Origin of the sequence: Streptomyces sp. LBL, from assembly GCF_029893585.1 — a bacterium.
Taxonomy (GTDB): Bacteria; Actinomycetota; Actinomycetes; order Streptomycetales; family Streptomycetaceae; genus Streptomyces.
In genome coordinates this window covers 1-57,397 of the sequence record NZ_JARXYX010000030.1, presented here as the reverse complement: position 1 = coordinate 57,397, position 57,397 = coordinate 1, and the positions used below count along the sequence as shown (strand labels likewise).

The following is a 57,397-nucleotide window of genomic DNA, read 5'->3' as shown; positions in this document are numbered from 1 at the left end:
AGCGGAGGGGCGGCTAGCGCAAAGGTGGCGACCGCCGCGACCACCCTCACCGTCGCCAAGGACGGCAGCGGCCAGTACACGACCGTGCAGGCCGCCGTGAACGCCGTACCGGCGAACAACCCCGCGCGGGTGGTGATCGCCGTGAAGCCGGGAACGTACCGCGAGCTGGTGAAGGTCCCCGCCAACAAGCCGCACGTCACCGTGCAGGGCACGGGTGCGAGCCGCAAGGACACGGTGATCGTCTACAACAACGCGGCGGGCACGCCCAAGCCCGACGGCTCGGGGACGTACGGCACCGGCGGCAGCGCCACCGTCGCCGTCGAGGCCGACGACTTCCAGGCCCGCAACCTGACGATCTCCAACGACTTCGACGAGGCCAAGAACCAGAACCTCAGCGGCCACCAGGCGGTCGCGCTGCGCACCGCCGCCGACAAGGTGTTCCTCGACGGTGTCATCGTCAGCGGCGACCAGGACACGCTGCTGGTGGACACCGCGGCAAAGGACCGGCTGGGCCGCGTCCACCTGACCAACTCCTACGTCATCGGCAACGTCGACTTCATCTTCGGCCGGGCCACCGCGGTGATCGACAAGTCCGTCATCACGCTGAAGAAGCGCTGGGACGGCAGCTCGGCCGGTTACGTCACCGCGCCCAGCACGGCGGCCGGCCGCAAGGGCATCCTGATCGCCGACTCCACGGTGAACGGGGACGTGTCCGACCGCAGCTTCTTCCTCGGCCGCCCCTGGCACGCCGGCGGCGACGCCTCCCTCGACCCGCAGACCACGGTCCGCGACACCACGCTGAGCGCCGCCGTGAAGACCGCCCCGTGGACCGACATGAGCGGCTTCTCCTGGAAGGACGACCGCTTCGCCGAGTACCGGAACACCGGCTCCGGCGCGGGCGCGGCGAGCTCCGACCGCCCCCAGCTGACCGACGCCCAGGCGACCGGCCAGGAGCTCGCCGACTGGCTGGGCGACTGGACCCCCACAGGTTCCTGACGCCACAGTTTCCAGACCGCACGCCTTCCCGACCCCACAGCTTCCCCGCACCACAGCTTCCCTGCACCACAGCTTCCCGACACCGACACCCAACTGTCCCCCGCCGCTCCCCCGGCGCCCCGCGGCCGATCTAGGCTTGGCCCGATCATGAACGTGATGGACGTGACGGACGTCATGGACGTCATGGACGCGGCAGGCGACGGGGGAGCGGAACAGTGCGGATAGAGCGGCACCGGGTCGAAGAGGCCGTCGTCTCGGCGGTGCGGGAGGGCTTCGTCCACCGGATCGGCTCGCAGGTGCGGTCGATGTCGAAGGCCGGTCCGGTGACGTCGCAGGAGTGGTGGCTGCTCGCCGAGGAGTTCGTCGAGTACCTGGGCGCGCTCTCCGTCGAGACACCCGATCTGCACACGCCGGAGGCGAAGGCCGTGCTGGAGGACGCCGTGGAGGCGGCGGCCGGGGCGGTGGCGTACGCGGCGTACTTCCCGCACCACCGCTTCCAGGTGTCCCTCACCTACGTGAACTGGGGCATGGTCTACGACGCCGGGTCCGACGGCAGCCCGGCCTCCGTCACCCCCTCGCAGTGGCTCGACGCCTTCTGTCTCTCCGTCCTCGCCGACAAGGCCGAACGGCACCGCGAGGCCTTCCACTTCGCCCACGAGGAGCCGCAGCGGGGGCGGGCCGGACGGCCGGACACCGAGCTGATCAACGGTTTCATGGCGTACGTGCTCGGCGACACCGGGGACGACGACGTGAACTACCCGCCCTCGCCGCAGGAGAAGCTCACCGCGATCGACGCGGCACTCGCCCGGATCCGGGCCCTGGAGGCCGAGACCGGCGAGGACCTCGCCGGCCATCCGCACGGCCTCGCCCTGCACGCTCTACGCGCGCTGGCCGCGGCCGACCGGGAGGCCTTCGGTTCGGCGGTGGTACGGATGCTGCTCCCCCTCGCCGACATCCCGGGCCCGGGCGCGCGCCCGGCCGGCCTCCTCCCCCTCCTGCCGCTCGCCCTGACAGCACTGGCCTACCGTCGCGAGGGCTGGCCGTCCCCCGTCGACTCCGGCTATCTCCCGCACGCGCTGGTCACCGGCTTCGAGACCGCGCCGCCGAGGGTGGGGGCGTACGGCCGTGACCGGCGCGCGGACGCGGTGGCCGAACTCGCCGCCGGCGTCGTCGAGTTCGAGCGGCCGGTGGACCCGCAGCCGCTGAGCGAGGAGAGCGAGGCCCAGTTCGAGCGGTACACCCGGGAGGCCTTCACCCCGGTGCCCGGCGAGCCGCTCGCCGCGTGGGAGCTGGCGCACGCCGTCACCGACCAGGAGATCCTCTTCAAGACCCGCGCCTCGCACTCCGCCGACGCCACCGACCTCCAGCTCGGCAACCTGCGGCTCGCGGCCGAGCTGGGCGCCGCGCTCTTCCGTACGACGCTGGCGGAGCCCGGCACCGACGTCGAGGTGACGATCGACGGGACGACGGTCACGTACCCCGCCTCCCGCGACGAGGACGCCGGGCCGGGCGCCTGGCACCGCGCGGTGGACCTCGCCCTGATCACGGGCCGCCGCGAGGACCTCGCCCCGCTGGTCCTCGCGGGCCCGACCTGCGTCTCCGCAGACAAGTCCCCCTTCGCCTCCTACCGCCAGGCCCTGCACGACTACCTGCGCGGCGAGGACCCCGAACCCGCCACCGACCGCGCCCTGCTGGACTGCGCGAAGTCCCGCAACCAGGTGTTCCTGCCGCCCCCCGCGGTCCTCTTCTCCCAGTTCCTCGAAGGCGACGAGGAGTCCTTCAACCTGGCCCTCCTGGACGCCCTGGAAGCCCACCGCGACCACCACCGCATCGCCGACCGCGCCACCGACTGCGACGCCGCGATCAACCTCGACATCCTGGCCCTCACCTGCCACGCCCGCCGCCGGGGCTGGAACATCAGGGTTTCGTCGCCGTATCTGCCGGGGCGGATTCTGGGAGCGGCGGAGCCGTTCTAGTGCCGTCCCGCGTTGATCCTGCGGGGGGTCGCTGGGCGGACGAAGGCGTGTATGTCAACCGCCGAGGGTCACTTGCTGTCCAGCCGCCCCAGCGCGTGGGCGTCGGCGAGGACGGACCGGGCCATCTGCCAGTCGGTGTGGTCGACGCCGGTGATGTGGCGTAGGTAGGCGAGGGTGACCTGCTGGACGAGGGCAACACGGCTGGGGTCCTCGTCGGTGGTCTCTGCTGCCCGGTAGCCGGAGATGCCGCCGAGGAAGTGCTCGCCGCCGTAGACGGTGAGCAGGCTCTTGTTGCCGCGGCTGAGGGTGTAGGGGTCGCTTGTCCAGGCGGGTCCTCGGGTGGTGAGCGGGAGGTCGTCCTTGTCGCCGGCGACCACCAGTCCGGGGGCGGTGATGTGGGAGAAGTCCTGGTCGCGGAGCCAGGGAAGGTTCTCGTGGGCGAAGGGGGTCAGTTCGTCGCCGCCCTTGCCGGCCGTGGCCAGCTGGATGCTGGCCCCGACCCGGGAGTCGGACAGGTCGTCGGCGGTGCCGGTCTGGGGGTCGGTGACGCGCAAACCTACCAGGATGCCCGCGGTCTGGCCTCCGAAGGAGTGGCCCGCTGCGACGATGCGACTGTGGTCGACCCGGCCGGACAGGCCGGGCACGGATGCCTCCAGCGGCTTGAGCTCATCCAGGATGCGCTTCATGTCCTGCAGGCGGTAGCGCCACAGGTGGGGCCTGCGGGAGTCGTCCGCGGCGATGGCGACCCGCTTGGAGTCGAGATGCGTGGCTTGGATCACCACGAAGCCATGGGAGGCCCAGTGGTCGACCAGCGGTGCGTAGCCGTCCAGGTCGGAGCCGAATCCGTGTGCGAAGAGCACGATCGGCAGGCGTGTGCCAGTGAGCGGTGCGGAAACGCGTACGTGCAGGTCCTGGCCGCGCTGGGGTGCGGGCAGCACGATCGGCTTGACCGTCACGGTCGGCGTGGGAGCGGGGCCGGTGAGGCCGGTCGTCTGGTGGGTGGTCATGTGCGTGCTTCTTTCCGGCGCGGCGCGGGTGGCGGGTCAGGTGGTCTTGAGGCCGAGGACGCTTCCGGCGTTGATCCGTGACGTATCGGGCGAAAACCCCGAGGTCATGTCAGCTACGCTAAAACTTGACGTCGACGTCAAAGGCAAGTCGTTATGGCGTAGTTCACATGGAGTCGGAATGCGCATTGGGGAACTCGCCCGGCGTACAGGCGTCAGCACCCGAGCCCTGCGGTACTACGAGGAGCAGAACCTGCTCACCGCCGAGCGCAGCAACAGCGGCCAGCGCCACTACCCGGAAACCGCGGTCGCCCGGATCCTCCTGGTCCGGGAGCTGTTCACCGCCGGCCTGTCGAGCAAGATCATCGCCGAGCTCACGCCCTGCGTCATCGACGGCAAGGCCACACCCGAACTCCTCGACCGCCTGGCTGTGGAGCGCGGTCACATCGACCAGCACATCGCCGAGCTCACGCACACCCGAGACAGGCTCGACTCGGTCATCGCCGGCGCCTCCGCATCCATGGACACCGGGACCCCCTGCCGGCCCGGCCCGGCATCGACCACTCCGGCGCAGGTCAGCGGCGCTACCCTCCCCGGTGATCAAGAAGCTCGGGAAGGTGGGGGATGACGTCGCCCAGTCCGTTCGCGGCGCTCTGGAACAGCGACCAGCTCGCGCTGTCACGAGAACTGGCGAGCTCACGAACGGCGCCGCTGCGGCGGGTGCAGCGAGCGCATGTCGCCCTGGCCTGCGCACAGGGCACCGCGAACACTGTCATCACCCGCACGCTCCGGCTGCACCTGGACACCGTGCGCCGCTGGCGTAAGCGGTTCACCGCCGAAGGACTCGCAGCTCTGGAGGACCGTCCCCGACCGGGGCAACCGTGCCGCTACGGTCCCGAAGTGCATCTGGCCATTGTGGCCACGGTGACCTCGGCACGCCCCGCCGGTCCTCGAATCCCTGCTGGGACACGCGAGCGTGGATCTCCTGCACCAACTGTCCCGAGAGTGCCAGCATGAGTGCGGAGAGGGCCAGAGCGTCATCCATGGCTTGACTACTCGTCAAGCTGCTTGTCTTGATGGACAAGTTACTTGTCTACAAGGAGGCTGGCATGCCCTTCATCCGCAGTGACGAGGCCGTCGTGCACGAGATCCACGGTGGCCGCTTCGTTTCCTATATCCGTCCGGGCACGGGCAGCCAGGATCTCACCGCCTGGCGCGGCGAGATCCCGGCCGCAACGGCGGGTCCGGCCCACACGATCAGTCACGAGGAAACGTTCTACGTCCTCTCCGGTCGCCTCCAGCTCACCATCGGCGGCGAGACCGCCGAACTCGGCGTCGGTGACGCGGCGGTGGCTCCGGCAGGCTCCGAGCTGGCGCTTGCCAATACCACCGACCAGCCCGCCCACATGTGGGTCACCACACGTGTCGGGTTCAGCGCCAAGATGGCCGATGGCAGCACCGTCACACCGCCTTGGACTCATTAGGCCCACAGAGGGATCAGCACCGGTTTCCCTTCCGGGAGGACTGTCCCTGACCTCGTGCTCAGCCGGTCGAAGCGGTGACATCGAATGAGGCGGGACGCTTCCGGCCTCGAATGGGGTCTCGAACTGGGTCACTCACCTGGGAGTTCGCCGGACGTGAGGGGCGGCCTTCGTCTGATCGTGTGTTCCGACCAAGGAATGCACGTGACCGGGACGAAGGCCGTGATGGTGAGTGTGCTGCCTGATGCTGTCAGGCGGGAGGCGTTCGCGGAAGCGTCACGCCCCACCGGTGTGGCTGTGGTCCTCCAGGACCGGCGCAACCCCGGACGACGTCACCCCCCCCCCGCAGGATCAGCGCGGCGAAGCACTAGAGGCTTGTTCTAGGCTCGCACGCCGCCCTTGACCTCCGTCAGGAACGACGCCCACGAGCTCACGCCGAAGACCAGCACCTGTCCGTCCGGGGTTTTGCTGTCGCGGACGGGGACGAGATCGGCGTAACCATCGGCGACCTCGACGCAGTTGTTGGCTCCCCCGTCGCTGTAGCTCGACTTGCGCCAGACGGCGGTGCTGAGGTCCGGGGTGTGCTTCATGATCTCTGCTCCTCCAGTACGTCCCTGATGAACGTCAACGAGTCCGACGGGGACAGCGCCTGGTCCCGGAGCCGATCGTAGGACAAGCGGTGCAGAATGACGTCCTCCGGTTCGTCCATCAACAGACCGCTGCTGCCGCTTTCCGTGTAGGCCACGGCACTTCCGTTCTTCTGCCAGAGAAGGGTCAGCGATCCCTTCCCCATGAGGTGGTGGATCCCTGCGGATAACGGAAGCACCTGGACGACAACGTTGGGCCACTGCGCGACCGCTTCGATGTGCATCAGCTGACTTTCCCAGGTCTCCGCGCTGGCCGAGGAACGGCGGAGGGCCGGTTCGTCGATGACGAAGCGGACGTTGGGTGTCGGTTTCTTGTCCAGCAGAAGCTGGCGTCCCAGGCGGGCGGCCACCTGTTCCTCAACTGCCTCGACGTCCTGATCCGTTGTCTGAGGCCCAGACAACACCTCCCGGGCGAAATCCTCGGTCTGCAACAGCCCAGGCACGTTCGGCGAGTACACCCGGATGATCCGCGCTGCCGCCTCCAGCCGCATGTACTCCTTGTACTTGTCCTTGAAGGCGTCGATCCGAGCCACCTTCCAGAGGCAGACCAGCAGGTCACCGGACCCGTAGTACCCGTCCAGGTCCTCCATGACCGTGACCTTGGACAGTCGCTCGCCCGACTCCAGACGGCTCAGGTAGCTCTTGTCGTATCCCGTGTCATCGGCCAGCTGCCCCAGCGACTTGCCCGCCTTCCCCCTCAGGAATTTCAGCGCCTGCCCCAGCGCCGCACGCCCTGGCTCCCCTGTCCCGTCAACCTGTTCGTCCACGTCACCCCTCCCCGTTGCCTGGGGCCGCGGACAACGCCGACCCCCTTTCGCAGCGTACGTGCAATCAGTGACGATAGGGGCACGAACGGTAATCACCGCCCGTCAGGACACCGAGGGAGAGCCGGTATGAGGGAACACATCGCGGAGTTGTGCGCGTCGCTGCTGTTAACGATCATCAGGGCGCTCCTGCCCGCCAGGGGCCGTCACCGAGCCGCTGCGACCCAACGTCGCGTCCTGGGGCCGATGGTGATGCCCGCCCGGGATCCGGGAGCACAAGCCGACCACTTCGAGCCCGACGCCCAGCCGCTCGTACGCCCGAACCTCCTCACCCGGGAAGAACGCCACGAGCGCACACTCCAACGGCACCGTCGTCGAGCCCTCTGGCTCGCCGTCCACGGCATCGACGTAGGCCCGCGCCACATTCACGGGATGGAGGTCTCCGCATGAGCACCTGCGAGGAACCAACCACGTCCGGCGATCTCCGTCTGCTGCCCTGGACCACCCCCGACGGCAGACCCTGCTATCTCAGCACCGACAACGACCACAGCAGACTCTCCCAGCTCGCCGACGACCTGGAAGCGGCCCAGTTGGATTCGGGCGAGCAGGTCCTCGCGGGAGTCAGGGACGTACTGGCCGACCCCAGAGCGGGCGAGCGAGCCGTGCGCTTCGCGCTCACCAGGGCGGCGGAATGCCTGGCGGATCTTCTCCGTATCGCGGTCAGCCGCGGCGAACGCATCCCACTGGGGGAACCGTGAACCTTTGCCTCACCGAGTCGTGCTCGGCGCACACCGGCGACCGCGCCGCCGGGCAGGTCCTGCTGCGACGGGTGACCGACGCGCACCACCGCCTCGCCCTGAGCGACTTCGGCTTCGCCGCATCCCGGGGAGCCGACTGGGCGTCGCGTCCCGCGGACCCGGGGTGACCTCCATGCCGGCGGTGTGGCTCCTCAGCCGAAGGCGGCCAGGGAGACCGGCTGCCACTGGCGCCAGGTGCGCAGACGCTCCTCGTAGAGACCGGCGACGTCGGGGAAGGACTTGCCGAGGAAGATCCGCAGCGGGGGCTGGTCCGCGTCGACGATCCGAAGGATCGCGTCGCGGGTGGCGCGCGGGTCGCCGACCTCGAAATCCGGTGCAGTGGCCGCGTGGACTTCGGTGTAGTCCGGATGCCCCTCACTGTGCCGTGCCCCGCGGGCCAGCCAGTCGGTGGCGTAGGGGCCGGGCTCGACGTTGGTGATGTGGACGCCGAAAGCTGCCACTTCTTGCGCCAGGGATTCCGACAGCCCCTCAAGAGCCCATTTGGAGGCGTGGTACGCACCGATGCCGGGGAAGGCACGTACGCCGCCCTCGCTGGTCACTTGCAGGATCCTTCCCGATCGTTGGGCCCGCATGAGAGGCAGGACGGCCTGCGTGACCCATACCGCGCCGAAGAAGTTGGTATCCATCTGATCCCGGAGTTCGTCCTCGTCGATCTCCTCGACCATGCCGAAATGCCCGTAGCCGGCGTTGTTGACGGCGATGTCCAGCGAACCGAAATGCGTGTGGGCAAGCTGCACTGCCTCATGCACCGCGGCGCGGTCGGTGACGTCGAGCCGGACCGGCAATACCGCGTCCCCGTACCGCTCGACCAAAGGGGTCAGCTGCGTGACGTTCCGGGCCGTCGCCGCGACGTGATCGCCGCGTTCGAGCGCCACCTCCGCCCACTCGCGGCCGAATCCCCTCGAACTGCCCGTGATGAACCAGGTCTTCGCCATGGCTGGTGCTCCCTGTAGGTAAATGGATTGCTTGCGGTTGCTGCTCCATCGTGTTGCCGATCGTGGTATTCCACCAGCGAGGGTCTTACATATAAGACATGCGGTTGTGGAAGTGTCAGGATGACGGCGTGGCCGACTTCACCCTCACTGGTCTCCGCGTCGTCCAGGCCGTGGTCGACACCGGATCGTTCACCGCCGCGGCCGACGCACTCGGATACACGCAGTCAGCGGTGTCCCGTCAGGTGGCGGCGATGGAGGCCGCCGCCGGTGCACCGCTGTTCATCCGGGGCGCTCGCGGGGTGGCGCCTTCTCCTGCGGGCATGGTGCTCGCCCGCCGAGCCGCGACAGTACTCAACGAGATCGACGCCGTCAGCACAGACCTCGCCGGGCTGCAGGACCACGTCACCGGACGCGTCATTATCGCGGCCTTTCCCTCTGCCGCCGCCGTGCTCGTCCCCAGGACACTGGCCCGCCTTGGAAACGACCACCCGGGTTTGATCGTCGAGTTCGGCGAGGCGTCATCACCCACGCAGCTTCGCCAACTCCGCGCTCACCGCATCGACGTCGCAGTGATCGGCGTGGGACCGGACCTGCCCGCCTATGACTTCGAGGGACTCCGCCGCGACCTGCTCCTGGACGGCGGTCTCCTGCTCGCCGTCCCCGCCGACCACCGGTTTGCCGGCCGCGGAACCATCCCGGTGGCCGAGCTGAGGGACGAACCCTGGATCGTCGGCAAGGGCCTCCGCGACGACCCCCAGTTCGGCGCCTGGCCCACCCTCGACCACCCGCGGATCGCCTACGCCGCCCGCGAATGGCCCACTCGCCTGGGTTTTGTCGCCGCCGGTCTCGGCATTGCCGTACTGCCCGAACTGGCCGCCCCGGCGGTCCCCACCGGCGTCCGCACCGTCCACGTCGACGACCCCGCCTGGCTCGGCCGAGCCGCTGTCGCCGTCACGGTCCGCAACCGCTCTCCCGAGGTGACGGCCACCGTGAAGGCCCTCCGCCACGAGGCCGCACAGCTTCGTGCGGTGCCATAACGCCGCACCCGGTGCCCTGTCAGTCAGCCGCGGCGAACGCATCCCACTGAAGGAACCGTGAACCTTTGCCTCACCGAGTCCTCGCCCGCATCCTCCAGAGGTACGTCGACCGCGCGGCTCAACGTAAGGCCGTGTTGACCCTGCCCCGACGCGCTTCCTTGGAAGAGCTGGAAAAGCGGCTCAGCCGCCCGTCGCCTTCGCGAGCGAGGTAAGGCCATCCGTCGCTGAGCGTCACAGAAGCCCGCAGTGACACCGCGGACACTATCGCCCGATCGGTGAGCTGACGGTATTACCCCTGGTCAGCCCTATCACCGTACGTACCGTGATCGCGTTTGCTTGTGCCTCGTGCACACCCAGCCCACACTTGAGGAGGTGACGCCACCATGACTGCTCTTGCGCACGAAAGGCCCGAGACCATGACCGAGTCCCTGTCCCTGGCCCAGAACGGCTCCGAGCTGGACGAGGTCGTGTGGCAGGTATGGAAGGCCAGTGAACTCCCCGAGGGCTACCGCGCTGAGATCATTGAGGGAGCCATCGAGGTGTCGCCCACCGGACGCTTTTCGCATGCCCAGGTCGTCAACCGTCTGCGGGACGCCCTGGTGATCTTTCTGCACGACAGTGAACACGGTGCTTGGAACGACACACATGTGATCCATGCGCTCAGGGCTTGGATTCCGGACGGGTTGGTAGCTCCTCGGGACGCCGAGCTGGCCGAGGCGGAGGACGGCCTCGGTATCAAGGCCTCTGCGGTCCAGATGATCGTCGAAGTCGTCTCCCCCGGCAAGCGCAACCAGGACCGTGACCGCGTCCGCAAGCGACGCGAGTACGCCCGCGCCGGGATCCCCGTGTACGTCATCATCGACGACTACGACGGCCAGGGTGCCGTCACCCTCTTCACCGGACCTCACCCCGACAAGGCCGACTGGGAGGACATCCACCGCGTCCCCTACGGCACCGACGTCACCATCCCCGAAGGCCCCGCCAAGGGCTTCGTGATCGGCGAAGAGATCACCGGCCGCAAGCGCGCCTGACGCACGCGGGCGCGTTGCCCTGCAGTTCTGGTGGGGGCGCCCATCGATCCGTCCGACCATGTGTGCGCCCCCACCACCCGCAACTCCAGCCCCAACCCCACCCCCAACCGGAGGCAGGCGACTCAGCCCACGATGGTGATCCGGTTGGTCGCCGGCGGGGCGATCGGGCTCGTGGCCGAGGAGTTGGCCGTCAGGTACTGCTCCAGAGCGGTCAGGTCGTCCGTGCCGACGAGGTCGTTCGTGCCCTGGCCCAGCGTGGTGAAGCCGTCGCCGCCGCCCGCGAGGAAGCTGTTCGTCGCGACCCGGTAGGTGGCGGCCGGGTCGATCGCGGCACCGTTCAGCCTGATCGAGTCGGTGACGACCCGGTCCGCGCCGGTCTTCGTCAGGTCCAGCGTGTACGTCAGGTCGGCGGACGGCTGGAGGATCTTCGGCGACGCCGTGTTCGTGCCGCTGACCTGCTCCTTGAGGACCTGGATCAGCTGGGCGCCGGTGAGGTTCTGCAGGTTCACCGTGTTGGAGAACGGCTGCACGGTGAAGCCTTCGGCGTACGTCACCACGCCGTCGCCCTCGCTGCCCTTGGCCGCGTAGGTGAGTCCGGCCCGGACCCCGCCCGGGTTCATCAGCGCGAGGTCGGTCTCGGCGTCCAGCTTTCGGCCGTACCAGAGCTGAGCGTCCGCGATCAGGTCGCCCATCGGGGACTCGGTGCCGGTGCTCGGCACGTCGGCGGAGATGTGGCCGATCGCTCGGTTGCCGACGGGCGCCGCGAGGGTGTTCCACTTGCCGATCAGCCCGGTCATGTCCGCCGCCTTGGGGACGGTCCGGGTGACCACGTGGTTCGCCGACTTCGCCGACTTCGCCGACTTCACTGACGTACGGGCGATGTCACCCGTCCGGCGGTCGTACGTGAGCGTGGTGTCCGTGTAGAGGCGGCCGAAGGACGCGGCCGAGGTGACCATGCGCGGCTTGCCCGCCGGGTCCGGGATCGTGCAGACGTACGCCGCGTGGGTGTGGCCGGTGACCAGGGCGTCCACCGACGGCGTGATGTTCTTGGCGATGTCGACGATCGGGCCGGAGATGCCGTCGCCCGCGCCGGACGCGTCACAGTCGTAGTTGTACGACGAGGAGGCCGGGAGCCCGCCCTCGTGGATGAGGGCCACGATCGACTTGACGCCCTGCTTCTCCAGCACCTTGGCGTACTTGTTGATCGTCTCGACCTCGTCCTTGAACTTCAGGCCCTTGACGCCCTCGGCGGAGACGACGCCCGGGGTGTCCTCCAGGGTCACGCCGATGAAGCCGACCTTGACGCCCTTGTTCTTCCACACCCAGTACGGCTTGAGGATCGGCTTGCCGGTCTTCTCGTCCAGCACGTTCGCCGCGAGGTAGGGGAAGTCGGCGCCCTTGAACCTCTTGTCCGTGTAGCAGCCGGCGGTCGGGTGGCAGCCGCCGTTCTGGAGCCGCGTCAGCTCCTTGCGGCCCTCGTCGAACTCGTGGTTGCCGACGGACGTGACGTCCAGGTCGAGCTTGTCGAGCGCCTCGATGGTGGGCTCGTCGTGGAACAGGCCCGAGATGAGCGGGGAGGCTCCGACCAAGTCGCCGCCGGCCGCGGTGATGGAGTACGGGTTGCCCTTACGGGCCTCGCGCAGATGGGTGGCGAGGTACTCGACGCCGCCCGCGTCGACCGTCTTCGTGGTGCCGTCCGCCTGGAGTTCGGTGACCCGGCCGGAGGAACCGGACGGCGGCTCCAGGTTGCCGTGCAGGTCGTTGAAGGACAGCAGCTGTACGTCCTGGTAGCGGCCCGGCGTGTGACCGCCCGGCCGGCCCTTGCTCTCGCCCCCGCTCGCGGCGGCCGGCAGCGCGGCGGCCAGCGCGCCGACGGTGGCGACGGTGACGAGACCGGCGGTCGCGGCGAGGAGTCGGTGCGTACGACGTCTGCGGCGCACCGCGTCCGGGTGGTCCGGGCACTCCGGGTGGTTCGGGCGATTCGGGTGGTTCGGGTGGTTCGGCTGGTTCGGCTGGGATGTGGCTGGCATACGCCCCCCTTGTTCTGCTGATTCTGCTGATTCTGCTGAGGTTGTGGGCCCTGAGGCTGCTGAGGCAGTAGGGCCCGTCCGGCGCAGCGTAGGGTCAACGCGCGTAGCGTGACAGGGGTTTCCGGGTTACATCCTGGTTGCTTCTTTGCCGCCACTTTGCCGGTACCTCCCCTTACCCTCGTACGCATGACCAGCGACGACATCGCACGCACCGGTACCCCCCGCTCCATCGAGACCCGCTCTGAACTCACCAAGGAGCAGACCGAGGCCGTGTTCGGGCTGCTCACGGAGGCCGCTCGCAGCGACGGACAGCAAGCGGTGTCCGAACAGGGCAGGCTGCAGCTGCGCGGCGGCGCCCGTACGGGGGTCTCCCACCTGCTGCTCTCCGTCGGCGACGAGCTCGTCGGCTACGCCCAGCTGGAGGACACGGATCCGGTGGAGGCGCCGGCCGCCGAAATGGTCGTCCACCCCGCGCACCGGGGACACGGGCACGGGCGGGTGCTGGGTTCCGCGCTGCTCGCGGCATCGGGGAAGCGGCTGCGGGTGTGGGCGCACGGGGGGCACTCGGCGGCCCGGCATCTGGGGCAGGTCCTCGGTCTGACCCTGTTCCGCGAACTACGGCAGATGCGGCGGTCGTTGGGCGACCTCGACCTGCCGGAACCGGTGTTCCCCGAGGGCGTGACGGTACGGACCTTCGCCCCCGGCGCCGACGACGCGGCCTGGCTCGCGGTGAACGCGGCGGCCTTCGCCCACCATCCCGAACAGGGGTCGCTGACCCAGCGGGACCTCGACGACCGCAAGGCCGAGGCCTGGTTCGACCCGGCGGGCTTCTTCCTCGCCTTCCGCGGTGACGAACTCATCGGCTTCCACTGGACGAAGGTCCACGCGGAGGAGCGACTGGGAGAGGTGTACGTCCTCGGGGTGCGGCCGGGCTCCCAGGGCGGCGGGCTGGGCAAGGCGCTCACGACGATCGGGCTGCGGCATCTCGCGGGGCAGGCGTTGCCCACGGCGATGCTGTATGTCGACGCCGACAACAAGGCGGCCGTGTCGGTGTACGAACGGCTGGGCTTCGAGACGTACGAGACGGATCTGATGTACCGCACGGAGACGTGACGCTGCGCGGTGCGGTGCGGTGCGGTGCGGGCGGCAGCTGCCCTTCGCTGCTCGTTGCGCTCACGTCGCCTCATCGGACGAGCCGGCTCGATCGGTTCATGCGATCACGCATCACTCGATCACGCGATCACGCGATCACGCGATCACGCATGCCTTTCCGGCATTGCGTGGTCACGTAGCGCATCGACCGCACGGCCTGATCGCCGGCCAGGGGGCGACGGATCGTCCAGGGGGGCGGTGGATCTCCGTGGCCGCGGAGGTCCAGGGCCCCCTGGACCTCGTACACCCCTCCCCGGAGGGCCGTACGGTGGGCGCGCACCGGCGGTGAACCCGGCCACCGGCGGCCACAGACGCCCCGGAGCCGCCTCCCGATAGCCCGCACGCCATGTTGCCGTAACCATTGGTTCAGACGGGCTTGCGACCCTCTGTGAATGAAACCCGCTGTGCCAGAGCCGTCGCCTCCCCCGGAGGGGATCGCAGGGAACGGGGACCCGCACGCGACCGCCGCGCTCCCGCCCGCGCCCTCCGACGCGCCCGTTTCGCTCGTGGCGCGGAAGAATGGGTTCATGAGCCAGCAAGACGCACAGGCGCAGGTCCAGCACGCCCAGCCCTCCGTGGGTTCCATAGCCGCGCACCGCCCGCACACCGTGTCGGCCGCCGTGTCCGACCTGGAACCCGATATCGACGCCGACCTCGACGCGTACGAGGAGGCGCCCTTCGACGGGCCCCAGCTTCCCCAGGGCCGTTTCCTCGACCGTGAACGCAGCTGGCTCGCTTTCAACGAACGCGTCCTCGAACTCGCCGAGGACCCGGACACCCCCCTGCTGGAACGCGCCAACTTCCTGGCGATCTTCGCCAGCAACCTGGACGAGTTCTTCATGGTCCGGGTGGCGGGCCTGAAGCGCCGTATCGCCACCGGTGTCGCCACCCGGTCCGCGTCCGGCCTCCAGCCCCGTGAGGTACTGGAGATGATCTGGGCCCGCTCCCGCGAGCTGATGGCCCGGCACGCCGCCTGCTACCACGAGGACGTCGCCCCCGCCCTCGCCGAAGAGGGCATCCACCTGGTCCGCTGGAACGAGCTCCAGGAGAAGGAACAGGCCCGCCTCTTCACGCTCTTCCGGCACCAGATCTTCCCGGTGCTGACCCCGCTGGCCGTCGACCCCGCGCACCCGTTCCCGTACATCTCCGGCCTGTCCCTGAACCTGGCCGTCATCGTGCGGAACCCGGTCACCGGCCACCGTCACTTCGCCCGCGTCAAGGTGCCGCCGCTGCTGTCCCGTTTCCTGGAGAGCTCCCCGGGCCGCTACGTCCCCCTCGAGGACGTCATCGCCGCCCACCTGGAGGAGCTGTTCCCGGGCATGGAGGTCCTGGAGCACCACGCCTTCCGCCTCACCCGCAACGAGGACCTCGAGGTCGAGGAGGACGACGCCGAGAACCTCCTCAAGGCCCTGGAGAAGGAACTCATGCGGCGCCGCTTCGGTCCGCCGGTGCGCCTGGAGGTCGAGGAGTCCATCGACCGTGAGGTGCTGGACCTCCTGGTGCGCGAGCTGAAGATCAGCGAGGCCGAGGTGTACCCGCTGCCGGGTCCCCTGGACCTCACCGGTCTCTTCCGCATCGCCTCCATCGACCGGCCCGAGCTGAAGTACAAGAAGTTCATCGCCGGTGTCCACCGCGACCTGGCCGAGGTCGAGTCGGCCTCCGCGCCCGACATCTTCGCGTCGCTGCGCGTCCGGGACGTGCTGCTGCACCACCCCTACGACTCCTTCTCGACGTCGGTGCAGGCGTTCCTCCAGCAGGCCGCCGACGACGACGACGTCCTCGCCATCAAGCAGACCCTGTACCGCACCTCCGGCGACTCCCCGATAGTCGACGCGCTCATCGACGCCGCCGAGGCCGGCAAGCAGGTCCTCGTCCTGGTCGAGATCAAGGCCCGCTTCGACGAGCACGCCAACATCAAGTGGGCGCGCAAGCTGGAGGAGGCCGGCTGCCACGTCGTCTACGGCCTGGTCGGTCTGAAGACGCACTGCAAGCTGTCCCTGGTGGTCCGTCAGGAAGGCGACACGCTACGGCGCTACAGCCACGTCGGCACGGGCAACTACCACCCGAAGACGGCGAGGCTGTACGAGGACCTCGGCTTGCTCACCGCGGACCCGCAGGTCGGCGCGGACCTCTCCGACCTGTTCAACCGCCTGTCCGGCTACTCGCGCCGCGAGACCTACCGCCGCCTCCTGGTGGCCCCCAAGTCCCTGCGCGACGGCCTCATCTCGCGGATCAACAAGGAGGTCCAGCACCACCGTGCCGGGCGTCCCGCCTTCATCCGCATCAAGGTCAACTCGATGGTGGACGAGGCGATCATCGACGCCCTGTACCGCGCGTCCCAGGCGGGCGTGCCGTCCGACATCTGGGTGCGCGGCATCTGCGCGGTCCGCCCCGGCGTCACGGGCCTGTCCGAGAACATCCGGGTCCGCTCGATCCTCGGCCGTTTCCTGGAACACTCCCGGGTGTTCGGCTTCGGCAACGGCGGCGAGCCCGAGATCTGGATCGGGAGCGCCGACATGATGCACCGCAACCTCGACCGCCGTATCGAGGCGCTGGTGCGGGTCACCGACCCGGCCCACCGCGCGGCCCTCAACCGGCTGTTGGAGACCGGTATGTCCGACACCACCGCGTCCTGGCACCTCGGCCCGGGCGGCGAGTGGACCCGGCACGCGACGGACGCGGACGGCCAACCCCTGCGCAACGTCCAGGAGATGCTCATTGACGCCCGGAGGCGCCGGCGTGGCACAGCAACACCTTGACCCGACGGACCCCCGGTCCAGGCACGCCGGGCCCTCCCCCGCTCTCGGCTTCGCCCGAGCGGAAGGGCCCCCCACCGGGGACGCCCTGGCGGGCTACCTGCGGGCCCAGGCCACGGAGTTCCTCCGCGCCCTGCGGCTGCACCGGGAGGCCGGCACCGCCGCCGCCGCGGGCGGCCCGAACGGCGCCGCCGGGCCGGAGGGCCCCGTCGACGCGGCCCGCGCCCTGCGCCGCGCGGTCCGCCGCATCAGCGGCAGCCTGCACACCTTCCGCCCGCTGCTGGACCCCGACTGGTCGGAGTCCATGCGCCCCGAACTGGCCTGGCTGTCCGGCACGCTGGCGATGGAACACGCGTACGCGGCCCGCCTGGAACGGCTGCTGGTGGCACTGCACAGGCTGTCGGGGGCGGTGTTCCCGGCCCAGTCGACGGTCGGCGGAGCGGCGGTCGGCGGAGCGGCGGTCGGCGGAGCGGCGGTCGGCGGAGCGGCGGTCGGCGGAGCAGCGGGCAGTCGTATCGCGGGAGCGGCGGGCAGTCGTACCGGCGGGACGGCGGGCAGTCGTACCGGCGGGGCGGATCCCGGTTCGGGGAAGGCGGAGCCCGGCACCGCCGGCGCCGCCGGCCCCCCGGCCCGCCCGGCGTCCGCCACGGACCGCGGCAACCTGACCGTAGGCGCGGCCAAAGCAGGCGCGCTGCTCGACCGCCAGCTGACCCTCGCCCGCACCCGAGCCCACTCCTCGTCCCTCCAGGCCCTGGGATCGAGCCGCTTCCACGCCGTCGCCGACCACGTCGCCCTGCTCGCCAGCGACGTCCCTCTCACCCCGGCCGCGACGGCCACCGACCTCCGCCCCCTGGCCGTCGCCGCCCGGGAGAGGCTCACCGACGCCGTCACCGCCCTCCCCCTCGTCACCGCGGGCCACCCCTACAACGCGGAGGCCCTGATCCACGGCCTCTCCCCCGACCCGGCCCCGCACCCCCAGGACGCCCCCTGGCACCAGGTCCGCCTCCTGCTGCGCCTGCACCGCTACGCCCGCGAGGTCCTCGACGGAGCGGACGCGCCCGTGGACGTACGCCTGCTCACCGCGGGCCAGGCCCTGGACCGGCACCGTGACGCCTCCGAGGCCGCGGCGGCCGCGGCGCAGGCGGCCCGGACCCCGCGCATCGCCCCGGCGACGGCCTACGCCCTCGGTGTGCTCCACGCCGACCAGCGCCACGAGGTCGAGGCGGCACGCTTCGCGTTCCAGCAGTCGTGGCAGAAGCAGACGGTCGGCACGCCCTGACCCTCGTCCAGGAGGCGGTGAACCACATGACCCACCCGAAGGAAACCCCCGTCCGAGCGGCCGGCTGCGTCCTGTGGCGGCGGTCCCCGGTCGACCGCGGACTGGAGATCTGCCTCGTCCGCCGGCCGAAGTACGACAACCCGCACGAACGGCAACTAAAGTGAACAAAGTCACAGGTCAGAGGGCATTCGACGACAAGGCGGCGTAGCTGTCATGACGCGAACGGATGTGGTGCGTGCGGCGGGCTGCGTGCTGTGGCGGCGCTCGTCGGCCGGGCTGGAGCTGGCATTGGTCTACCGGCCCAAGTGGTCCGACTGGTCCTGGCCCAAGGGCAAGCTCAAGCGGGGTGAGTCGTCCGAAGCGGCGGCACACCGTGAGGTGTGGGAAGAGACTGGCTACATGTGCCGTCTGGGAACGAAGCTCCCTACGCTCCCCCGGTACACCGACCATCAGGGCCGACCCAAAGAGGTCGACTACTGGGCGGCGGAGGCAACCAGCGGAGCCTTCGAGCCCAACAACGAAGTAAGCGCCCTGGTCTGGCTCAGGCCCGAGAAAGCTCGTGAACGGCTCACGCACGAGAGGGACCGGGAGCTGATCTCCTACGCGCTCATCGCCATCGGCACGGACGAAGACGCGAGGGGGCTATGACCGGAGCGTTCAGTCCTGTGTGTGCCGATCCCCGTCCTTGCGGGCCTGACTGCGGGCTCTGCGGGCCGGGCCTTGCCAGCCGCAGCTGCAGCTGGCAAGGCAGAAACGGCCTTGTTCGACCGTCTGCGTGAGGTGGGCCGATGGGTCGGGCGATGGGTCGGACGATGGGGAAGCGCTGTCCTGCTGGGCCACGCTGACAACGGTACCCAGCCCGGATGAACCAAAGCCCCGGTGTGCGCGTGACGACGCCTCCTACCCGTCGTTAACCGAACGACAGGAGGCCCGTGACGGACGGGCCGGCTGGGGGTAGGCAGGCGATGGCTGAGCGGCAGAGACGCACGGGCGGTGCGGTCGTCGTGGCGGGGCTCATGGTCTCGGTGTGCGTCGGCACCGCCGGCTGCTCCGGCGGCGACGCGGCCGCCGGGGACGCGCGCTCGGCCGACCCGGTCGAGACCCTGCACCGGGCCGCCGACACCCTGGTGGCCGCCGGGAGTTCCCAGGCCCGTACGTCGATGGAGATGGCCACCGGCGGGACCCGGGTCACCATCCGGGGCGAGGGCGTGTACGACTACCGCCGGCAGCTGGGGCGCCTGAAGGTGCTGCTGCCGCAGGATCCGGCCGGTACCCGTGAGCACCGGCCGATCACCGAACTCCTCGCGCCCGGCGCCCTGTTCATGAAGAACCGGGGGGCCGGAGTGCCCGCCGACAAGTGGGTGCGGGTCGACACCGCCACCCTCCTGGACGGCAACCTCGTCACCGGCGGGGCCACCGATCCGCTCGCCGCCGCCGAGGTGCTGCGCGGGACGCGGACCGCGACGTACGTGGGCGAGACCCGGCTCGCGGGGACGGCGGTGCGGCACTACCGGGGGACGGCGGATCTCGCCAAGGCCGCCGCGGGGGCGTCCGAAGGGAACAGGGGGCCGCTCGCCTCCGCGGCGAAAGGGTTCGCCTCGGCCGAGGTGCCCTTCGACGTCTACCTCGACGAACAGGGGCGCATCCGCAAGGTCAGGCACCGGTTCAGCTTCCTCGGCGGAGCGCGGAACGGGAACGTCGCGGTCGCCTCGACAACCCTTCTCTATGACTTCGGGGCTCCCGCGGAGGTACGGTTGCCGGCGGCCGGGGATATCTACACCGGCCGGATCGCCCAGGAGTGAGGGACGTGCACGGACCGGTGCCGGGGCGGCCCTTGTCTGTCGCGGCACCAGTGACAGGCGTCAAGAACTAGCCCGTCCGTGCCATGCGCGGTACGCAGGCCGCTCCTTACCCTAGGACCCTAGGGAGTCGGTGACGGCAGAGACGAGGTGATGCGTGTGGCTCCGGTCGGCGGTACGGCAGTTCAGGACCACGTGGCCCTCGCCGAGATCGAACTGTGCGGAGAGCTGATCATCGCGGCCTCGGCCGCCGAGGACCGGCTCAGCCTGGAGAGCATCGACGAGGTGCTGAGGGTGGCCGAGGAACGCGCCGTGGGCGAGGAACGCGCCGTGGGCGAGGAACGCGCTGTGGCCGAGGAACGCGCTGTGGCCGAGGAACGCGCCGTGGGCGAGTGAGCCGGGGCGCGGCCCCGGCTGACGTCTGTTTTCGGCCACCCTGCGCTCAGGAGCGCAGCAGGCGGCCGATCGCCTTCGTCGCCTCCTCCACCTTCGCGTCGATCTCGGTGCCGCCCTGGAGGGCCGCGTCGGCGACGCAGTGGCGCAGGTGTTCCTCGAGGAGCTGCAGGGCGAAGGACTGCAGAGCCTTGGTGGAGGCGGACACCTGCGTGAGTATGTCGACGCAGTAGACGTCCTCGTCGACCATCCGCTGCAGTCCGCGGATCTGGCCCTCGATGCGGCGCAGCCGCTTGAGGTGCTCGTCCTTCTGCTTGTGATATCCGTGCACGCCTCGGTCGTGGTCCGTCGCGACGTCCGGCTGTACGGTGGCTGCGCCGGAGGGCGTTTCCACGCCGGCCTCGGTGGTCGTCATCGCGTCCTCCAGACTTATACCCCTACTGGGTATATGGTACCGAACTTTCCTGGGTATGCGGCCTGCGGACGGCCCCCGTGCCGAACGCTCTGCCCCATGGGCGACACTGGGGGACGGCCCGACAGTCGTGGCCGGATGATGCACCTAGCATCAGCCAGACCGAAACCGATGCTCCCCGAGGACCCCTTGTGCGCTTTCGTCTGACCCCCAGGGAGACGAGCTTCTACGACATGTTCGCCGCATCTGCGGACAACATCGTCACAGGCTCGAAACTCCTCATGGAACTGCTCGGGGCGGACGCCTCCGCCCGGGCCGAGATCGCCGAGCGTATGCGGGCCGCGGAACACGCAGGTGACGATGCCACGCACGCGATCTTCCACCAGCTGAACTCCTCCTTCATCACGCCCTTCGACCGGGAGGACATCTACAACCTCGCGTCCTCCCTGGACGACATCATGGACTTCATGGAGGAGGCCGTCGACCTGGTCGTCCTCTACAACGTGGAGGAACTGCCCAAGGGCGTCGAGCAGCAGGTCGAGGTGCTGGCTCGGGCGGCGGTCCTGACCGCCGAGGCGATGCCGAACCTGCGCACGATGGACAACCTCACCGAGTACTGGATCGAGGTCAACCGGCTGGAGAACCAGGCGGACCAGATCCACCGCAAGCTGCTCGCCATGCTGTTCAACGGCAAGTACGAGGCCATCGAGGTGCTGAAGCTCAAGCAGATCGTGGACGTGCTGGAGGAAGCAGCGGACGCGTTCGAGCACGTGGCGAACACGGTGGAGACCATCGCCGTCAAGGAGTCCTGACCTTTCCATGGACACCTTCGCGTTGATCGTGACCATCGGGGTCGCGCTCGGATTCACCTACACGAACGGCTTTCACGACTCGGCGAACGCCATCGCCACGTCGGTGTCGACGCGCGCGCTCACGCCACGGGCCGCGCTCGCGATGGCAGCTGTCATGAACCTTGCCGGTGCATTTCTCGGCTCCGGGGTCGCCAAGACCGTCAGCCAGGGGGTGATCCAGACGCCCGAGGGCTCGAAGGGGATGGGGATCCTCTTCGCGGCACTCATAGGCGCGATCACCTGGAACCTCGTCACCTGGTACTTCGGCCTTCCCTCCTCCTCCTCGCACGCGCTGTTCGGCGGGATGGTCGGGGCGGCGCTGGCCGGCGGTACGACCGTGTACTGGAACGGCGTGCTGGACAAGATCGTCATCCCGATGTTCGTCTCGCCGGTGGTGGGCCTCGTGGTCGGCTACCTGGTCATGACGGCGATCATGTGGCTCTTCCGCCGGGCCAACCCGCACAAGGCCAAGCGCGGCTTCCGCATAGCCCAGACCGTCTCCGCGGCCGGCATGGCCCTCGGACACGGTCTCCAGGACGCGCAGAAGACCATGGGCATCGTGGTCATGGCGCTGGTCATCGCGGACGTCGAGGACGCCGGCGATCCGATCCCGGTCTGGGTCAAGATCGTGTGCGCGGTGATGCTGTCGCTCGGGACGTACGCCGGCGGCTGGCGCATCATGCGCACGCTCGGCCGCAAGATCATCGAGTTGGACCCGCCGCAGGGCTTCGCCGCGGAGACGACCGGTGCGTCGATCATGTTCACCACGGCGTTCATCTTCAAGGCGCCGATCTCCACGACCCACGTCATCACCTCCGCGATCATGGGCGTCGGCGCGACGAAGCGGGTGAAAGCGGTCCGCTGGGGTATCGCCAAGAACATCATCCTGGGCTGGTTCATCACCATGCCGGCGGCGGCGGCCGTGGCGGCGTTGGCGTACTGGATCGTGGATCTGGCCTTCCTGTAGCAGTTGTTGCCGGGGATCTGGCCCGCTGCTGTTGCCGGGGATCTGGCCTCGCGACTGTTGTCGGGGATCTGGCCTCGCGACTGTTGTCGGGGATCTGGCCTCGCGACTGTTGCCGGGGATCCGGCCCGCGGCTGTTGCCGGGGATCTGGCCTCGCGGCTGTTGCCGGGGATCCGGCCCGCGGCTGTTGCCGGGGATCTGACCCGCAGCCGTTCCCGGGATCTGACCCGCAGTTTTCCGGGGTCGGAGTCCCCGGCGTTCAGAGGTTCACTTCTTGCCGACGAGATGGGCCCGCCCCCCGGAAGCCGGGGGGCGGGCCCTCTTCGTCCTCGCGGTGGCACCGCCATGCAGCACCGCGAGGGGTCATGGACCGCGTCGGCTCAGCCGAAGCGGCCGGAGATGTAGTCCTCCGTGGCCTGCACCGACGGGTTGGAGAAGATCCGCTCCGTCTCGTCGATCTCGATCAGACGGCCGGGCTGCCCGACCGCCGAGAGGTTGAAGAACGCCGTGCGGTCCGACACCCGCGCCGCCTGCTGCATGTTGTGCGTCACGATGACGATCGTGAAGCGCTCCTTCAGCTCACCGATGAGGTCCTCGATGGCGAGCGTGGAGATCGGGTCCAGGGCCGAGCAGGGCTCGTCCATGAGCAGCACGTTCGGCTCCACCGCGATCGCCCGCGCGATGCACAGCCGCTGCTGCTGACCGCCCGACAGACCGGAACCCGGCTTGTTCAGACGGTCCTTCACCTCGTTCCAGAGGTTCGCGCCCTTGAGCGACTTCTCGACGATGTCGCCGAGCTCGTTCTTCTTGTAGCTGCCGTTCAGCCGCAGCCCCGCCGCCACGTTGTCGAAGATCGACATGGTGGGGAACGGGTTCGGCCGCTGGAACACCATGCCGACCTCGCGGCGCACCGACACCGGGTCTATGCCCTGCCCGTACAGGTCCTCGTCGTCCAGCAGCACTTTGCCCTCGACGCGGCCACCGGGGGTGACCTCGTGCATCCGGTTCAGCGTGCGCAGGAACGTCGACTTGCCGCAGCCGGAGGGGCCGATGAAAGCCGTCACCGAACGCGGCTCGACCGTCATCGAGATGTCCTCGATCGCCTTGTGGGCGCTGTAGTAGGCGGTGAGCCCGCTTACGTCGATTCGCTTGGCCATGTCTCTACTTCACCTTCAGAATCAGTCGCCGGATGGCCGCGTCAGCGACCGGTCTTCGGTGCCTTCCAGCGGGCGATCCCGCGGGCCAGCAGGTTGAGGATCATCACGAACGCGATCAGCGTCAGCGCCGCCGCCCACGCACGGTCGTACGCCGCACCGGAGCCCGCGCTGTTCGCGTACTGCTGATAGATGTACAGCGGCAACGACTGCTGCGCACCCTCGAAGGGGTTGGTGTTGATGAGCGAGTTGCCCCACACCAGCAGCAGGACCGGCGCGGTCTCGCCCGCGATACGGGCGACCGCCAGCATGATGCCGGTGGTGATGCCGCCGATCGAGGTCGGCAGGACCACCTTCAGGATCGTGCGCCACTTCGGGACGCCCAGCGCCAGGGAGGCCTCGCGCAGCTCGTTCGGGACGAGCTTGAGCATCTCCTCCGTGGAGCGGACGACGACCGGCATCATCAGGATGGCCAGCGCCAGCGAACCGGCGAAGCCGAAGGGCTGCATGTCGAACATCAGCATGATGCTGAGGATGAACAGACCGGCGACGATCGACGGGATACCGGTCATCACGTCGACGAAGAACGTGACGGACCGGGCGAGGTTGCCGCGCCCGTACTCGACCAGGTAGACCGCGGTGAGCACACCGATCGGGGCGGCGATCACCGTGGCCAGCCCGACCTGCTCCAGGCTGCCGATGATGGCGTGGTAGATACCGCCGCCCGGCTCGGTGTCGGCGACCAGGCCCATCGAGTGGCTCAGGAAGTAGAAGTCGAGGACCTTCACACCACGCGAGACGGTGGTCCACACCAGGGAGACCAGCGGGACCACGGCGAGCAGGAAGGCGACCCAGACCAGCGAGGTCGCGACCCGGTCCTTGGCCTGGCGGCGGCCCTCGACGCGGGCGGAGATCACATACGTACCCAGGACGAAGAGGATCCCGGCGATCAGGCCCCACTGGACCTTGCTGTCCAGGCCGGCGGCCAGGCCGATGCCGACCGCGACGGCTACCGAGCCGACGGCGATGGCGTACGGCGACCACTTGGGAAGGCTGGCGCCGCGCAGGGTGCTGGCGGGGCGCTTGTCGGCGACTGCGGTGCTCATGCGTTGGCCCCCGAGTACTCCTTGCGGCGAGCGATGATCATCCGCGCCGCGCCGTTGACCAGCAGGGTGATGACGAACAGGACCAGACCGGAGGCGATCAGCGCGTCCCGGCCGAGCTCGCTGGCCTCACTGAACTTGCTGGCGATGTTCTGGGCGAAGGTGCCGCCGCCCGGGTCGAGCAGGCTGGCCTGGATGTCGAAGGTCGGGGAGAGCACGGTGGCGACGGCCATCGTCTCGCCGAGCGCGCGGCCGAGGCCGAGCATCGACGCGGAGATCACACCGGAGCGGCCGAAGGGGATCACCGCCATGCGGATGACCTCCCAGCGGGTGGCGCCGAGGGCGAGGGCCGCCTCTTGGATCATCTGCGGAGACTGGCGGAAGACCTCGCGGCTCACGTTGGTGATGATCGGCAGGATCATGATCGCGAGCAGGACACCGACGGTCAGCATCGAGCGGGGCGCCCCGCCCTGCCAGGAGAAGATGCCGGTCCAGCCGAGGTACTTGTCCAGCCAGCCGAAGAGGCCGGTCATGTGCGGGACGAGGATGAGGGCGCCCCACAGGCCGTACACGATGGACGGCACCGCGGCGAGCAGGTCGATCACGTAGGAGATCGGACCGCTCAGCTTGCGCGGGGCGTAGTGCGTGAGGAACAGCGCGATCGCGACGGCGATCGGGACCGCGATGACCATGGCGATGATCGAGGAGACGACCGTGCCGAAGGCGAGGACGGCGATGCCGAACTTCGGCGGGAGCAGGCTCGTGCTCCACTCGAAGGTGGTGAGGAAGTTGGCGTCGTCCTTGCTGATCGCGATCGAGGCGCGGTAGGCCAGGAAGCCCGCGATCGCGGCCATGATCACGAGCAGCAGGATGCCCGACCCGCGGGAGAGACCGAGGAAGATCCGGTCGCCGGGTCGGGTGGCGCCACGGGCCGCGCGCTTCTGCTCGGCCGCGTCGGGCCGTGGGGGAGGGGGAGGGGCTTCGGTGTTCTTCTTCGTGGATATGTCCATCGGGTTCTCCGGTCTGCGGAGCCGTACGCGCCGTACGGCCCCGTGGAGCCGTTCACGGTCGGCGGCGGCTCCTGGCGGCGGTGCACCGGACGATGCGGGCCCGGTCCGGGGTTTTCAGGCCCCGGACCGGGCCGCTTACTCAGATCAGCTCAGGCCGTCGATGGTGGTGCGGACCTTGGCGATGATGTCCGCGGGGATCGGCGCGTAGTCGTTGTCCGAGAGGACCTTCTGGCCGTCCTCGGAGGCGATGTAGCTCAGGAACGCCTTGGTGGCGGCCAGGGTCTCCGCCTTGTTGCCCTTGTCGCAGGCGATCTCGTAGGTGACGAGGGTGATCGGGTAGGCGCCGTCGGCCTTGGTCGCGTAGTTCAGCTTCAGCGCCAGGTCCTTGCCGGTGCCGACGACCTTGGCGTCGGAGATCGCCTTGGTCGCGTTCTCCACCGTGGCGTCGACGGGGGCGGAGGCACCCGTGTCGATGCTGACCGGGTTGATGCCGTCCTTGGCGTACGACAGCTCCATGTAGCCGATCGCGCCGGAGGTCTGCTTGACCTGCTGGGCGATGCCTGAGGAGCCGGACGCGGCCTGGCCGCCCTTGGCCTGCCAGGCCTTGCCGCCCTCGTAGGGCCAGTCGCTCTTGGCGGACGCGATCAGGTACTTGGTGAAGTTGTCCGTGGTACCGGAGTCCTCGGAGCGGTGGAACGCCTGGATCTTGAGGGAGGGAAGCTTCGCGTCGGGGTTCAGCTTCTTGATCGCCTCGTCGTTCCAGTTCGTGATCTTGCCGTTGAAGATCTTGGCGAGGGTCGGCGCGTCCAGGACGAGCTTGTCCACATTCGGGACGTTGAAGCCGACCGCGATCGGGCCGCCGACCATCGGGAGGTCGATGCCCTGGCCGCCGGAGCAGACGCTCTTGGAGGCGGTGACCTCTTCGGGCTTCAGCGCGGAGTCGGAACCGGCGAAGGCGACCTGGCCCTGCGTGAACGCGGTGATACCGGCGCCGGAGCCGCTGCCCTTGTAGTTGACCTGCACGCCACAGGCCTGGGTGAACTGCTTGACCCAGGCGTCGATCGCGTTCTTCTGCGCGGACGAGCCGTCAGCGAGGAGCTGGCCCTTGGCGTCGTCACACTTGATGCTGCCGGCCTGCGCAGTAGAGGAAGCGCTGCTGTCGCCGGCCTTGCTGGTGTCGTCGGAGCCGCACGCCGTGAGGGCCAGGGCGCCGGAGACGGCGAGAGCACCGAGGGTGAGGGCCCGCCGGTTCATGCGCTGAAGCTTCACTGAGGGAGTTCCTTCCAGGAGCCGCCGTCCTGAAATCCGGCGGCGTGCGCGAAGTCTGGGTGATGCGGGCGCGTACCCGAGGGACGCACCGCACCGCGTAAGTCCGAAATTAGGCAGAAGAGGTGAAGCCACCTACGGCCACAAGTGAACGGAAGGTGAACCCCTGACGGCGGTGTGGTTAGGTCACGGAAGGCTTACGGCGAGGGCACACGGCGGTTCCGGTTCCGTCACGATCACTGTCGGAGCGGTCGCCGGGCGTGGGTCGGCCCCTTCAGTGGAACCCGTGGTCTCGTAAGACCGTCTCGTTCCACGAGGTCGACGGAAGGCACAGACATGGAGCGGCGTACGTTCGTCGGCGGCACCGCCGCCACACTCGCGGCGCTGACGACGGCCTGCAAGGCCGGCGGCGGCTCGGCCGCCGCGAGCCCCTCGGTCTCAGCGTCCCGCACGTCGTTCCGGAGCGCCAGTTCGGCCGCCGCCGCCAACTGGGCCGCCCTCGCCCGCGACCTCGACGGCCTCCTCGTCCGCCCCGGCGACGCCGACTGGCCGGCCGCCCGTCAGCTTTACAACACCCGCTTCGACGCGCTGAAGCCCGCCGCCGTCGCCTACGTGGCGAACACCGACGACATCCGTACGACCCTCTCCTACGCCCGCGCCCACTCCCTCCACGTGGCCATCCGCAACGGCGGCCACTCCTACGCCGGTTGGTCCTCCGGCAACAACCGCCTGATCATCGACGTCTCCAAGCTGAACCGCGTCCGGGCCAGCGGGACCTCGGCGGTCGTGGGCGCGGGCGCCAAACTCATCGACGTCTACCGGGCCCTGGCCGCGAAGGGCGTGACGATCCCCGCGGGCTCGTGCCCGACCGTCGGCGTCTCCGGCCTCACCCTCGGCGGCGGCCACGGGGTCGTCTCCCGGGCATACGGCCTGACCTGCGACAGCCTCACCCAGGCCACCCTGATCACGGCCGACGGCAAGCAGCTCACCGCGAACGCCACCGACCACAAGGACCTCTTCTGGGCCCTGCGCGGCGCGGGCAACGGCAACTTCGGCGTCGTCACGGAACTGCAGTTCAGGACCCACCCGGCCCCGCAGGCGGTGACGGCGTACCTGTCCTGGCCGTGGTCGAGGGCGGCCGCCGTGATGAAGGCCTGGCAGGGGTGGGGGCCGTCCCAGCCCGACGAGATCTGGTCGTCCCTGCACCTGGCGGGCGCGCCCGGCGGCCATGCCACCGTCTCGGTCGCCGCCTTCTCCGTCGGCACGTACGGCGAACTCAAGAACGCGGTCGACCGCCTCGCGGACAAGGTCGGCGCCCCCGCGAGCAGCGTCTCGCTCCGCCGCCGCGGCTACGAGGAGGCGATGGAGATCTACGCCGGCTGCTCGTCCTTCTCGACCGACGCCCAGTGCCATCTGCCGGGCGCGACGCCGGGCCGCTCCCGACAGGGCGCGCTCGGCCGCGAGACCTACGCGGCCCGCTCCGACTTCTTCGACCGCTCGCTCTCCCCGGCCGGCATCCAGACGCTGCTCAAGCAGATGAACGCGATCCGCGGCGGCACCGGCAGCATCGCGTTCACGGCGCTCGGCGGGGCGGTCAACCGGGTCTCCCCGACCGCGACGGCGTTCGTCCACCGCCGTTCACGGATGCTGGCCCAGTACATCGCCGCCTGGCAGGCCGGCACCAGCGGCTCGACGGCCCAGTCCTGGCTGACCACGGCCCACAACGCGATGAAGCCGTACGCCTCGGGCGCCGCCTACCAGAACTACACCGACCCGACCCTGACCAACTGGCGCACGGCGTACTACGGCGACGCGGCAGCGCGCCTGGCCACCGTCAAGAAGCAGTACGACCCGAGCCGCTTCTTCAGCTACCCCCAGGCGCTGTAAGCGGGCCGACGGTTCCCCGCGGGGCCGGCGGTTCCACACGGTGGACCGGCTGTCGACTACGAGGTGGACCGGTAGTCGGCAATGCAGTGGAGCGACTGTCGACTACGAGGTCGACCGACCGTCGGCAACACGGTCGACCGGCAGCCGGCTACGCGGCAAGGTCCCGTTCCTCGGCGCCGGCGCCCGCGGCCTCCTGCCGCGCCCCCGGAAGCACCGCGTCCCGATCGTCGTGCGACCGCCCACGCGCCCGGATCAGCCGGCCGGCCCGCGGGGACCGCTCGATCGCCTTGGTGAGCGGGGTCAGCAGGGCCATGGCCACCGGGGACAGCAGCAGGGCGACCGCGGTGCCGAGCGCGAAGCCGCCGACGACGTCCGTCGGGTAGTGCACGCCCATGTAGATCCGGCAGAAGCCTTCGAGCAGCGCGAGCCCGAGGCCGAGGAGCCCGAACTTGCGGTTCGCGACGAACAGTCCGACCGCCATCGCCATGGTGATCGTCGCGTGGTCGCTGACGAACGAGTAGTCCGTCTTGCCGGAGACCAGGACATCGATCCCCTCATGGGTGCGGAACGGCCGGGGCCGCTCGACGAAGCCCCGTATCGGCACGTTCACCAGCACCGCGACACCGGCGGCCAGCGGCGTCCAGATCAGCGCGGCCACGGACGACGCCGCGTCCTGACCGCCCCGTCGGCGCACCGACCACCAGCACCCCAGCACGAGCAGCACCATGGCGAGCAGCAGCCCGTACTCGCCGACGAACTCCACGACCCGGTCGAACCAGGCGGGCGCGTCCTTGGCGAGGCCGTTGATGTCGTACAGCAGATCGACGTCAGGGTTCGACCCGGATTCTGCGAGTCCAGCCATGGTGCGCGGCCCCTTCGTCGTCTCTCCCGGCACGCCTTTGCGTACGCCGTTCTCTGCCGCCCCCGCTGGTTGCAGATTCGCTACGTCACCAGGAACGCACGACTCTTGTTCATACGTTCCACACTCCACCGAATGATCACTCAGACGTTATCGAAGAGAGACTCATCACCCCAGTTCAGGGGGTGGGTTCACGCTCGGTCATACGGTGGTGGGGAGCGCTTTCGCGCCATCTTCAGTTACCCGCGTGGCCCCGAAGTAGTCAGGGGTGTCGATCCGGTCGAACCGGATCACAGCACCCGTTCTCGGTGCGTCGATCATGTACCCGCCGCCCACATAAATACCCACATGGTGGATGGCCCGGGAGTTGGAGAGGTCGCTGGAGAGGAACACCAGATCGCCGGGAAGCAGCTCGTCCCTGGACGGATGCGGGCCCGCGTTGTACTGGTCGTTGGCGACCCGCGGCAGCGTGACCCCGACACTCTCGTACGCGGCCTTGGTCAGGCCGGAACAGTCGAACCGCCCGTTGGACGCGGCGGTTCCGTCGCCGCCCCACAGATAAGGGGTGCCGAGCTTCTTCTGCGCGTAGTCGATGGCGCCCGCCGCCTGCTCGGACGGGTCGACCCGGCTGACGGGAGCCGCGAAGCTCTCCTCCAGGGTCGTGATCGTCTTCACGTAGTTCCGGGTCTCCGCGTACGGCGGCACACCCCCGTACTTGATCACCGCGTACGCCCCCGCGTTGTAGGAGGCCAGCATGTTCTCGGTCAGATTCCCGGGGACGTCCTTCACGTACGAGGCGAGTGAGCAGTCGTAGGACGCGGCCGACGGAATCGCGTCCTTCGGATCCCATACGTCCTTGTCGCCGTCCCCGTCGCCGTCGACACCGTGCGTGGCCCACGTACCGGGGATGAACTGAGCTATCCCCTGGGCCGCCGCGGGACTCCGGGCCGTCGGATTGAACCCGCTCTCCTGGTAGAGCTGCGCGGCGAGCAGGGCCGGATTGATCGCGGGGCACATGGTGCCCCACTTCTGCACGAGTTCCTGGTAGGCGGCGGGCACGGCCCCCTTGGCCAGCTTCCTGACCGCGCCGCCCGCCTCGCCCGCGATGTTCCCGGCGACCAGGTACACGCCGACGACGAGCAGCATCACGAAGCTGAGCCCCGCCCCACCGGCGACACCCGCCACGATCCACGCCTTACGCACCGTCAACCGCCCCTCGGCCACTGGGAGTCCGCCCGCGTCAGTCTAGGAGCTTCCCACCGGGAAACCCGCGCAACCAGGCGCGATCAAGCCGCGGCGGGGGTGCGCCTGGCGCGATCAGGATGTGGTGGGGTTGCGCCCGCGTCATCAGACGGCGGCGGGTTACGGGTGGCGTGATCGGGCGCGCCTCACGGATCCCGCGTCGTGCCCTCCGTCGTGCCCTCCGTCACGTCGGCCGTCGTGCCCTCCGTCGCGTCAGCCGTCGCGTCCCGGTACAACTCCGCCGCCTCCGCCCCGAGGACCACGCTGTACGACACGTCCGAAGTGGCCCCGCCCTCCTCGTGCCCGCCCAGGATGCCCACGAGCTGCCCGTCCCCGTTGATCCAGGGACTGCCACTCGTCCCCCCGCTGAAGTCGGGACACCCGATGCGCTGCTGCGTACGACTGTGGGGCGTAGGCCTGTTGGTGCAACTGACCGGCACCTCGCGGGAGCCGGGATACCCGGTGACGGTGACGGCGGTGGCCCCGGTGGCGGTACGGGTGGCGAGACGGTTGCCGCCGACGAGGTCCTCGACCTCCTGGCCGCCACGTCCAGCGACGACGGCGAAGGCGACGTCACTGTCCTCATCCTGCCCCTGGGCCCATCCGTCGGGCAGAAACCGCCGGGCGACCTTCCACCGCCCGTACGGAGACCGCCCGTCCCGATACCCGGGCACGAAGACAAGTTCACCCGCGCTCTTGTCCAGACAATGCGCGGCGGTGGCGATGAGATCCCGCCCCGGACTGTGCACGACGGACGCGGTGCAGAAGTGCCGCCCACCCGCGAACAAAGCCCCCACACGCGCACTGTGCCCACGGGGACCGGCCACGGTGGTCACCCCGAAGGGCCCCGCGCCGTCGCCGGCGGCCGCCTCGGAGGCCGAGTCGACGGCGAGCAGGACGACGAGGGCAAGGACGACGTGGAGGAGGTGACGTGGGCTGCGTTTCATCATCGGAACTCAGCATTCCGCATGTAGGTGAGAGACGCGTCAGCCACGCGGCGAAGGGCCGTACACCGAGCAGCCATCCGTGGTGATCTCCGGGTGAAAGGGTTCGAGAGTCGCACGCGTCCTCCGAACGTGCCGGGCGGTATCTCCTGGTAAGCACAGTTGTCAGGGCGGGTGCGCAGGACTCAGGTGCCGTTGTGCGGGTCGACGACGAGGGAACGGATACCCGGGCGACGGCGCACCAGTCGCCCTTGTCCCGGACCTCACAGGACTTTCTCGGACGGGAGATGACCTCGCCGGCGAGAGCGGCGTCGCCGGAAGCGGCCGACCAGTCGTCGCTCACCTCACCGACACTCGGCCCACAACAGCTTCCCGCCGCCCGACGCGCCCGGCTCTCCCAGCACGGAGGCACCCACCGCATCGGCACAGGCCCGCACGAGCTGCAGCCCACGTCCGCCTTCGGCATCACACGGGGCTACGGGTACGACGCCGGCCGCGTTGAATCCGGGCGGCACCCTCGAATCCGTATCCCATACGGCGACTCGGAGGCGGCCGGGTTCCATCGCACGGAGCCGGAGGGCGTAGGGGCCGGTGGTGTGGACGTGGGCGTTGGTGAGGAGTTCGGAGGCGAGGAGTTCGGCGGTCGGCGTGAGGGAGGAGAGCCCGTGGGCATCGAGGACGGTACGGAGGGTCGCGCGGGCGATCCCCGGTGCGCGCAGATCGTGCGGGAGGTGCAGGGTGTAGGCCCAGGACGGGGATACGGTGGCCATGGAAGTCTCCGGTTACTGAGGGGAGTTGGAATCTTGCGGTGGGTTGTTGTGCCCAGTGACGCAGCCGCCCCGTCGGACGGTGTACTTCTGGGCGAGGCCGCCTGAGATCAACGTAGCGAATCAGGGATATATTCTTCACCCAAATCCGGAGGAGAATAGGAGCGACCACCCGTGTGGGTGACGAACAGTGCGGAGGCAGGGCGAGGATGCCCGTGAGGAACAACCCGACGTGGCGTCAACTCAGGTTCGGTGCCGAACTTCGCAAGTTGCGAGAGCGAGCAGGTCTGACGTCGACGGAGGCCGCGCGCCTGCTCGGGATGCGACAAGCGCAGGTCAGCAACATGGAGACCGGACGGCTTGGCGTGAGCGCCGAGCGAGTACACCTGTTGGCCTGCCATTACGACTGTCCCGACAAAACCCTTGTCAAGGCCATCGCCGGATTGACCGGCGACCGGAGACGTGGCTGGTGGGAGCAGTACCGCGAGCTGCTCCCAAGCCCACTCCTCGACCTGGCCGAGCTGGAACACCACGCCGAGGCGGTGCGAGACAGCACCACAGCCCGCATCCCCGGTCTGCTCCAAACCCGCGCCTACGCGCTCGAGATCTTCCGCCAAGCGGTCACCGAGCTCTCACCGCCCGACATTGAGCACCGCCTCTCCTTCCGTATCAAGCGGCAGGCGATCCTTTACCGCGACGAGGCCCCCACCCCGTACGAGACCGTTGTCCACGAGGCGGCCCTCCGTATGCAGGTCGGCGGCCCCACCGTGGCCCGCGAACAACTGCGGCACCTCTTGGACATGAGCGAACGGGACCACATCACCGTGCGCGCCATCACGTTCGAAGCCGGCGCCTATCCGGGCTCGGGACAGTCGATCTACTACGTGCACGGCCCGGTACCGCAACTGGACACCGTCTATCTCGACCAGTCCCACGGCATCGCCTTCCTCGACGCCGAGGCACAGTTGCACAAGTACCGAACTCTGTTCGACCGGCTTGAGGCTGTGTCACTTACGCCCTCGAAGACACGGGACCTCATCCACTCCATCGTCCAGGACCTGTGAAAGGAACCCAGATGTCCGAGCACACCTGGCAGAAGTCGTCGTACTGCTCTGAGGGCAGCTCCTGCCTCAACGTGGCCGCAACCGACGGAACGATCCATCTCACCGAAAGCGCTGACCCCATCGGGGTCATACTCGACGCCCGTGCCTTGGCCTTCGACGCCTTGCTCACCGCGCTCAAGAAGGAAACCCCCCGTGTCTGACGTCCCCCCGAACCTCACCTGGACCCGAGCCGCCCCGCCGGAGGCAACCGGCCCCGGCCCCTGGATCGAGATCGCCTTCGGCGAAAACAACAACGGCAACAACAACGGCAACGACGACGGCAACGACGATGAAGCCCCCGTCTACCTCCGTGAGACCAGCGACCCCGACACCGTCGTCACCACGAACCGCCGCAAGTGGGACGCCTTCGTACTCGGCGTACAAGCAGGCGAGTTCGACCACTTCGTGGAGGGAATCGAGGAGCCGGAGAATCCACCGCATGCATAGAAGCCGCGTCTCCGCGCTCTTGATCGACACCCCCGAGCCGGAGGCCGCCGCGGCCTTCTGGTCCGCCGCGCTGGGTGCACCCACCAGCCCGGTCCCGTCGGAGGAACAGTTCACGTCGCTGCACGAGGCCATCCCCGGCCTGGAGGTCGCCGTACAGGCGATCGACGACGCGCCCCGCTTCCACCTCGACCTCGAAACCGACGACGTGGAAGCCGAAACCGCCCGCCTGCTCGGCCTGGGCGCCACGCAGGTCGGCCGCTGGCTGGAGTGCCGCATCCTGCGCGCCCCCGGCGGTCACCTCCTGTGCGTCCTGCCGGTGCACAGCACGCCCGAGGTCTTCGAGGCCGGGGCGCGCGTCTGGCCGTAACGGGGTGAGGGGCTCTACGCGATCCCCCGGAGCCCAGCCCTACTTACTTACGTCGCCGACGCGCACGCTTACTTACGTCGATGACGCGCACAGTGCTGCCCCTGCCGCGGATCCACTCCTCAAGCTCGCCCCTGGACAGCTCACGCGGTCCCCGCCCGCCCTCGAGAACGACGGCAGGCCCGAAAACAGATCCGGTCACCCCTCGGTCTCGGCTGCGCTCCCATCGGGGCGCGACGAGACGTGCGCCCCGGAACGAGCTATGCACCGTCGTTGCCATCGCGCAGGGAATGGATCATGCTCTGCAGGATCCGGAACGCGCCTGACTGCTCGGTCTCGGTCATGCCGGCCAGCATTCTGACCTCGACGGACCGGACCGCTACCGTCGCCTTCTCCAGGCTCCGTCGGCCGCGAGGCGTGAGCCGCGTGGGAAGAACCTTCCCGACGGGTGCCTCCGCAGGCCTGGTCACGTAGCCATCTCGTTCCAGGGCCTGGAGCAGCACGTTCATCGACTGCCGTGTCACGAACGCGCCACGCGCGAGCTCGGAGTTCGACAAGCCCGGTCGTTGAGCCAGCAGTTCGAGGCAGGAGTAGTGCGTCACGCTCATCCCGAGCGGCCGCAGCACCGCCTCCATGGCCGCGCGGAGCGCGCTCGACGCCTCTTTCAGCAGGTAGCCCAGTGACGACTCCAGGTCGACGCCCACACCCTTTTGACTCATGTCAGCATTCTGACATACCCTAACCCGTGTCAGAAAACTGACATGAAAAGAAGGAGCTTCATCATGCCCGTCACCGGCCCCGACTTCATCTCGCTCCAAGCGCGCGACCTCGACGCTTCACAGGCGTTCTACGAGCAGTACCTCGGCCTCGTCCGCTCGCAGGCCGGACCCCCGCACGCCGTCGTCTTCGAGACGAAGCCGATCGCGTTCGCACTCCGCGACGTCGTTCCCGGCACCGATCTCGCATCCGTTGCTCAGCCCGGCATCGGTGCCGCGATCTGGCTCCACGCCACAGACGTCCAGGCCATTCACGATGCTCTCGTCGCCGACGGTCACACCATCGTCTCCGCACCGATCGACGGCCCCTTCGGCCGGACCTTCACCTTCGCCGACCCCGACGGCTACCAGGTCACTCTCCACGACCGCGTCTGATACGCCCAACGCCACCGGACGATCACCGGTCCCCGGCGACCGCGGTTGCGCCCGAGACTCGAGAATCCGGGCGACGTTCGTTTACCCAGGGTGATCGCCACCCTTCACCGAGGCCGGCGTCCGCTGGGCTCGACGAGACCTTCGGCGCCTGCCTCGCCATCGTCCTGCATCCGCCCGGCGCCTATCCGGACACCGTCATGTCCGTGCACCTGAGCGCTCCCGCCGAAGCCGTGGCTTCACCCTCAACCTCACGCAGTTCGACACGACCCGCTTTTCCACGACGGCACGTTCCTGGGAACCATCGGCCCGGTCTCCCTCACACGGATCGACCAATCCCTGCCCGGTGTCCTCGGCCTTTGATCCGCCGATCCGCCGATCCGCCGATCCGCTATGGCGCCGGATCCTCGACCAGCGTCACCCGGTTGCCGTCGGAATCATGAACGGAGGCACATCGCACCCCCGCGCCCCCGCGGCGAAGACTCCTCGCCCAAGGAACCGGTAATTGGCGGATTTGTTCCACCGAAAGAGCCATCCGACCTGCGGTTTTGCACTCGAAGGTGAAACAAGGCCACCCATCACTCCCTGATCGACACCGGGGGCGAGGGCAGGAGGAAAGCCGTCCCTGTGAGGGCTTCTGACGTCGTCCACAGGCGGCGGGCGGTGGTTGCGTCGCTCGCTGCTGGCGAGCGGCCCACCAGGGTGGGCGCGCCTCGCATCTCGCCCAGGCCGTCGGGGCCCACGTAGCTGGCACCGGGGAGGTCCTGGGTCGCCGCGTAGAGGGTTGGCAGGGCGCCCGCGCGGTCGTTCTGGGCGAAGAGCCGGTTGCTGAGGCGCATGACTGCACGGGCCGCCGGGCTGGCGGCGTGGCTCTGGAGGTTGGTGGCCGCATAGCCGGGGTGGGCGGCCAGGGCACGGACGGGTGAGCCGGAGGCCGTCAGGCGGCGCTGGAGCTCCAGGGTGAAGAGCAGGTTCGCCAGTTTGGACTGGGCGTAGGCGCCGCGCGGGCTGTAGGCGGACGTCAGGTTGAGGTCGTCGAAGTTGATCGTCGCGTCGCCCCAGCGATGGGCGCCCGAGGAGACGGTGACGACCCGGTCGGTGACATACGGCAGGAGCAGGTTCGTCAGCGCGAAGTGCCCGAGGTGGTTCGTGCCGAACTGCATCTCGAAGCCGTCCCTCGTCAACTGCTGCGGGATCATCATCACGCCGGCGTTGTTGATCAGCAGATCCAGCGGACGCGCCTGCCAGGCGTCCGCGAACTCCCGTACTGAGGACAGATCCGCAAGGTCCAGCCGGCGCACCTCCGTACTGCCGTTCACCATCGCCGCCGCCCCGCGGCCCCGCTCCACGTCCCGTACGGCGAACACCACATGCGCGCCCGCCCGGGCCAACGCGTCCGCCGCAGTGCGGCCGATGCCGCTGTTGGCGCCCGTGACGACCGCCGTCCGGCCTGCGAGGTCGGGGAGGTGGGTCGCGTTCCATCGCTCACCCTTGTCAGCTGCCATGACCCCAATGTAGGCCTCGACAACAATGATGACAATGCCTACAAAGGTGGCAGTGACAACATCGCGTTACGATGGCGCACATGCCCGAAAGCCGCCCCTATCACCACGGTGACCTGCGCTCCGCCCTCCTCGAAAGCGCGGAGCGCACCCTTCGAGAGAAGGGGGCCCGCTCCCTCTCGCTGCGCGAACTGGCCCGGGACGTCGGCGTCAGCCACGCCGCCCCCGGCCGGCACTTCAAGGACAAGCAGGCCCTGCTCAACGCCCTCGCCCTGGCCGGCTACGACCGGCTGGCCCGCGCCCTGGATGCCGCCGACGACCCCGCATCCTCCCTCGAACCGCGCCTCACCGCCCTGGCCCGCGCCTACCTCGGCTTCGCCACCGCCAACACCGAGCTCCTGGAGCTCATGTACACCCGCAAGCACGAACCCGGGGCCACCGAGCAGATGGCAGCCGGAGTCGACCGGACGGTGGGCACCCTGGAGCGGGTGATCGCCGACGCGCAGCGGCGCGGCGAGATCGTCGAGGACGATCCGGAACGCCTCACCCTCATCGTTGGCGCCACCCTCCACGGCCTCGCCAGTTTCACCGCGAACAGCATGCTCGACGCAGCCACGGCCCTCGGCATGACCGACGACCTGATCCGCCACCTGCTCCACGGCCTCACGCCCCGCTGAGCCACCCCGGGGACGACCAGGGACCACCGGGGACCACCATGGGGCAACCGGGGGCACCACCCCCTCCAGCTACGGCCCCCTCCGGCTACGGCTCCTCCAGCCTCCAGGACGCCTACGCCCTCACCGACGCGGCAGCAAGCAACAGCACGGGGACCGGCACTGGCACTGGCACTGGCACGGGCACTGGCACGGGGGACCGGCACCCGCACCCGCACCGGCGAGACCACTCGCGAGACCACCGCCTGGAGCACCCGGCGAGCGTAGGCGGCGGCGCCCGCACAGGCTGGCTGACCCACCGTCACCGGGACCCGCACCTACGGACCGTGGCACCCAGCTGCGACTCGTTCGCCAGGTCCGGGTTAGCCTTCACCCGCAGAACACAGGTCGTAAAAAGGGGTCAACGACGGAACCGGCGTCAGGTTCCGCTCCGGCCTCATTGCCCGGCGTGACCTGCCGTGATACACAGAGTGACCATACGACTCTTTGTATGCCGCCCGACGTCTGTTCGACGGATTCCCGGAGTACCGACGTGGACCGGTGGCAAGGTATGAGTACGAAACCCGCCAATCAATGACGCCAAGTCGACATACGGCAGCGACATTGTCGGCGAGAATGAGGGCTGACCTCTGCGCCAAGGCAGGGGAAGCGGAACTACCCACCAGGGGCGGTGACTTACATGCTGTATGCGGCCGACAAGGGTGACATCAACACCATCATCGGCGGGATCGCTCCGGACTGGGGCCCCTTCGGCAGCCTGGGCAACGAGGCGAAGGTGATGATCGAGGTCGTGATGGCGGTGGCCATCCTGCTCTGCCTCGGCATCGCCATCTGGGGCGCCGCCAAACAACGCATCGGCGCCACGGCCCTGCGCGACACCTTCAGCGCGGAGCAAGGCAAGGGCCTCATCATCGCGGGCCTGACGGGAGTCTTCATCATCGGCTCACTCGGCACGTTGTTCACCATCGTGTACGGCATGGCCGTGTAGACGGGTGACCACCGCCCGTGCGGGGCGCGTCCGTCCGGTTCCCCTCCACCCCATCCGTCCGTCGTGCCCACCGGCTGAGGTTGCGTCTCCCTGATGTCGAGTCATAACACCGCGCCCGCGCGGGAAGCAGCACGGCTACCGTCGTACTCGTACACGTTTTCCTACGCGTTTCCGCACGACGTCGAGGGGGCGTACGCGGCATGACTCTCGAGGACGACCACGAGGTCTCCGGCGGGTACGGCGGCACGGGCCACACCCGCACCCGCCTGCCCGACCGGGGCGGTGACGTGTACGGCGGCGCACGGCGCGGCCGCTCCTCCTCCAGAAGCCTGGTCACGGTCGTCGGCGTCATCGTCCTCCTCATCGCCGCGATCGCCTTCGCGAACCGCGGAGGCGACAACCCCGACAAGACATCCTCCTCCTCTCCGGGCGCCCAGCCTGAGGCAGCGTCAACAGCGGCCAGCGGAGAGAAGCCGGTGACATCGGGCTTCGCCCAGGACAAACAGGGGGCGCAGAGCGCGGCGGCGAACTACGCGGTCGCGCTGGGATCAGCTGACATGTTCGACAAGGCCAAGCGCGACGCCATCCTGCAGGCGATCATCTCCCCCTCCCGGGTCTCGGCCATGGAGGCGGCGCTGGACAAGGCCTATACCCCGGAGTTCAACAAGAACGTCGGCCTGAGCGCGAACGGCTCCACACCGGCGGGCTACACGTTCGTATCCCGTACGAGCCCGATCGGCACCAAGGTCACTGAGGCCTCCGCCAACAACGCGAACGTCGAGGTCTGGTGCAACGGCCTGTTCGGCCTGGCCGGCGATAGCTCCACGAACCCAGTCACGAACAGCTGGTTCACCATCACGATGAAACTCGAGTGGGCCGGCAGCGACTGGAAGATCATGACGCACGCTCAGAAGGACGGCCCAACGCCCGTTCCCGGCGACGACAGGGCTTCCAGTGCCGACGAGATGGCCAAGGCTGTCCAGGAGTACGGAGGGTTCACCTATGCCCGCTAGCCACCGCGTACTCAAACTGGCTGCCGCCGTCACGGCGGTGCAGACCGCAACCGTGCTCAAGGCCACGCGGGCCTTCGCGGCACCGACGCCTTCGCCCACTCCGAGCAACAACTCCTGCGACCTGGTCGGGGGCGCCGCCAGAAAGCTCTGCGAAGAGGACAACGGCACCAGCGGAGCCCGCAGCGCCAAGACCAACCCCCTCACCGACACCCTCGACCCCCTCTCCTCCCTGGCAAAGGGCTGTGCCGACGCCGCGTCCTGGACCGTCGACCAGCTCAGCAAGGCCGTGAAGGAGACCGCGAGCGTCGACTTCACGAACCCGAAGTTCCTCCAGCAGTACGCCGTGGTCTTCGCCGCCTCCGCCGTCCTCACGCTGCTGCTGTGGCTGCTGGCCGTCGCCAAGCGGGCCGTCCGCGGCGTCCCGCTCTCCACAGCCATCGGCGAGGCGATCGGCTTCCTCTGGCTGACCGTGCTCGCCTCCGCCTTCACCCCGCTGATCCTGTACACCGTCGTCTCCGCGACGGACAGCATCAGCGACGTCCTGGCGAAGACGACGGGCAATCAGACGGACACGTTCTTCGGCACGTTCTCGGCGGCCCTCGACAAGGGCGACGACATCGGCGGCGGCCCGATCATGCTGATGCTGGTGTCGCTGGTCTCCATCGTCGCGGCCGGGGTCCTCTACCTGGAGCTGTACCTGAGGGCCGTCCTGCTGTACGTCGGCGCCCTCCTCGGCGTCGTCGTCTACGCCGGCCTCGTCGACAAGAACCTGTGGGGTCACGTCCGCCGCTGGGCGGGTGTGATGATCGCGGTCATCCTCGTCAAGCCGGTGATCGTGATCGTCCTCGGCCTGGCCGGAGCCCTGGCCGCCGACGGCGGCCCCGACTCGGTCGCCGCGATCGTCTCCGGCCTCGCCATCATCCTGCTCGCGATCTTCGCCAGCGGCATGATCTACCGTTTCGTCCCCGGCTTCGGCGACGAGATCGCCAACTCCCGCAACAACCGCATCATGCGGGGCGCGGAAGGCAAGGCCGCGGCCGTCATGACCTCCCCGGCGACCCTCGTCGCGCAGGGCATCAAGACGCACAGCACCCGCGCCGACAGCGGCGGCGGAGGCCAGAGCGGCTCGGTCGGTGCCCGCCCGAGCAACCCGGCGTCCGGCGGTGTCGCCGCGCACAGCTCGCGCTCCACGAACGGAGGCGGCGGATCTGTCCCCTCCGCCGCCCCCGTCCCCCGCGCGGGCAACCCGGTGAACACCCCCCACGCCAGCAACACCCGCAACAGCAGTACCAACAGCACGGGAGGTGAAGGGCGTTGACGACCGAGTCCCACGTGTCCCATGCGGTCACGCCCCGCCGTACATATCTGATCGGCCGCGCCCGGCCGAACGCGATTGTCGGCAGGAATCGTGAGACCGGCGAGATCGCGCTCATCATCGGCGGCGCGTTCCTCGGCATGATGTGCGGGCTCCTCGTCCCGGTGCTGTCCATGCGCATCGTCCTGCTGATGGGCTTCCCCTTGGTGGCGCTGGCCGTGGTCTACGTGCCGTACAAGCGCCGCACGGTCTACAAGTGGTTCGAGATCAACCGCAGCTACAAGCGCACCGTCAAGCGGTCCGCCACCTACCGCTCCGGCGTCGTCGAGGCCGGCACCGGCCTCGACGGCCGGGAGGTGGAGATCGGCCCGCCTCCGGGGATCGGCCGCATCAACTGGCTCGCCGCCCCGTTCGGCCCCGACGAGATCGCCGTACTGCTCCACGCGGACCGCAGGACCGTCACCGCGGCCATCGAGATCGAGGGGCCCGGTGTGGGCCTGCGCGACTCCGAGGACCAGGAAGCCCTCGTCGACCGCTTCGGCACCCTCCTCAAGCACGTGGCCAACGGCGACGGCTTCGTCAGCCGCCTGCAGATGCTCGCCCGCACCCTCCCCGCCGACCCCGACGCCCACGCCAAGGACGTCGCGGTACGCGGGGACGAGAAGGCGATGCCCTGGCTGCAGGAGTCGTACGAGCAGCTGGCGTCGATGGTGTCGACGAGCAGCGAGCAGCACCGCGCGTACCTCGTCGCCTGTATGCACTTCACCCGCGAGCTCGCCGCCGAGGCGCACACCATGGCGCGGGCGGCACGGCCCCACAACGGCCGCAAGCTCGACCGGGACGCCGGGCTCGCCGTCGTCATGGCCCGCGAGCTGACGGACATCTGCTCCCGCCTCCAGGAGGCGGACATCCGCGTCCGCCAGCCGCTGGGCCAGGGCCGCCTCGCGTCGCTGATCCACTCCATGTACGACCCGGACCACCCCATAGACCACATCCAGGCGATGACCAAGCGCAACGCCTGGCCGGCCGAGCTGGACGCCATGGAGCCGACGTACCTCCAGGCCAAGACGAGGGAGTCGTCCACCCGCGCGCCCTGGTGCCACGCCACCGCCTGGGTGAAGGAATGGCCGATGACCCCGGTGGGCGTCAACTTCCTCGCGCCGCTCCTCGTCCACACCCCGGACGTCATCCGAACGGTCGCCGTGACGATGGATCTCGAGCCCACCGAGGTAGCCATCGAACGCATGCTGACCGAAAAGACCAACGACGACGCCGAGGCCTCCCGCGCCGCCAAGATGAACCGGACCGTCGACCCTCGTGACATCGCCGCCCACAACCGTCTGGACCAGCGCGGCGAGGACCTCGCGAGCGGCGCGGCCGGCGTCAACCTGGTCGGCTACATCACCGTCTCCTCCCGTAGCCCCGAGGCCCTGGCCCGCGACAAGCGGACCATCCGGGCCTCGGCGGGAAAGTCGTACCTGAAGCTGGAGTGGTGCGACCGCGAGCACCATCGCGCCTTTGTGAACACCCTCCCGTTCGCCACCGGCATTCGAAGGTAGAGGCCACCGCATGCGGGATCCGATGTCCATCCTCACCGACGCCTTCACGTCCTTCCTCTTCGGGAAGGTCGAGACGACCCGCCTGCCGGTACGCACCTCCACAGGCCAGGCCCAGGCCGTCTACCTCCCGACCGCCGCCCCCGGCCTCGGCGACTCGGGCGTCATCATCGGCCGCGAGGTCTACTCCGGAAAGGGCTACATCTACGACCCCTTCCAGCTGTACGGCCAACAGCTCCCGGCACCGCACTGGCTGGTCCTCGGCGAGTCCGGCAACGGCAAGTCGGCGCTGGAGAAGACGTACGTCCTACGACAACTGCGCTTCAAGGACCGCCAGGTGGTCGTCCTGGACGCGCAGGGCGAGGACGGGGTCGGCGAATGGAACCTCGTCGCGCAGGAGCTGGGGATAACCCCCATCCGGCTCGACCCGACGGCGGCCCTGGACATGGGGATCCGGCTCAACCCGCTCGACCCCGCGATCACGACGACGGGGCAGTTGGCGCTGCTCCGGACCATCATCGAGGTCGCGATGGGGCACGGCCTGGACGAGCGGTCGGGCTTCGCGCTGAAGGTCGCCCACGCCTACGTCAACGAGACGATCGTCGAACGCCAGCCGGTCCTGACGGACATCGTCGAGCAGCTACGGCATCCCGAGCCGGAGTCGGCCGAGGCGATGAACGTCGACATAGACGACGTTCGGGCGTGGGGCCTGGACGTCGCGCTCGTCCTGGACCGCCTGGTCGACGGTGACCTGCGCGGCATGTTCGACGGCCCGACGACGGTCGGCATCGACCTCGACGCCCCGCTGATCGTCTTCGACCTGTCCCACATCGACCGCAACTCCATCGCCATGCCCATCCTGATGGCGATCGTCGGCGTGTGGCTGGAGCACACATGGATCCGCCCCGACCGGAAGAAGCGCATCTTCCTGGTCGAGGAGGCCTGGCACATCATCAACAGCCCCTTCGTGGCCCAGCTCTTCCAACGGCTGCTGAAGTTCGGCCGCCGCCTGGGCCTGTCCTTCGTGGCGGTGGTCCACCACCTCTCGGACGTCGTGGACGGGGCGGCGGCGAAGGAAGCGGCCGCCATCCTGAAAATGGCGTCCACCCGGACCATCTACGCCCAGAAGGCCGACGAGGCGAGGGCGACCGGCCGGGTGCTCGGCCTCCCCCGCTGGGCGGTGGAGATCATCCCGTCCCTCACCCCCGGCATCGCGGTGTGGGACGTCAACGGCAATGTCCAGGTCGTCAAACACCTGGTCACGGAGACGGAACGCCCACTGGTCTTCACCGACCGCGCGATGACCGAGTCGTCCGTGGACCACCAACTGGCCGACGACGCCCTGCGCGCCGCCGAGCTGGAGGCGGAGGAACGGGCCGCCGCGTTCATGGAACAACACCTCGGCGACTCCGAGTCGACGGTGGCGTAAGGCATAAGGCATAAGGCGTAACGCATAAGGCGTTACGCGCAGAGCTTGAGGCGCAGCGCGCAAGGCGTACGGGGAGAGCGGGGAGCGGGGAACCATGAGACCCGGTGACGAGCGCGACCGCCGACCGACCGGCCAGGGAGGCATCCCCGACGGCCTGCTGGTCGGCCTGCTCGCCTTCCTGCTCGGGATGACGGTACTGGTCTGGGCGGCCACCGGCCTGTCCGCCGTGTTCGCCCACGGCTCCTGGCCGGACGGCGTCACCTTCGCCCGTACCCCGCTGGCCATGCGCCGGCTGATCGCCCGACCTCACGACCTCCCCGGCGCCTGGCCCGACGCCGACGCCACGGCTTTCTCCGGCTACGGGCTCTTCTGGGGCCTGTTCGTCGGCCAGCTGATGATCCTGGTCGTCCTGACGGTGTTCATCCTGGGCACAGTGGCCCGCTGGAGAGCCCTTCGGGTGAGGAGGAAGGCGGGTCAGGGAACGCCGGCCGCCGAACCGGCAGGCGCCGAGGGCAGACCGAGACCGGCCACGCCGACCTCCGAGGTCCCGTCCCCGAGACCGACCCCGGACCAGCCCCCGTCCCCCACCGCGCCACACCGGCCACCATTCGAGCAACAGCCCCCGTACGCGGTGCAACAGCCCCCGTACGCGGTGACGGACTCTGCGGGGCCGGCCTACGGTCAACAGCCCGCGCACCAACAGTCCTGGCGCCAACAGTCCTCGAACCAGCAGTCCTCGAACCAGCCGCCCTTCGGACAGCCGGACACACAGCAGCCGGACACACAGCAGCCGGACACACAGCAGGCGGATGCACAGCAGGCGGATGCACAGCAGACGGCATCCATGCAGCCACCCACGCAGCAGCCACCTTTCGCGCAGCCGGCCACACCGCACTCGGCATACGCGCAGCTGACCGAACCGCACTCGCCATACGCCCAGCCGCCCCCACAGCAGACGGCACCCACACAGCAGACGGCACCCCAGCTGCCGCTCCCTCAACCGGGCACCGAACCTTTCCTGCCCCCCAGCAAAACGGTGAGCGGACGGGAAGCCCCCGCGGTCCGCTACGGCCCCCCGGCGACCCGCCACCCCACCGCCACCCAGGCCGTACGCGACGCTGAGGGCCCCGCCCTCGTCCTCACCTCGAATCCCGCACTCTGGGAGGACACCAAGGACGCCCGCGCCAAACTCGGCCCGGTCCACGTCTACGACCCCACCCATCTCTGCGACACCCCGGCCCGCCTCCACTGGTCCCCCACCAGGGGCTGTGAGAACAAGCAAACCGCCGCAGCGAGAGCCATCGCCCTGCTCGCCCCCATCCGCCCCACCGCGAAAATCGACCAGGCCGTAGCGGACGTAGCCGAAACACTTCTGCGCAGCTACCTGCACGCCGCCGCCATCGACGGCCGCACCCTCCGCCACGTCCACCGCTGGTCCCAGGGCAGCCAGATCCAGGACGCCGTACGAACCCTCCGTACGAACCCCAAGGCAGCGTCCGGCTCCGCGGGCGAACTCGAGGCCGCCCTCACCGCGCACCCCGAACGCCGGGACATCGCCCAGGAACTGGCCGCCCGAGCCCTCGCCGGCCTCTCCACGGTCAACATCCGTGAGGCATGCACTCCCAACCGAACCGATGCCCTCGCCTTGGATTCCTTCGTGAACGAAGGGGGCACCCTTTACGTGGTGGGTGAATCCATCGAGGATCCTCGCACAAACCCGGGCGCGATGCCCTTCCTCACGGCCCTCACCTCAAGCGTGGTCGAGCGCGGCCGGCACATGGCCGAACGGTCATCCTCCGGTCGCCTCGACCCACCACTGACGCTCGTCCTGGACGACGTCGCCGCCGTGGCTCCGCTTCCCCAGCTCCCGGAGCTGCTGGCCGTCGGAAGGGACCGGGGCCTGCCGACACTGGCCCTGCTCCGCTCCCGGGAACAGGCCCGCACCCGCTGGCCGAACGCCGCCCTACCGGCATAACCCACCTACGGCACACACCCGGCACGACCCAAATCGCCTCACCCACACCCCCCTCGTCGCACCCTCCCTCAGTCCTGCCCCCTCTCTCAGTCCTGCCCCCGCTCCACCACGAACTCCCACTCGACCTCCCCCGGCGCCGCCGCCAACGGCACAGTGCGCCCACTCGGCACGAACCCCACCTTGCGATAGAACCGTTGCGCCCGCCCGTTCTCCTCGTGCACGATCAGCCGCACCCGCTCCGCCCCACGCCCCCACGCCCACTCCAGTCCGGCGTCGAACAGCACATCGGTCAGCCCGTTCCCGCGCTCCTCGGGCCGTACGAAGACCCCGACGATGTGGCCCTGTTTCCGCTCCACCGCAAACCCGGCCCAGTCCCGCGTCCCGGGCTCCTCCACCAACACGGTCAGCGTCCCCACCCACCGCCCGTCGGGCCCCTCGGCGATGATCTGCTGCGTCCCGACCGCCCCCTCGGCACCACCGGCTGTCCGCTCCTTCCAAAAGGAGTCCGGCTTGGCCGCGGCCTCCTCGTACGTCTCCAGAAAAGCGAGATGCGCGACCGGATCCCGCAGCGCAGCGAGCCGCAACTCCTTCGCGGCACGCCACTCATCGGCACGTACGGACCGGATCACATAGCTACTCATACGAGCCACGCTAGTACCCGGGCACGACGCACCTCACGTCATATACGGCCCAGGGCCCAGGGCCGACGAGACCGCACGCCCCACCATGGACCCGTGGCGGAAGACCAGACGACGCATGACCACGCGAAGCAGAACCAGACAGCACAAGAACACCTGCCAGAACAGCGAACGCAAGCACACCCGGCGCACACCCGGGCAACACACACCCGCGCGACACAGAACGGCACGGCACAAGGACAACCATCGCCAGGCCGACCGCCTGAGCCGTTGACCGAGCACGTCCAACGCCTCACCCACCGCGTTCGCGCCTTCGACCGCCGCCACCCCCTCCTCTGGGACCCTCCACCTCACCGGCTTCTGGGGTCCCCGTAGTATCCGCCGCAAAAACAACGGATAACCCTGACCTGCGGTGATGTGCCGTCAGTGGGGTGTTGCCACCGTGCGGGGGGGGGTGGGAGGCTCTCGGCGTGCTGGAGGGCGGCGAAGTCGGTGGCGGCCTGTTCGACTGCTTCGGGGTACGCCCGCGCCTTCTCGTGTTCGGCCAGCGCCCGGTAGATGCTGGCCAGGCTTGGGTGGTGTCCCTTGCGCTTGCCGGTGACGATCCACAGGTCGGGTTGGATGGCTTCGACGCTCTCGCCCGCTCCTTTGCGGCGGAGCACCAGGCCGTGTGCGGTCAGATGGTCCGCCAGGGCGGTGAGTTCGGCGGCGTCGCGGCCCAGGCGCTTCATCTCGTAGACCGTCAGCATGACCCGGCAGTGCGGGGCGTGGGCCTTGATCTCGCGGGCCAGCGCGAGGGCGGCCTCGAACTGCGGTCGCACGCGGCCCCGGGTGCTGACCTTCTCGGAGAAGATCCTGTCTCGGGGGATGCCGTGCCCGGCGAGGGCGTCGAGCTGGGACTGCAGCTCGTGAGAACGAGTTGTGCGACCGGATTGGGGGCCGGGGGCGATTGGCCGCCTCCTTCGCGATCTTGCTCCGGCAATTGGCCGTTTGTGAGAGGCTGCTTCGCGGTCAGGTCATCCCCATCGGGATACCGCATGGCACTGGGATAAACCCACCAGCGTCACAGTCGCCCTGAACCGATACCTCAGTAGTCGCTGAGATTCACGCGGCGTTGTCCAGACCGACGAACACCTTGGCGATACGCCACTCGCCTTCGGCGTGCTCCAGAGTGAACGTGTAGAAGCCGGTCGCGATCACGGTCGCGCTCCGCCCGCGTTCGACGGTGGTCCGCGGATGGCGGAAATCGTGGCGCGGCCGTCCGGCTGTACCTCCGGACGTCCGGTGTTCGTCAGGGGGTCTTCGGGTGCGGGGTGTCTGCTGGCCTGCCGTGCGCTGCGTCGGTCGGTTCGGTCTGTGAGAGTGCGGCGAGAAGTTGCAGCTTCTCGTCGCTGTCGCTGTCTTTGTCGGGGTAGTAGACGACGAGGATGACGTCGTCGATGGGGAGTTTGTCGCGGTGGAGCCGTAGTTGAGGCCTTCACCTACTCGCTGTGGGTGGATTGGTTCGAGGACCAGACCACTTCCGCGATGGCCCTCGCCGAGGTCCTCGGTAACGACATCGACCGAGTGGTGGCCAAGCCATCGGAAGCCCTACTCCGCCGAGCCCGTCTGGTTCTTGAGTGTTCGGGGCCCGGTGCGCTGGACGGTGAAGGAGTCGGCGAACCGCACCGCCGCTCGGCTTCCCGCCCTGCATTCAGCCGTCTTCCGGGGTCTTCGGGCGAGTTTCCACGACATCTACGGCGGCCTGGAACCGGCTGCCGCGCTGGCCCTCCTCGACCAGTTGGATCTCCCGCAAACACCCAGCACCTTGCCGAACTGGTCGTCGATCCGGCCGGTCCTCGGGAAGAGAGGCAAGCCGACCGTCACCTGCGACGACGGGCCGTCATGGACTGACAGCGCGATCACACCGGGGCTGAGGGGCTTGATCTTGAACTGGTCCGTCCGTCCCGTGTTCAGCCCCGACACGAACCGATTCTCCGCCGCCCGGGGCCACCGTGCGGGCCGCTGCTACTTCCTTGCCGACTCCCAGGTTGACGAGCAGGTTGAGGAGGCCGCCGCCGCCGTAGCTGATGAGGTCGGCGACGCACGGCACGACCTTCACCCAGGGGTCGCATTTGTTCTGGACGAACTGGGTGCCGAACGGTGCGGCGATGTTGGAGAACGGGGTGATGATCGAACTGACGAGGGACATGATGTGGTTGGCGTCCCAGTGGTGGCCCTTCTCTTCCTCGACGCTGCAGGCGACGCCGACGCCCAGGGACGTGAGACCGAGGCAGACGGAGATCAGCGACAGCGCGAAGGCCGTGTCCTGCTGCTGTTGGGTGGGCCGCGTACTGGACGCCATGAACGTGTTCATCTCCTGCCACTTGGTCAGTTCCCAGAAGATCATCGTTGCGTCGGCGATGCCGGCCCCCGCAAACCAGTCGATCACCGGCCAGGTGGTGATGTCGTTCAGGGGGAAGCTCAGGCCGTACGAGATCGTGCTGGCGACCACCCCGACTCCGTAGATTCCCTTGCCCACCTGATCCCAGTACAGCTTGTCGTCGGCGGTCCCTTTCATCTCCCACGGTGACGCGGTCGCGTCCTGGGCGAAGAAGGCGATGCCCGCGACGAATTCGCTGATCATGCCGATGGCGCAGTAGACCGCCCAGCCTGAGGGGTTGATCTCGGGGCCGGGGACACCGGGGCGGGGTCTGTCGCTGAAGTCGGGGGGCCAGGTGATGCTGGTGGCCCCGCCGTTGACGATGGTGGCGACGATGTTGGCGGGGACGGCCGCCAGCAGGGTGAGAGCCGTTTCGAGGCTGACGGGACTGTCGTCGCCGGTTCCGGCGATCAGGTTGAACAGGTCCCAGACCAGTTGGATCGGGACGGCCAGCAACCCGCCCATGTCCTGCTGCAGTACGTCCAGGAGCATGCCCAGGGCGTCCTGGATCACCTCGAGGAAGGCGATGACGATCGCGTCGAGCAGCGCGAGCAGGGAGTCGAGGCCGTCCTCGACGATCTTCAGCAGCAGTGCCTGGATGTTGATGTCCGACCAGGAGGCCGGCGCGGAGGGGTCGATCTCGCCGAGGATCCATTCGGCGAGCTTGTCCAGGTCGTTGCCGAAGGCGAGCACGTACGTCGAGATGGGCGGCTGGGCCAGCGAGCGGCAGAAGTCCCACAAGGGGTCGTCATCGTCGTCTGCGGCGGCGGGCTCCGATCCGACCCGTCGGACGAAGTCCTCGATGAGCGCGCTGAACATGCCGCCCGCGCCGGGCGTGGCTGCCGTCACCTCCGGAGGCCTCGGCGCGGTCCGGGTGCCGGAATTGCTGCTCGTAGGTGGCGGGGTGGCGGCGGCGAAGGTCTGGGAGGTGAGGTAGTGGACGTGGGGGCTGCTGGTCAGGTCGGCGGTGGAGACGGGCGAGCCACCGGAGTCGGTCTGCTGGATGGGGCTGGTGTGCTGGGCCTGGGTGCCGGGGTTCTGCCAGTTCGGTGTACTGGCGGCGCTCGCGTTCGGGCCGATCGCGTGGGCGGCGGAGGTGATCCGGCTGTTGAGGTCGTCGATCAGGTCGTGGAACAGCTTCGAGTTCGGGCCGATCTGGGTGATGGCGTTACTGACGGCCTGCTGGCCCGCCTGGATGGTCTTCTCCAGGCCGTCGGCGAGTGCCTTCTGGGTGGCGAGAATGTTGGTGGCGTCGAAGCATGCCTTGAGGAAGTCGATGACGTCCTTGATGAAGGCCTCGATGGCGGAGAAGACGGCCATGACGGCGTTGCAGGCGTCTTCGATGCCTTCGATGATGTAGTCGCCGAGCTGGATGAACTTGTCCTTGATGAGGATGCCGAAGGAGACGATGCCCGCTTCGAGGTCGGCGACGAAGTGGTCGACCTTGGCGACGCCCTTCTTGATGGCCTCCCAGACGTCGGTGAAGAAGTCCTTGATGTCGCTGATGAAGCCGCCCGGGAGGTACTGGCGGTGGTGGGCGAGCTCGGCATGGAGTTCTTCGCGGGTGGCGAACTCCTGGTAGGAGGGGCGGCCGGGGACGCGGCCGTTGCAGTTGATGATGAAGCCGGCGCAGGAGCGGGGGCCGGGGGTACCGCCGGCCTTCTCGACGCCCACGGCCATGGTGTTGTTGACGGCGGTGACGGCGTCCTGGGGGCTCATGGTGGGGGTGGAGCCGGAGCAGCCGGGGAACAGGTCGGCCTGGCCGGTGACGTTGGTGTTGAAGGTCCCGTACTGCGGGCTGAGGTAGTTGAGGGTGCCATTGGCGTTGACGCCGGCGTTCTGCATGCCGGTCGGGCCGCCGGCGAGGTAGGCCTGAACGGGTCCGCCGGGGTTGATCTCAAGCTCGCCCTGCAGGCCGGAGGGCGGAACGGTGACGGCGGCCGGGTCGGTGAGGACCACGGTGGGCGGGGAGAAGTCGGAGGCCGCGATGATCAGGGTGACAGTGCCACCGGCGTCGGTGGTGACGGTGGCGTCCTGGCCGGCCTCCGGGCCGACGATCTGGAGGGTGCCGTCGGCCAGGACGACGCCGGTGGGCAAGGGCGCGGTCAGCTTCAACGGGTAGTACGCGACGGGCACGTTCTGGGAGTCGATGAACGTGACCTGGGTGCGGTAGTTGGTGGTCTCGTAGGAGAGCTTCTGGTTCAGGGCGGGGGTGTGGCAGAGCCAGCCGGAGCTACCGGTGGTGGAGTTGGTGTTGAGCTGGTGCAGCCGGAGTTCGCCGATGGCGTTGGCGGTGAACAGGGTGGGCGGGTCCAGGGGGTAGTAGGACGGGTAGAGCGCGGACACACCCTCGCTCTGGGTCTCGCTGTCGCCGGTGGCGATCGGGATGCTGGCTGCCCACTGGGCGGTGCAGGCGTTCGGGTTGGCGCTGTTCCGGTAGAAGCCGGTCTGGTTGAGGACGGACAGGTTCTCGTCCTCGTCGGCGAAGTACACCGTCGTCAGGGGCTGCCCGCTGGTGGTGCTGGTGACGGCCTGCGCCAGCTCGATGTCGCCGGGCGCGTTCACGGGCAGGATCATGCTCCCGTACACCTGGTCATACAGGAACGGGATGCCGTTCGTGTCGAGGTAGACGGGCCGGAAGCCGTAGACGGAGCCTGTCCACACCATCCCGCAGGCATACGACGGTTCGGTGATCGGGGGGAGGGTCTCGGAGGGGCGATAGAAGTCCTCCGCCTGGAGCGGATCCCCGACAACTGACCAGTACGACTGGAACGCCCCGCCCTGAGTGGCGACGAGCGCGAAATTGGCGTGGCCGAACGGAAGCAGGACGGCCCCCGGGCCCACCGTGTCACCGGTGGGCAGCAGCGTCGTGTTCGACTGCCAGTCGCTGCCGTCCCAGTTCATGGTGCACACGGCCTGAAGGTCGCCGAAGCTGCAGACCATGGACACCATCGCAGCCGGGTCGGGGCCGCTGACCTGGAACTCGGGCAGGTAGTAGCACACGCTCAGGCCGGCGTAGTTCCATGCCTGGTCGACCCCATTGGCCATCCAGGTCGTGAAGGTGCCGTCGAAGGTGAGGTCGCTGTTCTGCCAGCCGTGCCACCAGTGGTAATAGCCGTTGTCGTCCAGAACACAGACGAAGTGCGGGGTCTCGCCCTGCATGAACGCGACCACCGCGAAGGGGGTGCCCGTGGCATCGGCGGGAGGGGTGAGCGGGGTGAGGGTCCAGCCCTTCACGGAGGTGGGGTCCTGTGCCAGGTACTGCAGTTGGACGGTGCCGTCGGACTTGCCGTCGGACTTGCCGTCGGCGGTCGTGTCGGTGATGACGAAGGCCTCGGCGGCCCCCGCGAAGAAGCGGTTGTTGGGGTTGCAGAACGCCGCGGCCTGAGGTTGCGACATGGTCTGCTGAGGGTTGTTCGCCGGCAGGCTGACGATGATGTTGTCGGTGTTGACCCAGTCCTGGCACAGGTCGCTGTGGGCGGTGGCGGTGAACGCACCGGTCGGCTGGTAGGCGGCAGTGCTCATGTCCGGTCTCTCATTTCCCTTGGCTCGCATGCCCGTTCAGGTACTGACGAGGGGTGGTGGTGCCGCCCGGGCAACCGGAGCGCGGGACGCTCCGGGAGGGCTTCGCAGGACGCGGTGGTAGCCCGGGCCGGGACTCAGGAGTGCGACCAGATCGGTGTGCCACTGGGGCCGATGATGGACACGGCGCCGTCAGTGAGGTTGAGAATGGCTGCTGAGGCAGAGGTTTCCGAAGTCCAGAAGACCGTGCCGTTCGCGCTGTAGACCACGAGGTTGCCGTCGCTCTGGAACACGCCGAAGGCGGGTCCCTCGGGTGCGGAGGGGGAAGACCAGCCCGGCCCCTCCCAGCTCCAGAGCTGGAAGCCGTTCTCCTCGAAGGTGAATCGCCGGCCCTGCTGCTCGGTGACCATCTTCGATCCGTTCGAGAAGTACGTGCCGCCCGGAACGGTCGAGGGCATCGGGGCGCTGGTCCACAGCTGGTTGGCGACGGCGTCGGCGATCACGGCGGCGCCGCCCGCGAGGGCCAGGGTGGCTCCGCAGGCGTTGACGGAGTTGCCGTTGGTGCCGGTGACCCAGAGCTGGGCGCCGTTCGCGTCCAGGAGGGTCAGGTTGCCGGTCGAGTCGAAGCAGACGCTGCTGACCTGGGCGAGCTGTCCGACGCCGGTGGACCACAGCGCGGCGCCGCCGGCGCGGCTGAGGTACAGGTCCCCCGCGTCGAAGGCGAGGGTGTACCCGCCGAGGGACATGACCGCCCCCACGGGCAGGGCGGTACCGGCCGGGCAGGGGCTGGGAACGGCCTGGAAGATCACGGCGCTGTGGGCATCGAGGATCTGCACACCGGTGGCGGCGAGCTGCAACTGGGCGCCCGGGGTGCCCCCTTGGTCGGCGGTCCAGTCGGTGGAGGACCAGACGGTGTTGCTGGTGCTGTCGTAGACCTCGAGGAATCCCTTGGCGGTGAATGCGGCGTCGACTCCCTTGCCGGTGGTGCCGGAGTCCCACAGCACCCTGCCGCCCAGCCCCTGGGTGAGGGTGAGGTTCCCGGCCTCGGCTCCGGTGGTCTGCAGGGCCAGCGCGTACCCGCCTACGGACAGGACCGTGCCCGCGGACAGGACGGTCCCGGCCGGACACGTGCCGGGGAGGGACTGGAAGACCACGGCATCGTTGTCGTCCAGGATCTGCAGGCCGTCGGCGGCGAGTTGCATACGGGTGCCAGGGCGGCCCCAGGTGGTGGAGGCCCAGATGGCGGTGCCCGCGCTGTTGTACAGCTCCAGGGCGCCGTCGCCGGTGAACGCACCGCTCACGGCGGCGTTCGTGATGCCCGTCTCCCACCCGACGGGCCCGCCGTAGCCGGTGGTGAGGGCGAGGTTCCCGTCGTCCCCGAAGGCGAGGACGTTCCCGTCGCCGAACATGACGGTGCCGGGGCTGAAGGCGGTGCCGGCCGGGCAGGGGCTGGGGACGGACTGGAAGACCACGGCGCCGTAGGCGTCCAGGATCTGCAGGCCGTTGGAGGTGAGTTCCAACCAGGCGCCCGCGCTGCCCCCGTAGTCGGCGGATGACCAGATCACGGTGCTGGAGGTGTCGTAGACCTCGAGGTTGCCCTCGGCCGAGAACGCGGCACTCGCGCCGGTACCCGCGGTGTCGGTGCTCCAGACCGCAGTGCCGTCCGGGAGGAACAGGGTGAGGTCGCCGCCGGCCTGGAAAGCCAGGGCGAATCCGCCCGCGGACATGACCGTACCGACCGGCAAGGGAGTACCGGCGGGGGAGGGGCTGGACAGGGACTGGAAGACCACGGTGTCACCGGCGTCGAGGATCTGCAGGCCTGTCGGGGCGAGCTGGATCCGGGTGCCCGCGGTGCCACCGAAACGGTGGGAGGACCAGATCGTGGATCCATTGGACCCGTAGATCTCGAGACTGCCACCCTCGGTACCGCTGCTCTGGGTGAACATGGCGTCCTTCCCGGCTCCCGCGGTGCCGCTATCCCATACTTGGTCACCGTCGTACGTGCACAGGGTGAGGTTGCCGTCCTCCTGCAGGGCCAGCACGAACCCGTTGCAGGACATGACGGAGACGTACGAGCTCTCGGCTCCCACCAGCTCGGTGGGCGCAGGGTTGGGGCTGGGGATGGCCTGGTAGACGGGGTGCTTGCCCTGGAAGTTCAGCAGTTGCAGCCAGTTGTCGCCGTCGTCAAACGCCATCGTGTCGCCCGCGGGCTTGCCGTAGGTGTCGGAGGTCCAGACGGGGAGGCCGGCACCGTCGTACACCTCCAGGTGGCCGTCGGAGGTGAATGCGGCGTCGACCCCGTTGCCGGTGGTACCGGTCTCCCACACCACTGCGGAGTCCGGGCCGTCGCTGACCGTGAGATTGCCGCTGGTCTGCATGAGCAGGTACCAGCCCGCCGACGACTGGAGGCCGGTACCTGACGGGATCGCCGTGCCGGTCGACAGCGCCCCCGTCACCGTCCCGGTCTGGATCTGCGTCGCGCCCCACTGCCCTGTCCAGGCGGACAGCGTGGTGTCGAACGTGCCTTTCTGACCGTTGGGCTCGTACAGCCACAGGGTGCTGTCGGTGCCGACCGCGAAGACGCACGGGGCGTCGAACATGACCCTGTCCGGGGCGAGCGTGAGCAGGTCGGTGCCCGAGCCCGCGGCGTGGAGCTGGGAGGGCAGGCCGAACATCGGCACCTGGCCGTCGAAGCACTGCCCCACCTGGGGCAGCGCATAGGCATTCTGGTCACCGGTGACCAGGTACAGCGAGGTGAAGGCTGCCGACACGACGCTGCCCACTGCCACCGACTGGCAGTCGAGATCCGGCACCGGCACCGCATACGCGGGGATGTTCTCAATGGCCAGCCAGCTCATCAGGTTGCCCGTGCTGTCCACGTACATGCAGCTGATCTTGACGCTCAGGGTCTGATCCATGACGGAAACCCCGGCGATGATCCCGGTGCCCTGCCGCATGGCGCCCGAAGGCGGGTCGATCTCGTTCATCATCTGCACAGTGGGGCCAGGGTCGGGGCCCGACACCCCGTAGAACATCCCGAGCATGGAGTTGTCCCTCTGAAAGCTGAGGTTGCAGAACAGGAACCAGCTGATGTTCTCGGAATCGTTCGGGTTGAACGGCACCATCGTGAAACCGTTGTTGGTCAGTTGGGACCCGAACGGGACCGGCTCCTCGTAACCTTCGTCGATCCCCGTGTAGGTGTTGACGGTCCACTGCTCGGTGTTCCAGAACATGACGACCAGCTCGTCGCTGCCGTCGGTGACATGGGTGCCGTAGACCACCGCAGTCCCGCCGACAGTGGTCAGTGACTCCTGCCCGGGGCCACCGGTGGCCGTGACCTGTGTGGAGGCGACCTGCAGGTTGCCGGTGATCGGCGCGCTCGGGTTGCCGTTCTGGCCGTTGAAGAGCACCGGCGTGTCCAGCTGCCCGCTCTCGTCCAGCCGGCACGACGCCAGGAAACCGGACGGATCGGTCCAGAACAGATAGATACCACCGGGCCGTTCCCACAGGTTCAGCACCGCGACGATGCCCCCCGAGTCACCACCCCCCAGCTGCCACCCCTCCGACGGCGCACCGGGTGGATCCTCCACCGACCAGTACCGGCCCGCGTGGGAGCTCAGGTACTTCACCACCCCCGTCGCGTCCACGAAGAACGCCTCACAGAACCCAGTGCCCACCGGCGCGTTCCCGTCGTACGGGAAGGGATTGCGGAACGGCGCGACCGGGGAGGCGGCGCTGCCCACCTGAACGGGTGCAATCATGCTGAAGCTCCTGCCGAAAGGCCCAGCTCACGACCCTGCGGCAGGCCTCTCTTCGCAGGGCGAGCGGGAGCGGCTGTCGGGTCTGTCGCTGTCCAGGATTGCTTCAGATGTTCTCCCAGAACAGTCGGGTGTGGGCTGGGTGGCCCAGCCGATGCCTCAGATGGGCATACCTCCGATCCGCTCTCTCCAGGGACCCGACGACAACGGGCCGGCCCCCTCCGGTGCGGACCGCCGGTCTGGGGAAGGTGTGGTGCGCCGTCTTTGTGGTGAGGACGGCGAGCGGCGCAGGTCCCGTCGCCTGCAGGACGGGCGGGAAACCCTGCGGCAGTGGCCGTCCGCGCTCAGGTGGAGCTTGCTGGTGAACCCGCCGCGCGAGCGGCCCAGCCAGTGGCGTTCGTACACGGTCCTTCACGGCCCGAACCGTTCCGCCAGATCACGCCACTGCACCCCGGTCCGCACCCGGTGCAGAATCCTGTCGATCACCTGCCGGTGGTCCCGCCACCGGCCACAATGCCCGTGCTGACCGGCAGGAACGGCCGCAGCCGTTCCCACTCGTCATCGCTCAGATCACCCCGCCCCATGTCCACAGCAACGACGCCAGCGCGGGACAGTCACATGATCTGCCGGACAAGTACTACAGCAGCAGATCTTGAGTGTGTGATCGTTCTTGGCCGGTGTGTTTCCAGGGGCGGAGTCGTGCAGGGAGTGGGCCGTCGCGGTGTGTCAACTTAACGGCTGATCTTGGTTGTTGAGTGGTCAGTTGTTGGTCGGGGTCAGGCGGCCCTCGAAGGCGATCTGGAAGGCGTTCAAGGGCGCCTTCCAGCGCATGGTCCACCGCTTGCGGCCCTTCCCTGTCGGGTCCAGCGACATGAGCGCCATGTAGACGCACTTGAGGGCGGCGGCTTCGTTGGGGAAGTGGCCGCGGGCCCGGACGGCCTTGCGTATGCGGGCGTTCACGCTCTCGATCGCGTTCGTCGAGCAG

The 57,397-nt window shown here is 68.8% G+C and carries 51 protein-coding genes and 3 pseudogenes (1 of these 54 cut by a window edge); 31 read left to right on the top strand and 23 right to left on the bottom strand.

Annotated elements, in window-relative coordinates; genetic code table 11:
- A protein-coding gene (locus M2271_RS31030) for a pectinesterase family protein (RefSeq protein ID WP_280890711.1) crosses the window boundary here: on the top strand, positions 1-996 show its final stretch. The gene continues 1,113 nt to the left of window position 1, outside the view; 996 of the gene's 2,109 nt are visible here — the last part of the coding sequence; its start codon lies beyond the left edge, outside the window; its stop codon occupies positions 994-996.
- Positions 997-1,211: 215 nt separating this feature from the next.
- Positions 1,212-2,972, top strand: a complete 1,761-nt coding sequence (locus M2271_RS31025) for an immunity 49 family protein (protein ID WP_280890710.1) — start codon at positions 1,212-1,214, stop codon at positions 2,970-2,972.
- Between the two features lie 68 nt (positions 2,973-3,040).
- Here M2271_RS31025 and M2271_RS31020 read toward each other — a convergent pair whose 3' ends face one another.
- A complete protein-coding gene (locus M2271_RS31020; protein ID WP_280890709.1) occupies positions 3,041-3,979 on the bottom strand; it encodes a chlorophyllase in 939 nt (312 codons plus the stop codon).
- Between the two features lie 178 nt (positions 3,980-4,157).
- Between M2271_RS31020 and M2271_RS31015 the strand changes: the two genes are divergently transcribed.
- On the top strand, positions 4,158-4,604 hold the full coding sequence (locus M2271_RS31015; protein WP_280890708.1) for a MerR family transcriptional regulator: 447 nt from the start codon (positions 4,158-4,160) through the stop codon (positions 4,602-4,604).
- Positions 4,605-5,085: 481 nt separating this feature from the next.
- Complete coding sequence (locus M2271_RS31010) at positions 5,086-5,460, top strand: cupin domain-containing protein (protein ID WP_280890707.1); 375 nt, start codon at positions 5,086-5,088, stop codon at positions 5,458-5,460.
- A gap of 377 nt (positions 5,461-5,837) precedes the next feature.
- On the opposite strand, the gene M2271_RS31005 is transcribed toward M2271_RS31010, so the two are convergent.
- Complete coding sequence (locus M2271_RS31005) at positions 5,838-6,047, bottom strand: DUF397 domain-containing protein (RefSeq protein ID WP_280890706.1); 210 nt, start codon at positions 6,045-6,047, stop codon at positions 5,838-5,840.
- Positions 6,044-6,871 (bottom strand): helix-turn-helix transcriptional regulator, encoded by an 828-nt coding sequence (locus tag M2271_RS31000; protein WP_280890705.1) that lies wholly within the window; start codon positions 6,869-6,871, stop codon positions 6,044-6,046. The genes M2271_RS31005 and M2271_RS31000 overlap by 4 nt, the downstream gene beginning before the upstream one ends.
- Before the next feature lie 126 nt (positions 6,872-6,997).
- On the opposite strand from M2271_RS31000, the gene M2271_RS30995 reads away from it, so the two are divergent.
- From M2271_RS30995 to M2271_RS30985, 3 genes are read left to right on the top strand one after another with little or no spacing between them, the layout of a single operon-like run.
- Complete coding sequence (locus M2271_RS30995; protein ID WP_280890704.1) at positions 6,998-7,318, top strand: hypothetical protein; 321 nt, start codon at positions 6,998-7,000, stop codon at positions 7,316-7,318.
- The gene (locus M2271_RS30990) at positions 7,315-7,626 is read left to right on the top strand and encodes a hypothetical protein (protein WP_280890703.1); all 312 of its coding nucleotides are present in this window, start codon (positions 7,315-7,317) and stop codon (positions 7,624-7,626) included. Before M2271_RS30995 ends, M2271_RS30990 begins: the two co-directional genes overlap by 4 nt.
- Positions 7,623-7,793: a hypothetical protein gene (locus M2271_RS30985; RefSeq protein WP_280890702.1), complete on the top strand. Its 171-nt coding sequence runs from the start codon at positions 7,623-7,625 to the stop codon at positions 7,791-7,793. Before M2271_RS30990 ends, M2271_RS30985 begins: the two co-directional genes overlap by 4 nt.
- A gap of 24 nt (positions 7,794-7,817) precedes the next feature.
- Here the strand turns inward: M2271_RS30985 and M2271_RS30980 are convergent, their stop codons facing one another.
- Positions 7,818-8,621, bottom strand: coding sequence for an SDR family NAD(P)-dependent oxidoreductase (locus M2271_RS30980; protein ID WP_280890701.1), 804 nt, complete (start codon positions 8,619-8,621; stop codon positions 7,818-7,820).
- Positions 8,622-8,749: 128 nt separating this feature from the next.
- Between M2271_RS30980 and M2271_RS30975 the strand changes: the two genes are divergently transcribed.
- Both M2271_RS30975 and M2271_RS30970 read left to right on the top strand, forming a co-directional pair.
- Positions 8,750-9,658, top strand: coding sequence for a LysR family transcriptional regulator (locus M2271_RS30975; RefSeq protein WP_280890700.1), 909 nt, complete (start codon positions 8,750-8,752; stop codon positions 9,656-9,658).
- Between the two features lie 383 nt (positions 9,659-10,041).
- Positions 10,042-10,689 (top strand): Uma2 family endonuclease, encoded by a 648-nt coding sequence (locus M2271_RS30970; RefSeq protein ID WP_280890699.1) that lies wholly within the window; start codon positions 10,042-10,044, stop codon positions 10,687-10,689.
- A 122-nt stretch (positions 10,690-10,811) separates the two neighbouring features.
- Here M2271_RS30970 and M2271_RS30965 read toward each other — a convergent pair whose 3' ends face one another.
- Positions 10,812-12,719: a bifunctional metallophosphatase/5'-nucleotidase gene (locus tag M2271_RS30965; RefSeq protein ID WP_280890698.1), complete on the bottom strand. Its 1,908-nt coding sequence runs from the start codon at positions 12,717-12,719 to the stop codon at positions 10,812-10,814.
- A gap of 186 nt (positions 12,720-12,905) precedes the next feature.
- On the opposite strand from M2271_RS30965, the gene mshD reads away from it, so the two are divergent.
- From mshD to M2271_RS30925, 7 genes and pseudogenes are all read left to right on the top strand, one after another.
- Entirely contained in the window at positions 12,906-13,832 is a 927-nt protein-coding gene (gene mshD / locus M2271_RS30960; protein ID WP_280890696.1) for a mycothiol synthase, read from the top strand.
- A 566-nt stretch (positions 13,833-14,398) separates the two neighbouring features.
- Complete coding sequence (locus M2271_RS30955) at positions 14,399-16,630, top strand: RNA degradosome polyphosphate kinase (RefSeq protein ID WP_280890695.1); 2,232 nt, start codon at positions 14,399-14,401, stop codon at positions 16,628-16,630.
- 85 nt (positions 16,631-16,715) lie between these two features.
- Entirely contained in the window at positions 16,716-17,906 is a 1,191-nt protein-coding gene (locus M2271_RS30950) for a CHAD domain-containing protein (protein ID WP_280890790.1), read from the top strand.
- A 26-nt stretch (positions 17,907-17,932) separates the two neighbouring features.
- Positions 17,933-18,046: pseudogene (locus M2271_RS30945) on the top strand (DNA mismatch repair protein MutT); the annotation flags it as partial.
- Between the two features lie 73 nt (positions 18,047-18,119).
- Positions 18,120-18,554: an NUDIX hydrolase gene (locus M2271_RS30940; RefSeq protein ID WP_280890694.1), complete on the top strand. Its 435-nt coding sequence runs from the start codon at positions 18,120-18,122 to the stop codon at positions 18,552-18,554.
- 317 nt (positions 18,555-18,871) lie between these two features.
- Positions 18,872-19,708, top strand: coding sequence for a hypothetical protein (locus M2271_RS30930; protein ID WP_280890692.1), 837 nt, complete (start codon positions 18,872-18,874; stop codon positions 19,706-19,708).
- Between the two features lie 150 nt (positions 19,709-19,858).
- On the top strand, positions 19,859-20,101 hold the full coding sequence (locus M2271_RS30925; RefSeq protein ID WP_280890691.1) for a hypothetical protein: 243 nt from the start codon (positions 19,859-19,861) through the stop codon (positions 20,099-20,101).
- 46 nt (positions 20,102-20,147) lie between these two features.
- On the opposite strand, the gene M2271_RS30920 is transcribed toward M2271_RS30925, so the two are convergent.
- Complete coding sequence (locus M2271_RS30920; protein WP_280890690.1) at positions 20,148-20,513, bottom strand: metal-sensitive transcriptional regulator; 366 nt, start codon at positions 20,511-20,513, stop codon at positions 20,148-20,150.
- Positions 20,514-20,701: 188 nt separating this feature from the next.
- Here M2271_RS30920 and M2271_RS30915 point away from each other — a divergent pair, with 188 nt between their 5' ends.
- The gene (locus M2271_RS30915; RefSeq protein ID WP_280890689.1) at positions 20,702-21,322 is read left to right on the top strand and encodes a DUF47 family protein; all 621 of its coding nucleotides are present in this window, start codon (positions 20,702-20,704) and stop codon (positions 21,320-21,322) included.
- 7 nt (positions 21,323-21,329) lie between these two features.
- The gene (locus M2271_RS30910) at positions 21,330-22,328 is read left to right on the top strand and encodes an inorganic phosphate transporter (protein WP_280890688.1); all 999 of its coding nucleotides are present in this window, start codon (positions 21,330-21,332) and stop codon (positions 22,326-22,328) included.
- Between the two features lie 378 nt (positions 22,329-22,706).
- On the opposite strand, the gene pstB is transcribed toward M2271_RS30910, so the two are convergent.
- The 4 genes from pstB to pstS form a co-directional block, all read right to left on the bottom strand.
- The gene (gene pstB, locus M2271_RS30905; RefSeq protein ID WP_280890687.1) at positions 22,707-23,483 is read right to left on the bottom strand and encodes a phosphate ABC transporter ATP-binding protein PstB; all 777 of its coding nucleotides are present in this window, start codon (positions 23,481-23,483) and stop codon (positions 22,707-22,709) included.
- A 41-nt stretch (positions 23,484-23,524) separates the two neighbouring features.
- Positions 23,525-24,586 carry a phosphate ABC transporter permease PstA gene (gene pstA / locus M2271_RS30900; protein ID WP_280890686.1) on the bottom strand — a complete coding sequence of 354 codons (1,062 nt, stop codon included), beginning with the start codon at positions 24,584-24,586 and terminating at the stop codon, positions 23,525-23,527.
- On the bottom strand, positions 24,583-25,593 hold the full coding sequence (gene pstC / locus M2271_RS30895; protein ID WP_280890685.1) for a phosphate ABC transporter permease subunit PstC: 1,011 nt from the start codon (positions 25,591-25,593) through the stop codon (positions 24,583-24,585). The genes pstA and pstC overlap by 4 nt, the downstream gene beginning before the upstream one ends.
- 144 nt (positions 25,594-25,737) lie before the next feature.
- Positions 25,738-26,862: a phosphate ABC transporter substrate-binding protein PstS gene (gene pstS / locus M2271_RS30890; RefSeq protein ID WP_280890684.1), complete on the bottom strand. Its 1,125-nt coding sequence runs from the start codon at positions 26,860-26,862 to the stop codon at positions 25,738-25,740.
- 333 nt (positions 26,863-27,195) lie between these two features.
- Between pstS and M2271_RS30885 the strand changes: the two genes are divergently transcribed.
- Positions 27,196-28,746, top strand: coding sequence for an FAD-binding oxidoreductase (locus M2271_RS30885; protein WP_280890683.1), 1,551 nt, complete (start codon positions 27,196-27,198; stop codon positions 28,744-28,746).
- A gap of 148 nt (positions 28,747-28,894) precedes the next feature.
- Here M2271_RS30885 and M2271_RS30880 read toward each other — a convergent pair whose 3' ends face one another.
- From M2271_RS30880 to M2271_RS30865, 4 genes are all read right to left on the bottom strand, one after another.
- Positions 28,895-29,608, bottom strand: coding sequence for a phosphatase PAP2 family protein (locus M2271_RS30880; RefSeq protein WP_280890682.1), 714 nt, complete (start codon positions 29,606-29,608; stop codon positions 28,895-28,897).
- Between the two features lie 198 nt (positions 29,609-29,806).
- The gene (locus M2271_RS30875) at positions 29,807-30,814 is read right to left on the bottom strand and encodes a bifunctional lytic transglycosylase/C40 family peptidase (RefSeq protein WP_280890681.1); all 1,008 of its coding nucleotides are present in this window, start codon (positions 30,812-30,814) and stop codon (positions 29,807-29,809) included.
- A gap of 179 nt (positions 30,815-30,993) precedes the next feature.
- On the bottom strand, positions 30,994-31,794 hold the full coding sequence (locus M2271_RS30870; RefSeq protein WP_280890789.1) for a trypsin-like peptidase domain-containing protein: 801 nt from the start codon (positions 31,792-31,794) through the stop codon (positions 30,994-30,996).
- A 341-nt stretch (positions 31,795-32,135) separates the two neighbouring features.
- Entirely contained in the window at positions 32,136-32,561 is a 426-nt protein-coding gene (locus M2271_RS30865) for an ATP-binding protein (RefSeq protein ID WP_280890680.1), read from the bottom strand.
- Positions 32,562-32,767: 206 nt separating this feature from the next.
- Between M2271_RS30865 and M2271_RS30860 the strand changes: the two genes are divergently transcribed.
- From M2271_RS30860 to M2271_RS30845, 4 genes are read left to right on the top strand one after another with little or no spacing between them, the layout of a single operon-like run.
- Positions 32,768-33,622: a helix-turn-helix transcriptional regulator gene (locus M2271_RS30860; protein WP_280890679.1), complete on the top strand. Its 855-nt coding sequence runs from the start codon at positions 32,768-32,770 to the stop codon at positions 33,620-33,622.
- Between the two features lie 11 nt (positions 33,623-33,633).
- Positions 33,634-33,822, top strand: coding sequence for a DUF397 domain-containing protein (locus tag M2271_RS30855; RefSeq protein WP_280890678.1), 189 nt, complete (start codon positions 33,634-33,636; stop codon positions 33,820-33,822).
- Positions 33,815-34,108 carry a DUF397 domain-containing protein gene (locus tag M2271_RS30850; protein WP_280890677.1) on the top strand — a complete coding sequence of 98 codons (294 nt, stop codon included), beginning with the start codon at positions 33,815-33,817 and terminating at the stop codon, positions 34,106-34,108. Before M2271_RS30855 ends, M2271_RS30850 begins: the two co-directional genes overlap by 8 nt.
- On the top strand, positions 34,101-34,475 hold the full coding sequence (locus M2271_RS30845) for a VOC family protein (protein WP_280890676.1): 375 nt from the start codon (positions 34,101-34,103) through the stop codon (positions 34,473-34,475). Before M2271_RS30850 ends, M2271_RS30845 begins: the two co-directional genes overlap by 8 nt.
- A gap of 257 nt (positions 34,476-34,732) precedes the next feature.
- Here the strand turns inward: M2271_RS30845 and M2271_RS30840 are convergent, their stop codons facing one another.
- Positions 34,733-35,191 carry a MarR family transcriptional regulator gene (locus M2271_RS30840; protein ID WP_280890675.1) on the bottom strand — a complete coding sequence of 153 codons (459 nt, stop codon included), beginning with the start codon at positions 35,189-35,191 and terminating at the stop codon, positions 34,733-34,735.
- Positions 35,192-35,254: 63 nt separating this feature from the next.
- On the opposite strand from M2271_RS30840, the gene M2271_RS30835 reads away from it, so the two are divergent.
- On the top strand, positions 35,255-35,623 hold the full coding sequence (locus tag M2271_RS30835; protein WP_280890674.1) for a VOC family protein: 369 nt from the start codon (positions 35,255-35,257) through the stop codon (positions 35,621-35,623).
- Between the two features lie 575 nt (positions 35,624-36,198).
- Here the strand turns inward: M2271_RS30835 and M2271_RS30830 are convergent.
- Entirely contained in the window at positions 36,199-37,125 is a 927-nt protein-coding gene (locus tag M2271_RS30830; protein ID WP_280890673.1) for an oxidoreductase, read from the bottom strand.
- 71 nt (positions 37,126-37,196) lie between these two features.
- Between M2271_RS30830 and M2271_RS30825 the strand changes: the two genes are divergently transcribed.
- The 7 genes from M2271_RS30825 (at position 37,197) to M2271_RS30795 (ending at position 46,072) form a co-directional block, all read left to right on the top strand.
- Positions 37,197-37,799 carry a TetR/AcrR family transcriptional regulator gene (locus tag M2271_RS30825; protein WP_280890672.1) on the top strand — a complete coding sequence of 201 codons (603 nt, stop codon included), beginning with the start codon at positions 37,197-37,199 and terminating at the stop codon, positions 37,797-37,799.
- Positions 37,800-38,475: 676 nt separating this feature from the next.
- A complete protein-coding gene (locus tag M2271_RS30820) occupies positions 38,476-38,784 on the top strand; it encodes a hypothetical protein (protein WP_280890671.1) in 309 nt (102 codons plus the stop codon).
- Positions 38,785-38,984: 200 nt separating this feature from the next.
- A complete protein-coding gene (locus tag M2271_RS30815) occupies positions 38,985-39,797 on the top strand; it encodes a hypothetical protein (RefSeq protein WP_280890670.1) in 813 nt (270 codons plus the stop codon).
- Positions 39,787-41,115, top strand: a complete 1,329-nt coding sequence (locus M2271_RS30810; protein ID WP_280890669.1) for a hypothetical protein — start codon at positions 39,787-39,789, stop codon at positions 41,113-41,115. The genes M2271_RS30815 and M2271_RS30810 overlap by 11 nt, the downstream gene beginning before the upstream one ends.
- Positions 41,112-42,671, top strand: a complete 1,560-nt coding sequence (locus M2271_RS30805; protein WP_280890668.1) for an SCO6880 family protein — start codon at positions 41,112-41,114, stop codon at positions 42,669-42,671. The genes M2271_RS30810 and M2271_RS30805 overlap by 4 nt, the downstream gene beginning before the upstream one ends.
- 10 nt (positions 42,672-42,681) lie before the next feature.
- On the top strand, positions 42,682-44,097 hold the full coding sequence (locus M2271_RS30800; protein WP_280890667.1) for an ATP-binding protein: 1,416 nt from the start codon (positions 42,682-42,684) through the stop codon (positions 44,095-44,097).
- A 94-nt stretch (positions 44,098-44,191) separates the two neighbouring features.
- A complete protein-coding gene (locus M2271_RS30795; protein ID WP_280890666.1) occupies positions 44,192-46,072 on the top strand; it encodes a type VI secretion protein in 1,881 nt (626 codons plus the stop codon).
- Positions 46,073-46,158: 86 nt separating this feature from the next.
- Here the strand turns inward: M2271_RS30795 and M2271_RS30790 are convergent, their stop codons facing one another.
- From M2271_RS30790 to M2271_RS30760, 7 genes and pseudogenes are all read right to left on the bottom strand, one after another.
- A complete protein-coding gene (locus tag M2271_RS30790; protein WP_280890665.1) occupies positions 46,159-46,713 on the bottom strand; it encodes a GNAT family N-acetyltransferase in 555 nt (184 codons plus the stop codon).
- Positions 46,714-47,060: 347 nt separating this feature from the next.
- Positions 47,061-47,615: a recombinase family protein gene (locus tag M2271_RS30785; RefSeq protein WP_280890788.1), complete on the bottom strand. Its 555-nt coding sequence runs from the start codon at positions 47,613-47,615 to the stop codon at positions 47,061-47,063.
- A 386-nt stretch (positions 47,616-48,001) separates the two neighbouring features.
- A pseudogene (locus tag M2271_RS30780) lies at positions 48,002-48,181 on the bottom strand (transcriptional regulator); the annotation flags it as partial.
- A 411-nt stretch (positions 48,182-48,592) separates the two neighbouring features.
- On the bottom strand, positions 48,593-52,657 hold the full coding sequence (locus M2271_RS30775) for a hypothetical protein (protein ID WP_280890664.1): 4,065 nt from the start codon (positions 52,655-52,657) through the stop codon (positions 48,593-48,595).
- A gap of 134 nt (positions 52,658-52,791) precedes the next feature.
- Positions 52,792-56,415, bottom strand: coding sequence for a hypothetical protein (locus M2271_RS30770; protein WP_280890663.1), 3,624 nt, complete (start codon positions 56,413-56,415; stop codon positions 52,792-52,794).
- A gap of 411 nt (positions 56,416-56,826) precedes the next feature.
- Positions 56,827-56,996, bottom strand: a pseudogene (locus M2271_RS30765) (transposase); the annotation flags it as partial.
- A gap of 175 nt (positions 56,997-57,171) precedes the next feature.
- Positions 57,172-57,397, bottom strand: a 226-nt coding sequence (locus M2271_RS30760) for a transposase (protein ID WP_280890662.1), incomplete at its 5' end; no start/stop codon positions are given.

Bases quoted from the DNA above. Each gene is read 5' to 3' on its own strand.
- M2271_RS31020 (WP_280890709.1), bottom strand. From the start codon at position 3,979: ATGACCACCCACCAGACGACCGGCCTCACCGGCCCCGCTCCCACGCCG.
- M2271_RS31015 (WP_280890708.1), top strand. From the start codon at position 4,158: ATGCGCATTGGGGAACTCGCCCGGCGTACAGGCGTCAGCACCCGAGCC.
- M2271_RS31010 (WP_280890707.1), top strand. From the start codon at position 5,086: ATGCCCTTCATCCGCAGTGACGAGGCCGTCGTGCACGAGATCCACGGT.
- M2271_RS31005 (WP_280890706.1), bottom strand. From the start codon at position 6,047: ATGAAGCACACCCCGGACCTCAGCACCGCCGTCTGGCGCAAGTCGAGC.
- M2271_RS30995 (WP_280890704.1), top strand. From the start codon at position 6,998: ATGAGGGAACACATCGCGGAGTTGTGCGCGTCGCTGCTGTTAACGATC.
- M2271_RS30990 (WP_280890703.1), top strand. From the start codon at position 7,315: ATGAGCACCTGCGAGGAACCAACCACGTCCGGCGATCTCCGTCTGCTG.
- M2271_RS30980 (WP_280890701.1), bottom strand. From the start codon at position 8,621: ATGGCGAAGACCTGGTTCATCACGGGCAGTTCGAGGGGATTCGGCCGC.
- M2271_RS30970 (WP_280890699.1), top strand. From the start codon at position 10,042: ATGACTGCTCTTGCGCACGAAAGGCCCGAGACCATGACCGAGTCCCTG.
- M2271_RS30965 (WP_280890698.1), bottom strand. From the start codon at position 12,719: ATGCCAGCCACATCCCAGCCGAACCAGCCGAACCACCCGAACCACCCG.
- mshD (WP_280890696.1), top strand. From the start codon at position 12,906: ATGACCAGCGACGACATCGCACGCACCGGTACCCCCCGCTCCATCGAG.
- M2271_RS30955 (WP_280890695.1), top strand. From the start codon at position 14,399: ATGAGCCAGCAAGACGCACAGGCGCAGGTCCAGCACGCCCAGCCCTCC.
- M2271_RS30940 (WP_280890694.1), top strand. From the start codon at position 18,120: ATGACGCGAACGGATGTGGTGCGTGCGGCGGGCTGCGTGCTGTGGCGG.
- M2271_RS30930 (WP_280890692.1), top strand. From the start codon at position 18,872: ATGGCTGAGCGGCAGAGACGCACGGGCGGTGCGGTCGTCGTGGCGGGG.
- M2271_RS30925 (WP_280890691.1), top strand. From the start codon at position 19,859: ATGCGTGTGGCTCCGGTCGGCGGTACGGCAGTTCAGGACCACGTGGCC.
- M2271_RS30920 (WP_280890690.1), bottom strand. From the start codon at position 20,513: ATGACGACCACCGAGGCCGGCGTGGAAACGCCCTCCGGCGCAGCCACC.
- M2271_RS30910 (WP_280890688.1), top strand. From the start codon at position 21,330: ATGGACACCTTCGCGTTGATCGTGACCATCGGGGTCGCGCTCGGATTC.
- pstB (WP_280890687.1), bottom strand. From the start codon at position 23,483: ATGGCCAAGCGAATCGACGTAAGCGGGCTCACCGCCTACTACAGCGCC.
- pstA (WP_280890686.1), bottom strand. From the start codon at position 24,586: ATGAGCACCGCAGTCGCCGACAAGCGCCCCGCCAGCACCCTGCGCGGC.
- pstC (WP_280890685.1), bottom strand. From the start codon at position 25,593: ATGGACATATCCACGAAGAAGAACACCGAAGCCCCTCCCCCTCCCCCA.
- M2271_RS30885 (WP_280890683.1), top strand. From the start codon at position 27,196: ATGGAGCGGCGTACGTTCGTCGGCGGCACCGCCGCCACACTCGCGGCG.
- M2271_RS30880 (WP_280890682.1), bottom strand. From the start codon at position 29,608: ATGGCTGGACTCGCAGAATCCGGGTCGAACCCTGACGTCGATCTGCTG.
- M2271_RS30870 (WP_280890789.1), bottom strand. From the start codon at position 31,794: ATGAAACGCAGCCCACGTCACCTCCTCCACGTCGTCCTTGCCCTCGTC.
- M2271_RS30865 (WP_280890680.1), bottom strand. From the start codon at position 32,561: ATGGCCACCGTATCCCCGTCCTGGGCCTACACCCTGCACCTCCCGCAC.
- M2271_RS30860 (WP_280890679.1), top strand. From the start codon at position 32,768: ATGCCCGTGAGGAACAACCCGACGTGGCGTCAACTCAGGTTCGGTGCC.
- M2271_RS30855 (WP_280890678.1), top strand. From the start codon at position 33,634: ATGTCCGAGCACACCTGGCAGAAGTCGTCGTACTGCTCTGAGGGCAGC.
- M2271_RS30845 (WP_280890676.1), top strand. From the start codon at position 34,101: ATGCATAGAAGCCGCGTCTCCGCGCTCTTGATCGACACCCCCGAGCCG.
- M2271_RS30840 (WP_280890675.1), bottom strand. From the start codon at position 35,191: ATGAGTCAAAAGGGTGTGGGCGTCGACCTGGAGTCGTCACTGGGCTAC.
- M2271_RS30835 (WP_280890674.1), top strand. From the start codon at position 35,255: ATGCCCGTCACCGGCCCCGACTTCATCTCGCTCCAAGCGCGCGACCTC.
- M2271_RS30830 (WP_280890673.1), bottom strand. From the start codon at position 37,125: ATGGCAGCTGACAAGGGTGAGCGATGGAACGCGACCCACCTCCCCGAC.
- M2271_RS30825 (WP_280890672.1), top strand. From the start codon at position 37,197: ATGGCGCACATGCCCGAAAGCCGCCCCTATCACCACGGTGACCTGCGC.
- M2271_RS30820 (WP_280890671.1), top strand. From the start codon at position 38,476: ATGCTGTATGCGGCCGACAAGGGTGACATCAACACCATCATCGGCGGG.
- M2271_RS30815 (WP_280890670.1), top strand. From the start codon at position 38,985: ATGACTCTCGAGGACGACCACGAGGTCTCCGGCGGGTACGGCGGCACG.
- M2271_RS30810 (WP_280890669.1), top strand. From the start codon at position 39,787: ATGCCCGCTAGCCACCGCGTACTCAAACTGGCTGCCGCCGTCACGGCG.
- M2271_RS30800 (WP_280890667.1), top strand. From the start codon at position 42,682: ATGCGGGATCCGATGTCCATCCTCACCGACGCCTTCACGTCCTTCCTC.
- M2271_RS30795 (WP_280890666.1), top strand. From the start codon at position 44,192: ATGAGACCCGGTGACGAGCGCGACCGCCGACCGACCGGCCAGGGAGGC.
- M2271_RS30790 (WP_280890665.1), bottom strand. From the start codon at position 46,713: ATGAGTAGCTATGTGATCCGGTCCGTACGTGCCGATGAGTGGCGTGCC.
- M2271_RS30775 (WP_280890664.1), bottom strand. From the start codon at position 52,657: ATGAGCACTGCCGCCTACCAGCCGACCGGTGCGTTCACCGCCACCGCC.
- M2271_RS30770 (WP_280890663.1), bottom strand. From the start codon at position 56,415: ATGATTGCACCCGTTCAGGTGGGCAGCGCCGCCTCCCCGGTCGCGCCG.